This is a genomic window from Rhodobacteraceae bacterium M385, from assembly GCA_025141835.1.
Classification (GTDB): Bacteria; Pseudomonadota; Alphaproteobacteria; order Rhodobacterales; family Rhodobacteraceae; genus Gymnodinialimonas.
In genome coordinates this window covers 2,102,820-2,160,490 of the sequence record CP081102.1, presented here as the reverse complement: position 1 = coordinate 2,160,490, position 57,671 = coordinate 2,102,820, and the positions used below count along the sequence as shown (strand labels likewise).

Here is a 57,671-nt window from a genome sequence, read left to right as displayed (position 1 = left end):
GAAACCGCCACGGCTCTCGATCCGATAGAAACACCACGCTATTGACGTCACGCACCATGATCGAGGCGTCAGAGGCAGCCCATGTTTCCTCAAACTCATCGAGGCGGATCTTCACCACCACCACGCCAATGATCCGAGTATCCTCGATCACCGGAGAGGCGAAGTAATACCCCCGTTGTCCCGATGTGGTCCCCAAGCCGTGAAACCGCCCCAACCCGGCCCCCATCGCGTCGATAAAATACGGGCGGTAGGCGAAGCTCTGGCCCACAAAGGAATGCTCGGTCCGATAGTTCGACGCGGCAATCGTGCGCCCTTCGGTGTCGAGCACGTAGATATCCGACACATCCAGCGACAGGGCAGACTGGCGCAGCAGTTCATTGGCAAAGGGGACGATCCCTTCATTATCAGGTTCCGCCAGCAGTTGCGGCAAGATCGGACGGTCCGCGATCAGCGCGGGCAGGGCTTGAGTCCGCTCCAATGCGCCGCGCAGAACTTCGGTTGCCAGTCTTAGCGTCGCGGCATCCTCGGCCCCGGCTTGGCGCAGGTACAGACGTTCAATCCGGGGCTGTGCGGCGAGGATGACGCCGACAATAAGCAGGGTCAAAAACGCAACGATCCAAACCGCGCGCCGGGGCCGGGTGGCGCGCGGGCGGTCAAGGGGCATCGCCCCGTCCAAAGGCGTCGCGGCCAACGCGGCAGTGGCGCGGGCAATCGGATCACGGTCAGAGGCAGAGCGATGGCGCATGGCAATATCTATGGCAGGCGCCGTGCGGGCTGGCCAGAGGGCAGAGGAAACCGGACAAGCGTCGGCAATCACGGAACTTTCCCCGTACGAATTCCGAAACCCTTCATTGGAAAACATCGGCAGGACGTGCATATTCCCAATGAAGGAGCCGCCGCGCCACACACCGCGGTCGCACGTTTGGAGGATACCTTAATGAAATTTACGTTTTCCGCTCTCGCCACTACGGCCATTGTGGGCCTGACCGCCGGGGCCGCCTCTGCGCAGGACCTGACCTGTGGCGGTTTCGGGGTTGATGGCCAATGGATGGGCGGCACGCCGGACGCATCCGATATTGCCACCGCTGACGGCCCCTTGACCCTGTCAGGTCTGCCGATTGCGCTGGAAGGCAACACGGTCGGCTATTTCTCTACCTCCGAAGCCTTGGACGTGCGGGTTGAGGCGCAGCCAACCGATGGCGGCGATAGCGTGATCGAGCTTTATGACGAAGCCGGCGCATTGGTGGTATTTGACGATGACAGCGGCGGCGGTTGGGCGTCGCGGGCGGAAACGGCGTTGGAGCCGGGCAACTACTGCCTTACCACACGCGGCTATGCAGGCGGCGGTCTGACGACGGATATGCGCGTGGGTCGGCTTGAGCATGAGACGATCACCACCGGCCTGAATGGCGGCTTCTTCGGCGGCGGCACGGGCGGCTACTTCGTGGGCGTCGATGCCTGCACATCGGAAACAGAGGCCACGCTTTTGGGCAATGGGGCCCTTGATGGCCAATTGTTTGAAGGCGGCGCTTCTGCGGTCAACACGATCACGGGCGTGCCTTACTACCGCTTCACCCTCGATAGCCCTCAGGCGCTGTCGATCCGGGCCGAGAACCCCTCGGCTGATCCCTACATCTATATCTTCGACGGCAACGGCACGCTTTTGGCCGAGAACGATGATTACCAATCGCTCAACAGCCGGATTGATTTCACCTCTCCTTTGGCGGCGGGCACCTATTGCATCGGGATGCGGGCGCTGTCGAACCCCGATATTCCGGTGACGGTTTCCGTGGTGGGCTATGACGCGGCCGCGGCTTTGGCCGAGCTTTACGACACCGGCGAAGCGGCCCCACCGATGGATGGATCGTACCCGATCACCGATCTGGGCGTGCTTCCGGGCCGCTCCGTGCGGGACGCCCAGATTGCGGGCCGTCAGGCAACATGGTTCTCGTTCGAAGTGACGGAACAAGGTGCGGTGGTGATTGACGCAGTAGAAGTGACCGACAGTGACCCGGTCATCCTGCTGTTCAACGATCTGGGTCAAGAAATCGCCTATAACGATGACCATGGCGGATCGCTCAACAGCCAGATCACGGCGCGGGTTCAGGCTGGACGCTACTTGTTGGCTGTGCGCCAGTATTCCGACAATTATCAGGGCATCATCCGCATCGCGACGGAACGCTACGTTCCTGCGCAATAGTTTCTACGACAGAGTAAGGGCCGCCCGCGCAACCTTGCGGGCGGCCCCTTTCTTTGGCCGCTTACGCTGCCGACAGTGCGGCGATGATGCCGCCAAAATCCGCCGCTTTCAGGGACGCGCCCCCGACCAACGCGCCATCGACGTTGGATACGGCAAAGATCTCGGCCGCATTGCCGGGCTTGACCGAGCCTCCATAAAGCAGCGGGATATCTTGCGCCGCGCCACCCCGGCGGGCAGCCAGCTCGGACCGGATATGATCATGAACCTCTGCAATCTGCTCCAACGTTGGCGTGCGCCCGGTGCCGATGGCCCAAACGGGCTCGTAGGCGACAACGATCTGCTCGGGCTTGGCGCCCGTGGGGATCGAGCCTGCCACCTGCGCCGCGACCACTTGCAAGGTAACGCCCGCGTCGCGTTCTTCTTCGGTCTCTCCAACGCAGACGATGGCGATCAGCCCCGCCTCAATCGCTGCGGCGACCTGCAAGGCCACATCAACGCTGCTTTCCCCGTGGTCCGCGCGCCGCTCGGAATGGCCCAGGATCACATGGCTCGCCCCCGCGTCCGCCAGCATCTTGGCCGAGATATCGCCAGTGTGCGCCCCCGCGCTTGCCGTGTGGCAGGTCTGGCCTCCCACATAGAGGTCCATCAACCCCGCCCGCGCCACCATGGGCGCGATCAGCGTGGCCGGTGGGCACAGCAGAACCTCGCATGTGGCCGCCTCTACGGCGTCCGCCAAGGCGTCAACCTCGCTCAAATCCGCCTCAACCCCGTTCATCTTCCAATTGCCAGCTGCCAATTTCCGTGCCATCGCCATCTCCAAAGTTATGTTGCACATGTCGTGGCAGCCACGGCGCAGAAGTCAACCCGACAGGAGGTCTCTGATGATCCCGCATATTGACGCCCAAGCCCTTGTCGCCGGTGATCCCACGGCGTTGGCGGCCACCAAACAAGGCGCCGAGGAGGTGGGCTTCCTGACCCTCCACAACACCGCGCTAAGTGCCGCCGACGTGGAAGACACTATCGCCGCCTACCGCGCCTTCTTCAAAGGCAGCGCCGCGACCAAGCAAGCGGTGAACATGAATGTCACCGGCTCCAACCGCGGGTGGGGCGGGGCAGGGTCCGAACAAGTCGATCCCAATGCCAACCCAGACTATAAAGAGGTCTTCGATTGCGGCGTTGAGTTGCCCAAGGATGATCCCTTCGCGCGCCTACCTGTCTATGCGCCGAACCAATGGCCCTCCGCGCCGCCCGCGTTCCAAGCCACGGTGGAGCGCTACTTCACCAAAGCCCGCGCCATATCGCTGGAACTGCTGCAAGGCATCTCTGCGGCCATTGGCGCTGACCCGAACTTCTTCGCCGATAAGTTCACCAAACCCATGGCGCTCTTGCGCGGCAACTACTACCCTGAACGCCCCACCTGGGCCGGAGATAAAGACTTCGGTATCGCTGCCCACACCGATTACGGCTGTCTCACGCTTCTTGCCACCGATGGTCAACCGGGCCTGGAAGTGCAACTGCGCGACGGCACTTGGGTGCCGGTGCAGGCCGCGCCGGGCACCTTCATCATCAACTTCGGTGAAATGCTCGAGATGTGGACAGCCAACCTGCCCGAAGGCGGCCAAATCCGCGCCACCCCTCACCGAGTGATCGGCGGCGCCCGGGAACGCATCTCGATCCCCTTGTTCTTCAATCCTGCCTTTGACACAAACGTCGCCCCGATCGGCGCGCCGCCAATCACCGCAGGCGATCACCTCTCAAAACGCTATCAGGAAACCTACACCCACCTGCAAGACGCCTCCTAACCCCGCCCCACACGCGCGGCTCCTCCTTCATCTTGGCTGTACAACTCCGGGGGTTTGGGGGCTGGCCCCCAATGAAGGAAGCGTTTGGGGGCTGGCCCCCAATGAAGGAAGCGTTTGGGGGCTGGCCCCCAATGAAGGGTGCGTTTGGGGGCTGGCCCCCAATGAAGGGTGCGTTTGGGGGCTGGCCCCCAATGAAGGGTGCGTTTGGGGGCTGGCCCCCAATGGAGGGTGCGTTTGGGGGGCATCGAAAGCACGTTCAGGCGTGAGCCCCACACGTCACACCGAACCGCTACAGATACGCCAAAGCCCGCCGTGCCCATGCGACCGCTTCTTCCGGGTCGTCCAAAGCCGCCTCAGGCATCGTCCAATAGGGCATGGCTGTAGGCTTTCGCTTTGCCCCTTCGCGCTCGTAGGTCCAGCGGGTGCAACCTTCGGCCTCCAACACGTCGCGAAACTCACCTGCGCCCTTGAGGTGCAACTGACCGTCGGACATTAACAGCGCAAAAATCGTGCCTTCATGGTAGATGCACAAACCACCCATCATCTTGCGGGTGCTTAGCCCTCCGAGCCCGTCGAAAAGCTCCAGCGCGTGGGCGATCTCTTCTTCTGAAACGCTCATGCCGACGCGCTCATGACCAAGTGCTCACGAAGATGCGCTCTCGGCCTGCAACTCGTCCATGTCCTTGAACTTGATCGACTCACCGCAACCGCAGGCGTCCGTCACATTCGGATTGCGGAACTGGAACGAGGCCTCCAGCAGCGACACTTCGTAATCAATCTCGGTGCCAAACAAAAACATCTGCGCCATCGGCGCGATCATTACACGGGCGTCGTCTTGTTCCACCACTTCATCGAGCGGATCAATCTCGGACACGTATTCCATGGTGTATTCCATGCCCGCGCAGCCGCCCTTCTTGACGCCAATGCGCAAGCCCTGCGTGCCACCTTGCTGCATCAGCTTGGCGATCTGCTTGGCGGCTTTATCCGTCATGGTGACGGCCTGTTTCCCGGGGATACCGAACATGGGCTTGGCTTTCCTGTGACTGCTTGACCTCTAATGTAGGCCTCACGCGGCGCTTTCTCAAGCCTGAGTGGAACGCTCGGACATCAATGCATCATCGGCATCGCCAATGCCATGGGCACCGCCACCGCCAATCCCCACGCGAGGCTGACCGCAGTGCCCAATAGCAGACGGTACCTTGCGCCATTGTCACGGCCCGCAAAGCTGATCCCGAGGTAGAGTCCCTTTACCGCGATCACCGCGGTTAGAAGCAGGGGCCAGATCTGCCATCCGCCGATGAGCACGACACATAGCGCCGCACGCTCAACCCATCCCAACAAGACCCCATGGCCCGATCCGGGCCCGCGCCCGGCCATCAGCATCGCCACGGCATACTGCCCGCCGCGGGCGGCAAAGACGACGCCGCCGATAATCATGTAATATAGTGGAATATGAACCACCTCGACCTCTGCCAAGGGGCTCATCGGCCATATCTGCGGCGCCAACAGAGCGATTCCCGCGATCGAGGCGACGTGCAACACTTGATCGGCCACATAGGCCCCCAAGCCTTCGGGCATCGCATAGGTCTTCACAATGTCGATCCATAGATGCAGCGCCGCAAGGGCCAGAAACCACGGGTTCAATGTCAGTGTGGTCAAACACATCGTCCCCAGCACCAGCCCGATATGGGCGGCCATGGCGATGGGACGTTTCTTGTTTACGACCATCCAAGTGGTTTGCAGCACGTAATCCGCGATCACATGGGCAAGAAATAATGCGGCAAATGTATAGGCTGCCATTTGTTGTGTATGATCCTGTTTCCTCAGGGTGCAGACCTAAGCCAGCACCCCGATGACAGCGCAAGATACGCCGTCCCCTTCCAAAATATTCCCCTTCAGGAAGGATGGCAGGACCGGGCCTTGGGGACAAGCAAGGGAAACCACTAGGCTACGTAAGGAAAGCCTGCCTTTACACCGTCGCAGAACGCGTCAGGGCAGGGTGGCCGTGCTTACATAAAGCCCAGTTCAAGGCGGGCTTCGTCGGACATCATGTCCATGCCCCAGGGCGGCTCCCAGGTGAGTTGCACGTCAACCTGCTTCACGCCGTCCAACGGCTCTACCGCGTCGGCGACCCAACCGGGCATTTCGCCAGCCACCGGACACCCCGGTGCGGTGAGGGACATGGTGATAGACACCTCGTTCTCGGCCCCGATGTCGATCGTGTAGATCAACCCAAGATCGAAAATATTCACTGGAATTTCAGGGTCATATACGGAACGACACGCCTCCACGATCGTATCGTAAAGGGGGTGGTCGGTGGACGAGGGCGCGATCAGTGGTGCGCCTTCCATCTGTGGTGTCTGTTCGGTCATGGTCATTCCCGGTTCATATCTGAGCAAAGATATAAGGATTGGGGAGGAGGGCGTAAAGGGAGGCAGAGCGCCGATCTCGCCCGAAACTGCGTTCTCTTGGCGTCAGGACGCTATGCCACGGGTGGCGGAAGTCAGGAATCCGGCCAGCGCGGTCAAGGCGTGGCGCACGGGCGGGTCGTGGCGTCCCTCGTGATGGCAGACCAGCCATTGCTCGTGGGTTAGCTCTGCGATGGGGGGGCCGAGTTGCACCATAGGGGCCAAGGTCGCGCCGATAAAAAGCGGCAAGATCACCCGCCCAACGCCTTGCTTTGCCATCGCCACGGCCAGCGTGGCGTCATTGGCGCGGGTGACGATATCGTTTGAGTGATTGGCCTCCAGCCAACGCGCAGTAGGGGTCGCGGCCCGGTCACCGCCTGCGCCGATCCAGCCGGTGATGCCGGCGTCGAGCCCGTAGGCGGCAAAAGCCACCGTCCCCGTCTGTCGCCCCGCCAGCCAAGGCTGATCCGGGCGGCGGTTGCGAATGCCGATATCAATCTGTCGGCGGGCAATGTCGAAGAAGGTCTCGCCCGACAAGAACTCCGGCACCCAATCGAAACTGGGTTGCCAGATGTCATTGAACCCACTGGCCAAAAACTCGGATGTCCAAGTGCCAGCGGAAATCCTGACGCGGCGTTTGCCGGGTTGCGCGCTACGCCAAACCTCGATGTCGGCGGCGGCGGCCTCCATACGTTCGGTCTTTTGGAGCAGTTCCCGCCCCTCGGACGAGAGGGCATAGCCATCGCGCCCGTGTAAAAAGAGCGGCCTTTCCATTGCGGCTTCCAGCGCCTTCATGCGGCGGCTCAAGGTTGCGGCGCTGGTTCCGGTTTGCGCGGCTGCGGCGGTTAAACTGCCGTGGCGGGCAACGGCAGAGAAAAGCGCCAAATCATCCCACATCACCACCATCCTTTGCAAAAATGAAAAGCGACCCACGATCCTGCCTGTCGCATCAGCGCGGTGCTTCGTGGCAATTATGGCTTAATCACAGAGGGAAACAAGCCATGCATGAGATTATACGCAGAATTCATATCCCCGAACGCCCCCGAACGGGAATCATCGAAGAGAGAGACCAATTTGCACAATTGCAAGTGGCGCAACGTGTGGATCGACGCCGTGCGCATCGGCGGCGGGTGTTGTCCGCACTTGGGCTTCGTCGCGCATCGGCGGGCCGCAAACGCAAATAAAGCGGGTAGGGGGCGCTACCGGGCATAGGCGCCCCTTTGCAATTCTCGCGCCGCGCCGCTATGGGCTGGCGGTATGACAAAACGCTTCTCTTTCAGCCTCAACGCGACCTCGGGCAAGGCCCGTACGGGCGTCATCTCCACCCCGCGCGGCGACATTCGCACGCCCGCCTTCATGCCCGTGGGTACGGCGGCGACGGTGAAGGCGATGATGCCCGAAAGCGTTGCGGCGACGGGGGCGGATATTTTGCTCGGCAACACCTATCACCTGATGTTGCGCCCGACCGCTGAGCGGATTGCTAACCTTGGCGGGCTGCATAAATTCATGAACTGGGACAAACCGATCCTGACGGACTCGGGCGGGTTTCAGGTGATGTCGCTGGCCGACCTGCGCAAACTGACCGAGGAGGGCGTGACCTTCCGCAGCCATATCGACGGGTCGAAACACCTGCTGTCGCCCGAACGCTCTATGGAAATTCAGAAGCTTCTGGGCAGCGATATCGTCATGTGCTTCGACGAATGCCCGGCGTTGCCTGCGGATCGCAGGGCGCTGGAGGATTCCATGCGTCTGTCCATGCGGTGGGCCGCGCGCTCGAAAGAGGCGTTCGGCGACCGTCCCGGCTATGCGCTGTTTGGCATTCAGCAAGGCGGGCTGGAGCAAGACCTGCGCGAAGAATCCGCCAAGGCGCTCCGCGAGATCGAGTTTGATGGCTATGCCGTCGGCGGCCTGGCCGTGGGCGAGGGGCAGGAGGCCATGTTCGGCTGTCTCGATTTCGCGCCGGATCAACTTCCCACCGACAAGCCGCGCTATCTGATGGGCGTGGGCAAGCCCGACGATATCGTCGGCGCGGTGAAGCGTGGCATTGATATGATGGACTGCGTACTGCCGTCCCGCTCTGGCCGTACGGGGCAGGCTTGGACACGGCGCGGACAGGTTAACATCAAGAACGCGCGTCACGCCGATGACCCGCGCCCGCTGGATGAAAACTGCACATGCCCCGCCTGCGCCAATTATTCCCGTGCCTATCTGCACCACGTTTTCCGCAGCCAGGAAATGATCTCGGGGATGCTGCTGACGTGGCACAATCTGCATTACTATCAACAGCTTATGGCCGAGATGCGGGACGCCATCGCCGCCGATGATTTCGCCGGGTTTGAGGCGCGTTTTCACGCAGAGCGTGCGCAGGGCGATATCGCGGTTCTGTAAGGTGTCAGAGCCGCGGGTTTTCCGCAGCTATCCAAGTCGACGCGCAAAATGCACAATGACCGCCAGTCTCGATTGGAGCGGCCATGACCGAACGTGTAGTTTTCAATGGAAAAATGAACCTCGGCATCGCGCTTTTGGTCAGCGCGGTTCTTGGCGGTATCGCGACCTTTGGGGTGATGATCCTTTACCTGGCCGCGCGGGAAGGGGTGTTCGACCTGATTTTCCTCGCCATCGCGGTGATTGTCGCGCTGTTGTTCTGGGCCGTGATTGGTGTGTTATGGAGCGCCCTTGGTGTCTGGCTCATCATTACTCCGCATTATGTCCGCACCGTCGGTGCTTTTGGTTCCCGCACCTATCCCGCCGAGGGCCTTCGGGCGGGCATTTTCGCCAAGCGCCTGTCCACGGGCGAGATCGGGAAAGCCAACTACAAGACCCATAAGGGCGAACAGCTTTGGCTTCGCGCTGCCGGTAAGAAGCCCCGGATGATTGCGCACGGCTTGGAGGGGGACCCGGTGATACAGCGATATTCGCAGACCCTAAGCGACCTGATCGGTATCCCGGTGCAGCGGTTGCACCCCGATCCAACGAGGTTGGTGGTTCAGCCAGATTTCAGCCCCTTCGATGAAACGCCTTCCTAACCGAATATCCCCAATATTTTGCGCTTTACCCAACGCAAACCTCCAAATCTCGGTTGTGCAGCCCAGGTTGCGGGTGCACAGTATTTCCTAACTTTTGCACCGCGCGTTTGCTTGAAATTGCATTCTGCGCGCCCCACGTTAAGAAATCCTGAAGATGGAGGGGGCTAGGCTGCCGCGAAGCGGGGCCATATCCCTCGGCCTAAGACCAAGGAAGTAGGCAATATGTCCGAACAAACGATCTATCCCGTCCTTCCCCTGCGCGACATCGTCGTGTTCCCGCACATGGTTGTGCCGCTCTTCGTGGGCCGCGAAAAATCCGTGCGTGCGTTGGAGGAAGTGATGCAGGACGACAAGCAAATCCTGCTGTCGTCGCAACGTGACCCGGCCGAGGATGATCCCGGCGCGGACGATATTTATGAGAACGGCGTGCTGGCCAATGTGTTGCAGCTGCTGAAACTGCCCGACGGCACCGTAAAAGTGCTGGTCGAAGGCCGCCGCCGTGTGCGCATCGAAGAATTCACCAACACCGACCCATTCTTTGAGGCGATTGCCACGGAACTGTCGGAATCCACCGGTGATCTGGACGCGATCGCGGCCCTGACCCGTTCCGTTGGGGAAGAGTTTGAGAAATACGCCAAGGTCAAGAAAAACGTGCCGGAAGAGGCACTTGCCAGCGTTTCCGAAGCTCACGATCCGGCCAAGCTGGCCGATCTGGTCTCAGGGCACTTGGGCATTGAGGTGGACCAAAAGCAGGACCTTCTGGAAACCCTCGAAGTCGCCGCGCGGCTGGAAAAAGTCTATGGCTTGATGCAGGGCGAAATGTCCGTGTTGCAGGTCGAGAAGAAGATCAAGACCCGCGTGAAATCCCAGATGGAGCGGACCCAGCGCGAATATTATCTGAACGAACAGATGAAGGCGATCCAGCGCGAGTTGGGCGATGGCGAAGAGGGTGAAGGCGAAGTGGCCGAGCTGTCCGAGCGGATCGCCAACACCAAGCTGAGCAAAGAAGCACGCGAAAAGGCGGACGCCGAGCTGAAGAAGCTTAAGAACATGTCCCCCATGAGCGCGGAAGCCACGGTTGTGCGCAACTATCTGGATTGGATGTTGTCCATCCCATGGGGCGTAAAGTCTCGTGTTAAGAAGGACTTGGCCAAGGCTGAAACCATCTTGGACGACGATCACTACGGTCTGGAAAAGGTCAAAGAGCGCATCGTTGAATATCTGGCGGTGCAACAACGCTCCAAGAAGCTGAAGGGGCCAATCATGTGCCTCGTCGGCCCTCCGGGTGTGGGGAAGACCTCGCTTGGGAAATCGGTGGCCAAGGCCACGGGGCGCGAGTTCATTCGGATTTCTCTGGGTGGGGTGCGCGATGAATCTGAAATCCGCGGTCATCGTCGGACGTATATCGGCTCCATGCCCGGTAAGATCATTCAGGCGCTGAAGAAGGCGAAAACCACGAACCCGCTGATCTTGTTGGATGAAATCGACAAGATGGGGCAGGATTTCCGGGGTGATCCGGCGTCGGCCATGCTTGAGGTTCTTGATCCTGAACAAAACGGCACCTTCGTCGATCACTATCTAGAGGTGGAATATGACCTCTCGAACGTGATGTTCCTGACCACGGCGAACTCCTACAACATGCCGGGCCCGCTTCTGGACCGGATGGAGATCATCCCGCTGGCTGGCTACACCGAGGACGAGAAGGCGGAAATCGCCAACCGCCACCTCATTGCCAAGCAGGTGAAAAACCACGGGTTGAAGGCCAATGAATTCACGCTGGAGCCCGAGGCCCTGCAAGAGATGATCCGGACCTATACCCGCGAAGCGGGCGTGCGGAATCTGGAGCGGGAAATCGGCAAACTGGCGCGGAAGGCCGTGACCAAGATCGTGCGCAAAGAGGTTGAAGAAGTTGTTGTAACCCCCGAAAATCTCGGTGATTTCCTTGGCGTGAAGAAATATCGCTACGGTTTGGCCGAGGATGCCGATGCTGTAGGGGTTGTCACGGGCCTTGCCTACACAAGCGTGGGTGGCGATCTGCTGCATATCGAGGCGTTGAAGCTGCCCGGTAAGGGACGGATGAAAACGACCGGTAAGCTTGGCGATGTGATGAAGGAATCCATCGACGCGGCCGCCAGTTATGTGCGCTCCATCGCGCCGGAAATCGGGGTGAAGCCGCCGAAGTTCGACCGGATGGATATCCACGTCCACGTCCCCGATGGTGCGACGCCCAAAGACGGGCCAAGTGCCGGTCTGGCAATGGTGACTTCCATCGTGTCAGTCCTGACGGGCATTCCGGTGAAGCGCGATATCGCCATGACGGGCGAGGTTTCCTTGCGCGGCAATGCGATGCCCATCGGCGGCTTGAAGGAAAAGCTGTTGGCGGCGTTGCGCGGCGGGATCACCACGGTTCTCATTCCGCAAGAGAATGAGAAGGACTTGGCCGAGATCCCCGACAACGTGAAAGAGGGGCTGAACATCATCCCCGTCACCCATGTGTCCGAGGTTCTGGCCCATGCGCTGACCTCTGTCCCGGAGGCAATTGAGTGGGATGAGGCCGCGGAAGAAGCCGCCGCCGCGGCCGCAGCCATTGCACGCGGGGGCGAAGGGGCTGCCGCGCACCACTAAGGTGCTGCCTGAGCCCCACACTCTAAGGTGTTGAAATAAAAAGGCCCGCATCCTTTCTAGGGTGCGGGCCTTTTCATGTCAGACGCGAACGGCGGAGCGTTGCGCCGATGCGAAATTAGTGATGCGTTGCCAGAATGAACAACACCAACGCGAAGGCAGGAACAAAGATGCCTTGGTTGGACGACGCCGTGTCCACAACCACAACTTCCTGTGGAACCGCAGGCACATAGCCGCTGGCATTGGCAGAGGTCGAAAGAACGGCAACCGCAGCAGCGGCGATAAGAGCTTTTTTCATGGTATTCCCCCAAGGAATAAAAACAGACTAGGTCACGCAACGTTGCAGCGCCGCGCTCGACAGGCATTTTGGCAGAAAATTGCCGACAGGATCAACGCGGCGCTGATTTTGGCCAAGGCGTGTCGCTTGAATTCGGCGTAAGTGGCCAAAAGGTCACGAAATTCAGCCCCAAAACAGGGCTTTGTGGCTTCTCGACAACGCTTAAGCTGCGTTCTTCCCTTCGAGTATGGGTGATTCGTTGATTTAGATTCGCGACTACCCCCATGATTCGCACCACCGATTGCCCTTATTTAGGAACCCAGTCGTGGTATATAATATTGAACGAAGAAAATTGATTAAAGGGGCTACGGCGGGCCTATTTGCGCCGTTCTTTGCAAGCCCCCTCAAGGCGCAGGGTCTGCCGTTAACTTTTGCCGGGCGCGGTCCGATCACCCAGGGGCAGGCCGCGACGGTGATCCGCATCCCCTCGGCTCAGCCCTTGGTGGCGATGACCTTTGACGATGGCCCGCACCCCAGCCTCACGCCGCAATTGCTGGATATGTTGGCCGCCCGTGGCATTCGGGCGACATTCTATGTGATTGGGCGCAACGCAGAGCGTCACCCGCAAATCCTTCAACGGATGGTGGATGAGGGCCATGAGATCGGCAACCACACTTGGTCCCACCCCAATTTGCACGGCTATTCCGATGCCGCTTTGCTGTCTCAGATTGATCGTACCAGCCGCGCGGTCTTTGACGCGGTTGGGCGGTCACCCGTCACGATGCGGCCCCCTTACGGGAACCTTTATGCGCGCCAAAGGCTGCTGCTATATCATCAGCGTGGCATGCCGACGGTATTGTGGTCGGTTGATCCGTTGGATTGGCAGCGTCCCGGCTCTAGCATCGTGGCGCAGCGGATCGTGGGCAATTGCCACAGCGGCGCGGTGATCCTGGCCCACGACATTCATCGCGCCACGGTCAGGGCGATGCCACAGGCCTTGGACGGCATCATTGGGCGCGGCTATCGGTTCGTTACCATGTCCGAGCTGATCGGCTGGCCAAGGTGGGATCGGCGCCGTTTCCGGTTGCAGGAAGCCACGTCTTAACCTTTATCTATGGGCTAGGGTGTTCCAATGCTCCTACTTCCGCTATGCTGTTTCTAGAACAGAAACAATCTGCGCCAAGCCCCATGGGCCTGAGCACAGAGACAACATGTGAGGCATACCCATGGCGACGAAAACAACGCGCAAACGCAAATCCACCTCCGCAGGTCCGCGCCGCTCCAGTGCGCTTGGCACCACGGCGGAGGCCAAAACCACAGCACCCGCAACGCCCGAACCCGTGGCAGAAGCGACAGCGCCCGTGGTTGAGGACGTATCCACCCCAAGCGCCCCCGTGGTCGATGATCGCCTAAAGCGTCCCGACCTGATCGAGGCGGTGGCCAAGCGCGTGTCGCTGAAACGGTCCGAAGTTAAGATGGTCTTCGACGTGGTGCTTGATGAAATTGGCAAAGCGATGGACGCTTCCGATGAGGTCGTGGTGCCGCCTTTGGGTAAATTGATGGTCAAGAAGCGCATGGAAAAGCCCAATGGCGACATGCTGACGGTCAAGCTCAAACGCGCCGCCGCAGACCCCGCCGCAGGCGACGTGGCCCCCCTTGCAGACGTGGATGAGGACAGCTAAAAGCCCGCGCAGGTCGGGTGATTAGCTCAGTGGTAGAGCGCTTCGTTCACATCGAAGATGTCAGGAGTTCAAATCTCTTATCACCCACCAATTCCCTACCTTCGGTCCTGTGCCAAAGGCACGTCGGGCATCGTAGCCGGCCTCAAGTCTTCGCTACTTTCGCCTATTTCTTAGGCGTTTGATAGGGGCGCCCGAGTGTGCTGGCAGTTTTAAGCCCTGGCAAATGAGGCCGTTGTTTTTTCCTTAGAAGGGTTGCTATGGTCCTTCAAACTTCGGACAAAACCGGGGTTACGGGCACCACGCCCGATAGGGAGGAAACTATGTTCAATCACTTGCTCAGCAAGCCCGCAGGCTTGCTTGGAACGGCGGCGCTGGCCGCAATGACCTTGGCAGCTCCTGCTGTGGCTCAAGACCAACTGTCCATCGCCACAGGCGGCACAGGCGGGACGTATTACCCCGTCGGCGGCGGTCTGGCCGAAATCATCAACAACCACGTAGACGGCTATTCTGCGACCGCAGAAGTCACCGGCGCATCGGTTGAGAATATGGGCCTGATCGCCACCGGTGACGCCGATCTGGCGATCGCCTTGGCCGATACTGTCGCCCATGCCTACAACGGCACCGGCAACTTTGACGGCCAGCAACTGCCCATGGTGCGCGGCCTCGCCTCGCTCTACGCCAATATGGTGCACATCGTGACCCTTGAGGGCAGTGGCATCACCTCGCTTTCCGATCTGGCGGGCATGCGCGTTTCCGTCGGGGCGCCGGGTTCCGGTACGGAAGTGAACGCTTCTGCGATCCTTGGGGCCAATGGCATCACCTACGATGACATCGACGAACAGCGCCTGAACTTCAATGAGACCGCCGATGCACTGGCAAACGGCGATATTGACGCGGGCTTCTGGTCCGTTGGGGCGCCGACGTCGTCGATCCTCAACCTGGCCACGACCCAGGATATCGTGATCCTCAGCTTGTCCGAGGATGAATTGGCCGCTTCCATGGGCGCACACAGCACCTTTGCGACCACCACGTTGCCCGGCGGCAGCTACAACGGTGTGGACGCCGATGTGGCCGTTCTGGGTATTCCCAACGTCCTGACCGTATCGTCCGAAATGTCTGACGATCTGGCCTATGCCCTGACCCAAGCGATGTTTGAAAACATTGCCGAGTTGCAGGCCGTTCACCCCGCAGCGAATGAAACCACGGTTGAGTTTACCATGTCGGCCACGCCGATCCCGCTGCACCCCGGTGCCCTTCGTTACTATGACGAAATCGGCGCGGATGTGCCGGACCGTCTGCGCGAGTGATGCGTGACACAATTGTGAGAGGGGGGCTTTTTGCCCTCCTCCTACTTTTTGTGGCCGGGCCCAGTGCCGCCGAAGACCTTGTCGCCACCCATGAGGATGGTCGGGAAATAGCACGGCTATCGGTGCCCGAGGGGACAGAATGGTGCGTACTCTGGCATCATTCGGTCGAAGGGTTCGAGGTCACCGATTGCTACGAAAACCGCGAAGGACGCATGGTGCTTGTGCACTCGCATCTGCCGGATTTCGCCGCAGGGCTCGACCACATTCCTGGCCGAGGCACACAGGTGTCTGACGGGCAGGGCGGATATTTCATTCTCGATATTGATGAGCCCGTACCAGGGGACGCCTATGTGCTGCGTCCGGGTCTGGGTCCTGTCGATCATCGGTTGCGGGTGGGCGATACGATCGTGTCTCTCTCTGCTGTTGCCCCGAGAGAGCGGGTGCGGATCGCTTTGGTAAGGAGTGCTGACTAATGGTCACAGATACAGAAGTCCCAACCCAAGCCACTCCGCAACCGGCGTTCATGCTGCGGGTGATTGCCATTATCGGCATCGCCCTCTCGCTGTTTCAACTATACGCGGCGGGGGTGCAGCCCCTTGGTCTGTTTTTCCAGCGCCCCATTCACCTTGGGTTCATTCTTGTTCTGTGTTTCCTGATCTACCCGGCCTTTGGCCGTGACCGCCCGCGCGGCGTGTTGGGGTGGATCATTGACGGCGCACTGATCTGTGCCGGGATCGTCGCGGGCGCTTGGGTGCCGATGAACATCGACACGATTGCGAACCAGATTTTCCCGCGCACCATCGACGTCTGGATCGGCGTGCTGACCATGGTTGTGGTGCTCGAGGGCGCGCGCCGGGCCGTGGGGCTTGGCATGACGATCATCGGCGCGGGTTTCATCGCCTACGCCTTCGCGGGCCGCCGCGGGGAACTGCCGTTTCTGGCCGATTGGCTGCCGGGCATCCTTAACCATCGCGGCTATTCGCTAGAGCGTCTCTCCAGTCAGATGACCCTGGGCGCAGAGGGGATATTCGGCATCCCCTTGGGTGTTGCGGCGACGTTTGTGTTTATCTTCGTGCTGTTTGGCGCGTTCTTGGAAGTCACCGGCGCGGGCAAGTTTTTCATTGATCTGGCCTATGCCGCTACTGGGCGGCAACGGGGCGGTCCGGCGAAAGCGGCCGTGATCGCCTCGGCCGGCATGGGCTCTATCTCGGGCTCGGCCATTGCCAATGTGGTGACCACGGGCGCGTTTACCATTCCGCTGATGAAGAAGCTCGGCTATCGCCCGGCGCAAGCGGGCGGGATCGAGGCTGCGGCCTCCACCGGGGGGCAGATCATGCCGCCGCTCATGGGGGCAGGGGCCTTCTTGATGAGCGAGTTCACGCGGGTGTCCTATGTGGACATCGTCCTCGTCTCGATCTTCCCGGCGGTTTTGTATTTCGGCACGGTTTACCTGTTGGTCCATATCGCAGCGGTCAAACAGGGCATGAAGGGCCTAGCCGTGGCGGACCTGCCCCGAACCCGAGAAGTGCTTGCCGAAGGCTGGCATTTCCTGCTGCCCCTTGTGGCGTTGATCGCGCTGTTGGTAGCGGGCTATTCCCCCATGCGCGTGGGCTTCTACGCAATTCTGTCGATCATCGCTGCCGCCTCGGCCCGCGCGTTATGGACCTTCGCGGCCTCTGGCCCGACGATTGCGGGCTTCACCGCCATGTGCCGGAAGGGCTTTTCCCTGACGCTGGAGGCGTTGGAGCTTGGCGCGCGCAACGCGGTCGCCGTGTCCATGGCTTGCGCCGTTGCGGGCATTGTCGTGGGGGTTGTGGGGCTGACCGGCTTGGGCCTGAAATTCTCGGCCATGATGATCGCGTTTTCCGGCGGCAACATCGTCTTGGCGCTGATCCTTGTGCTGCTTGCCAGCTTGATCCTTGGCATGGGTTTGCCGGTGACTGCGGCCTACATCGTGTTGATTATCCTTGTCGGCCCCGCCCTGACCGAACAATTCGGCATGCCGATCCTGATCGCGCATTTGGTGGTGTTCTGGTACTCGCAGGACAGTAACGTGACGCCCCCCGTGGCGCTCGCGGGCTTTGCGGGTGCGGCGATTGCCGGGTCAAAACCGATGGAGACCAGCTTTCAGGCGTGGAAATACGCCAAGGGGCTCTACCTGATCCCGCTGTTCATGGTCTTTAATCCTGAGATCATCATGGGCGGCCCGCTGCCCATCGTGATCTGGAGCGGCGCGATTGCCGTGCTTGGCCTTGCGGCATTTGCTGCGGCGCTGGAGGGGTATCTTTGGGGCCCTATGCCGATATGGATGCGGGTGGCCTTGGTGCCCGGCGTCATCGCGCTGTTCTGGCCTGATTTCACGGTGGAAGTCGTGGGGGCGGTGCTGATCGTGATCTTGCTGGCGCTCAACTGGTGGCAGGCGCGCGGCACGCAACCGCCCGCAGGTCCGGAGACCTCAGCCGCCTAGATTGGGGCCGCGGGCCGAAGTGGCCCGCGCCCACGTGGCTACGGGTGTGCATTCTACATCAGCCCAAGATCATGGCGCTGCGGTTCTTGCACCGGCATCCCCAGATCTTTGGCCATATGTGGGTCAAGCGTCACATCACGCAAATGGCGCATTTGCTGGCGTTGCGCAGCACGCAGCCACCACTTTCGCCATGCTTTCGCAAGGGAAGGGCCGGGGCGCGTGTGGGCGGTGGAACGGGGCAGATTAACTTGGATCGTCATTGGAATACCTCTTGGCGAATCGTTGCGATTTCTAGACGCTACAACCTCAAGCTCACTTGAGGTAAAGCGCTAATGTCAGGAAAAATCTCCACCGATCTCAGCGTCGGCCAAATGGCTGAACGTGCAGGCGTCGCCGTGTCCACACTGCATTTCTATGAAGCCGAAGGGCTAATCCGCTCGGCCCGTAACAGCGCCAACCACCGCCGTTATGAGCGTAAAGAGCTGCGCCGCGTCGCGATCATCCGCACCGCGCAATCGGTCGGCGTGCCCTTGTCCGAGATCAAAGCCCTGTTCGACGGCTTGCCAAAGGGCAAGATCAGCGCCGCCGATTGGGCCAATGCCGCAAGCCAATGGGCAGACCGCCTGGACGACCAGATTGAAACGCTTTTGCGCCTGCGCGATCAGATGGGGGCCTGCATCGGCTGCGGCTGCCTGTCGATGACGGCGTGTCCCTTGTATAACCCCGATGACCGTATTGCCGTCAAAGGCGCGGGTCCTCGGCGGTGGATTGGCGGGCCGGAGGAACGGGCAGAGATGGCCGAAAGCTTCGAGAAAGCCCAAAACGATGCGTGATCTGCCCCCCCTCTATATCCTGCGCCATGGCGAGACGACGTGGAACCGCGAAGGTCGCTGCCAAGGCCATCTGGACGCGCCCCTGACGGCACTGGGCCGCGCCCAAGCCGCGCAGCAGGGGCGGATCATCGCGGATCATATCTTGCCGCTTCACCCCGATATCCCGGTCTGGGTCAGCCCCCTTGGGCGCGCACAAGCCACATGGGCGATCGCGGCAGAGGCGGCGGGGCTGGCGTCGAGAGCCTTCAAATCCGAGCCGCGCTTGGCCGAGGTCCATATGGGCGACTGGCAGGGCCGCCTGCGTGCTGACTTTCTGGCCGAAGACCCTGTGGCCCGTACCCACCCGAACTTGTTTGAACTCTCCCTCAATACACCCGGCGGCGAAACCTACGAAGCTCTGCGTTCTCGGTTGGTTGAGTGCCTGCACCAAGTGAATCAGCCCACCATCTGCGTTACCCACGGCATCACCTCTTTGGTGCTGCGCGGGTTGATCTTGGAGCTATCACGTGAAGAAATGGCCGATCTCGGGCACGATCAAGGGATCGTTTACTGTTTAAATGAAGGGGCAGAGCACCGATTAGAGGCTCCATCGCAGAAATGATCCAGATTGCCCCTTGCCCGTGCCAATTCCTCACGCTATCACGCGCTCCGTGGGGTCGTTAGCTCAGTTGGTAGAGCGCTTCGTTTACACCGAAGATGTCGGGAGTTCGAGCCTCTCACGACCCACCACTTTCCCGCTCTACCAAGATACTGCCTCCCAAGCTCGATGACGTTGGCCCGACCGACGCGGATTGCTTTGGCAATCCTCTGGGTCGGGAGTTCGAGCCTCTCACGACCCACCACTTCCTGCTCTACCGTGATAATACTGCCGTGCCCAAGGGCGGGCATTCCGGCAGTTGACCCACGGCCCGTATCGCGGCCAAACTTGGATCACCCCAAGGATGGAGCGTAAGATGATGGACCCCGACACACCGCAAAAGCCGATAAACGCCCCCGGTCACGGGAAGCCGCTGCAATCGGCGATCATCATCTATGTGCTCTATGGGGCGGGCGTCGTTTTCCCCCTCGCGGCCCTTGCGGGGCTGATCTACGCCTATGTAGAGCGCGGCAAGGACGCAACGCTGGACACGCATCTTAGCTTTCAGATCGCCACGTTTTGGTGGGGATTGCTGATGATGGTCGTGGGGCTTGTGCTGATGCTCTTTATCGTCGGATTCCTGGTTTGGCTGTTCTGGTTCGTGTGGCTGGTGGTGCGGTTGATTACCGGGTTCCAACTGGCGGACGCGAACAAGCCGATTTCAGGGACCGAGGTTTTTGGGCTAAAGGCGATCTAAGTGCTTTTGCGCACATTTGGCGTTTGAATAGACCTAATATGCGCATCCTTGCGGAGCGGCTATCTTTATTCCAGCACCAAAGGAGCCTGACCCATGAGCTGGAACCCCATTCTCGACACGCATTACCCTATCGGCACTGAAGTGGACGCGATTGAGACTGTTATCGTCCCTCGGGCCCGTGATCTCGGCGATTTCGAAGTGCGCCGCGCCTTGCCCGCGCCAAAGCGGCAGATGGTCGGGCCGTTCATCTTTTTCGATGAGATGGGGCCAGCGGAATTTCTGACCGGGCAGGGGGTGGATGTGCGGCCCCATCCCCATATCGGCTTATCCACGGTGACATATCTGTTTGAGGGCAAGTTTCACCACCGCGACAGCTTGGGCACCGATCAATGGATCGAGCCGGGGGCAGTGAACCTGATGACGGCGGGCCACGGGATTACCCATTCCGAACGGGTAGACGGCGAGATGCTGAAATCGCCCTACACGCTGGCCGGGCTTCAAACGTGGATCGCCTTGCCTAAGGATGCGGAAGACGGCGATCCGGCGTTTGCCCATGCCGCCAAAGGTGATTTGCCGCTGCTCGAGGCAGAGGGCAAGCAGCTTCGGCTGATCCTTGGGGATGCCTACGGAGAGGTGGCGCCGGTTCAAACGCCCTCGCGCATGTTCTACGCCGATGCTTTGCTAGAGGCGGGGGCGGCTTTGCCCATGCCCGAAGATCATGAGGATCGCGGTGCTTATGTGCTGGACGGCTCGGTATCTGTGGCCGGTCAAGTGTTTGAGCGCGGGCAGATGATGGTCTTCCGCCCCGGCGACAAGATCGCCATGACCGCGGGCGGGCAGGGCGCAAGGGTGATGATCTTGGGCGGAGACACCATGGACGGCCCGCGCCATATCTGGTGGAATTTCGTGGCGTCCTCTCGGGACAAGATAGACGCGGCGAAAGAAGCGTGGCGCGAGGGGGATTGGATGCATGGCCGCTTCCAATTGCCGCCCACCGATAACGCCGAGTATATTCCGCTGCCCTGACGGTTTTCCAAACAGCCCTGTGCAAATAGCCTTGCCGTTGGTCGAGGGTTTCGCCACCTTGCGAAAATGAAGCACCTCTCCGATATTTCCCAACGCCCGAAGCGGCCCGAGCAAAGGGCAGGCGGCCGATGAGCGCCCCTGACACCACGCCGCCCCGTGCCATTTTCCTGATCCTGATCGGCATGGCCTGCATCTCGGTCAACGATATGATGATCAAATTCCTGTCGGGCGGGTATCCACTGCACCAGATGGTCTTCATCCGCTCGGCCATTGGGATTGTCGCCACGGTCGGATTTGTCTGGTTCGAAGGCGGGTGGCGGATCTTGAAAACCGATCGGCCGGGGCTGCACCTGATCCGCGCGGCGCTCATCGTCTCGGCCAACATGATCTATTTCGCGGGCCTGTCGGTGATGCCCTTGGGCGTGGCCACGGCCCTGTTCTTCGTGGCGCCCCTGTTCATCACGCTTCTTGCGATCCCGATATTGGGGGAAAGTGTGGGCCGCCATCGGATCACCGCGCTGTTGATCGGTTTTCTGGGGGTGGCCGTGATGATGGTGCCGGCCACCGATTGGTCCGACGTACCCCGCGCGGCCATGCTGCTGCCTGTCCTTGCCGCCGCGTGCTATGCCGGGATGCAAGTGATGACGCGCAAACTTGGGGCAAAATCGGCGGCCTCGGCCATGGCCATCTATATCCAGCTGGCGTTCATCGTGGTCTCAGGCCTGTCTTTCTTCTTGGTAGGTCACGGTCGCTATGTAGAGGGGGTGGAGAGCGACAGCCTGATCTTCCTGTTGCGCCCCTGGATTTGGCCCGCCCCCGAGGATGTGTGGAAGTTTGCGCTTTTGGGTGTGATGTCCGCGATCGTCAGCTACACCCTGTCGGCGGCCTACCGCCTTGGGAATGCAGCGACGGTGGCCTCTTATGAATACGCCGCGCTGCCTATGGCCATTGCCTTCGGTTGGCTGGTCTTTGCAGAGCGTCCGGGGTGGATCATGGTCCTAGGCACTGGGCTGATCGCGGGGGCAGGGCTTTATGTCTTCGCCCGCGAGCGAAGGAGTTCAGGCGTTGGCCCCGCCGCAGAGCGCCCCATTCGACGCGGATAGGGGGACTGTGTGCAAAATTCCTCAAATTCATCGCCTCCGCCCGCTTGACCGCACCGCGCGGCGTCGTTATCTCGACCCTCACGCGCGGTTGTAGCTCAGTTGGTTAGAGTACCGGCCTGTCACGCCGGGGGTCGCGGGTTCGAGTCCCGTCAACCGCGCCATTTATCATCCTTCTATTATTGTCCTACCGTCCTTTGGGCTACTTGAGGACGATTGTGTTTGTCCTACCGTGCGTAAGGCTACTTGAGGACGACTGTGTTTGTCCTACCGCCCTTCGGGCTACTTGAGGGCGACTGTGTTTGTCCTACCGCCCTTCGGGCTACTTGAGGGCGACTGTGTTTGTCCTACCGTCCTTTGGGCTACTTGAGGACGATTGTGCCTGTCCTACCGCCCGTAAGGCTACTTGAGGACTGTTGTGTCGGTTCTGCCGCGCTACTCGGTGGCGGGTGGAGTGCAGCAGTCACCCTTGACGCGGTTGGGGCAATTTGGGGCCAAATCACCGATCCGGTAACTTACAAATCCAGACCGTATTCCCCCTTTGATAAGCGCAAAATCGGAGCGATGACGATAACCGCAAAATTCGCCCGAAAACCGACAGTTTCCCGCTTGACCGCATCGCACCGCGTCGTTATCTCGACCCTCACGCGCGGTTGTAGCTCAGTTGGTTAGAGTACCGGCCTGTCACGCCGGGGGTCGCGGGTTCGAGTCCCGTCAACCGCGCCATTTATCATCCTTCTATTATTGTCCTACCGCCCATGGGGCTACTTGAGGACGACTGTGTTTGTCCTATCGCCCTTCGGGCTATTTGAGGACCAGCGCACTTATTCCGTCGCGCTTCGCGCAGGGGGGGAGGCGCCTGCGCGCCTCCGGTGGCCCTTCGGGCGAGAAAGGCATGGGGCTTGCGTTAAGCGCCTTAACCCCTGTGAATCCAGCCACCGCCGAAAATGCGGCCACCTTCAGGGGCGTAGAACACGCAGGCCTGACCGGGGCTGACGCCTTCTTCGGCCACGATCAGCTCTACCTCTGCCTCGGTGGCGGAAATCGGGCGGATCACTGCGGAACGGGGTGGACGGGTGGAGCGGATTTTGACCTCCAACTCCCATGCCTCCTGGCTGTCGAACGGCACGTCGCCTAGCCAGTTGATCTCTCGCACAGGCACTGTTCGGGTCGAGAGCATCTCTTTCGGGCCGACGATCACTTGCCGCGTGTCCGGGTCCAGCTTTACCACATAAAGCGGGTCTTCCAGGCCGCCGATCCCCAACCCGCGCCGTTGCCCGATGGTGTAGTGGATCACACCCCGATGCTGCGCCAGCACGTTGCCGTCCATGTCCACAATGTCCCCGGGATCGGCCGCGCCGGGGCGCAGTTTCTCGATCACGGCGGCGTAGTTGCCGTTCGGGACAAAGCAGATGTCTTGGCTGTCAGGCTTGTCGGCCACGCTCAACCCGTATTTCGCCGCAAGCGCGCGGGTCTCGGCTTTGCTTTCCAGATGCCCCAAGGGGAAGCGCAGGAAATCGAGCTGCTCTTGCTTGGTCGAAAACAGGAAATACGACTGATCGCGCGCGGCATCGGCGGCGGAATGCAACTCGGCCTTCTGGGCGCCCATTTTGCGTTGAATATAGTGCCCCGTCGCCATGCAATCAGCGTCGAGGTCTTTTGCTGTCTCTAGCAGATCCTTGAATTTCACCCGCTCATTGCAGCGGATACAGGGCACCGGGGTGGCGCCAGCAAGGTAGGAATCGGCGAACTCATCAATCACGGCATCCTTGAAGACGTTCTCGTAGTCCAGCACGTAATGGGGAAAGCCCATCGTCTCGGCCACCCGTGCGGCGTCGCGAATATCGAGGCCGGCGCAACACGCGCCTTTCTTGGCCAGCGCCGCCCCGTGGTCGTATAGCTGCAAGGTAACACCCACCACATCATAGCCTTCATCCGCCAATTGCGCGGCAACGGCAGACGAATCCACCCCGCCAGACATCGCCACCACAACGCGGGTGTCGGCGGGAGCTTTGGCAAAACCTAACGAATTCAGGCCGTGGGGGCGGTCGAGAGCCATGGAATACAGTCCTAATCAGGGGGGCGTGTGCGAAATATAGGAAAAAGGCGACATATCACAAGGTTCGCTTACCCGATGTTAAACCTCATGGGCCATCACTCGTTTAGATGAATGAAAAATTGAGGCCGAGATGTATATCAGGAAAATCCAAGGGCCGCATGCAGTGTCACTGCCTGACGGCTCCACGATGACGCGCTCTGATCTGCCGTCGCCGGACACGACGCGATGGGTAGCAAGCCGAAAAGCAGCGGTGGTGCGCGCTGTCGCCCATGGTCTGCTGAGCGCGGAAGAAGCGATTCGCACTTACTCCCTTTCGGAAGAGGAGCTTAGCTGTTGGACAGAAGCAGTCGAGCGACACGGAGAAAAAGCGCTGAAAACAACGGCATTACAGAAATTTCGTGAAACCGAATAAAAAAGAATTAGATGTTTCGGTGAAAAGTCGGCGGGTAGGTAACCTCGTGTTAACTATTTAGACGAAAACTAGGCTTATCGGATGTGAGTTACCTGGAGTTAAGCGTATGCGAGTTTTGTTAGTCGAAGACGACCCCACCACTTCGAGAAGCATTGAAATGATGCTCAAGCACGCGAACCTTAACGTGTATGCGACCGACCTTGGAGAGGAAGGGATGGATCTGGCGAAGTTGTATGATTACGACATCATCCTTCTGGACCTGAACCTACCCGACGTGTCCGGCCACGAAGTACTTCGCCATTTGCGCACTGCGCGAGTTGAAACGCCGATCCTTATTCTTTCCGGGCTCGATGATCCTGAAAACAAGTTGAAGGGATTTGGATTTGGGGCCGATGACTATTTGACAAAACCGTTCCACCGCGAAGAACTGGTTGCCCGAATTCACGCCATTATCCGACGCTCCAAAGGCCACGCGCAATCGGTGATCAATACCGGTAAGATATCTGTAAACCTTGACGCAAAGACAGTGGATGTAAACGGCACGCCGGTCCATCTGACGGGCAAAGAATACCAAATGCTGGAACTGCTCTCCCTGCGCAAAGGCACGACGCTGACCAAAGAGATGTTCTTGAACCATCTCTATGGCGGAATGGATGAGCCTGAATTGAAGATCATCGACGTTTTCATCTGCAAGCTACGCAAAAAGTTGTCGGAAGCGACGGGTGGAAATACTCACATCGAGACAGTCTGGGGACGCGGCTACGTTCTGCGTGATCCGGTCTCCGCTGCCGAGATGAACATGGACATGGCCGCCACTGGATAAGTTTAACGCGACCATGAGCGTCCCGACACTCCGACGATGCGGGGGCTTCGCTTGGATATGTTTGAGATGACGCGAAAGGCGGCCCGGTTGTTTCTGGGCCGTTTTTTTGCTCACCGGGGCAGGGTGCGACCCGAAATTGACGTTCCGAAGGCTGTCTGATCTCTGGACCAATCCCGCGCCGCCTCCTATCACAGGACCCACGCATTTGCAGCTTTGGGGGCGCGCATGTCACAACCACTCGTAGACGCAGCCGAGATGGCGGCGCAGCTCTCGGAGGATGCGGCGTCAAAGCGGTTGGCCGAGCTCGCTGCGATCCTTGGCGAAGCCAACACCGCCTACCACGGCGCCGACTCTCCCGACATTTCCGATGCCGATTACGATGCCCTGAAGCGAGAGAATGCCGCGATCGAGGCAGCATTTCCCGAGCTCAAACGCGCTGATAGCCCCAGCGATCAAGTGGGCGCGGCCCCCTCGGCTGGTTTTGCCAAGCTGACCCATAGCCAACGAATGCTATCGCTCGCCAACGGCTTTGACGCCGCAGATATTCGGGACTTCGTGGCGGGCATCCGGCGCTACCTAAACCTCACCAACGCCGCGCCGCTTCCCTTCACGGCCGAACCCAAAATCGACGGTTTATCCCTATCCCTTCGCTATGAGGGCGGCACCCTCGTTTCCGCCGCGACCCGTGGTGACGGTGCCGTAGGCGAAAACGTCACCCAAAATGCGCGCACGATATCAAACATTCCGCAAACACTGACCGATGCGCCCGACATCCTTGAGGTGCGCGGCGAGGTTTATATGAGCCACGCCGATTTCAACGCCCTCAACGCGCGCCAAATCAGCCTCGACGCGAAACCCTTCGCCAATCCCCGCAACGCCGCGGCCGGATCTTTGCGCCAGCTTGACGCGGCAATCACCAAATCCCGTCCGCTTAAATTTTTCGCCTATGCCTGGGGCGAGCTAAGCGCCCCCCTGGCCGAAACCCAGTCCGATGCGCTTAAGGCACTGGAAACGCTCGGGTTCACGATCAACGACCGCACCAAAACCTGCCACAGCTGCGAGGAGATGCTGGCGCATTACGCCAGTATCGAGGAGGGGCGCGCTGATCTGGGCTATGACATCGACGGTGTCGTCTACAAGGTCGATAATCTCGACTATCAGCGCCGCCTTGGGATGCGCTCCACCACGCCGCGATGGGCCATCGCCCATAAATTCCCCGCAGAACTGGCGTGGACCACCCTTGAGGCCATCGACATTCAGGTCGGCCGCACCGGCGCGCTTAGCCCGGTTGCTCGGCTGACGCCGGTGACCGTGGGCGGCGTTGTCGTGTCTAATGCAACGCTGCACAATGAGGACTACATCGCCGGGCGCGACGCCAACGGCGCCCCGATCCGGCCCGATGAAAAGGGTGTCGGCAAGGATATTCGCGTCGGCGACCGGGTGCAGGTATACCGCGCAGGCGATGTTATCCCCAAGGTAGCGGATGTGGACCTGTCCAAGCGTCCCGCCGATGCGCAGCCCTTTGTCTTTCCAACCCATTGCCCAGAGTGTCAGTCCGTTGCAATCCGCGAAGAAGGTGACGCCATCCGGCGCTGCACCGGCGGCCTGATCTGTCCTGCGCAAGCCGTTGAGAAGTTAAAACATTTCGTCAGCCGCGCGGCATTCGACATTGACGGTCTTGGCGCGAAACAAGCAGAGGCGTTCTACCTGGACGAATGGATTGCGGAACCTGCGGATATCTTTTTGTTGCGGGAAAGGTACGGCGAGGGGCTGCAACAGCTCAAGAACCGCGAAGGGTGGGGCGAGAAGTCGGCCACCAGCCTGTTCAACGCCATCGATGCGAAACGGGAAATCGCTCTGCACCGCCTGATTTTCGCCCTCGGCATCCGCCATGTGGGTGAGGTCGCGGCCAGTGACTTGGCCCGCCACTTCGGCTCGTGGGACGCGTTGGCCAAAACCATCGACGCGGCTGCGCCCGCGGCTGAAGCGCACCTGAAGGCCGAGGCGGCAATCATCGCCGAACGCAAAGCCGCCGCCGATATGGGCCGCCGCGCCTCGCTGCAACCGGAGCGCGACAAGGCATGGGCCGACACGCCCGCCGCCGCCAAGGCCGCGTGGGATGATTTGACCGGCATCGACGGGATCGGCGCGACGGTGGCCGTGTCTCTGGTGACGACTTTTCAGCAACCGCGCGAACGGGCCTCGATTGACCGCCTTATCGCGCAGGTCACCGATGTTCCGCCGGAAGCGCGCGCGACCCAAAGCGCCGTGGCGGGGCTGACCATTGTGTTCACCGGATCGCTGGAGCGGATGACAAGGTCCGAGGCGAAAGCCCGCGCCGAGGCGCTTGGCGCGAAGGTCTCGGGCTCGGTCTCGGCCAAGACAGACATCGTTGTGGCGGGGCCGGGGGCCGGATCAAAAGAGAAGAAGGCCAAAGACTTAGGGATCGAGCTACTGTCAGAAGATCAATGGCTGGACCGGATCGGCGATGGCTGATCACCTTCCCAAAGGCCGGCCCGAAATCCTGTTTCCGTTGTTTGCGGGTCTGGAAACGCTGGAAGGTGTCGGCCCCAAAACGGCCAAGAACTACAGCGGCATCAATGTCGAAACGCCCCGCGATCTGATCTTCACGCTGCCCGCAGGCGGGCTGGACCGCACCCGTCGCGCCTCCATCCGTGACGTACCGCTGCCGGGCCCGGCAACTGTCGAGGTCACCATCGGCGCCCACATAAAACCCAAGGGGCGTGGCCCGTATCGGATTGAGGTGGAGGACGCGCAAACCTCTTTCCAACTCGTGTTCTTTCACGCCCGCGGGGATTATCTGGAACGCCAACACCCCACCGGCGCGCGGCGCGTTATCTCGGGCAAGGTGGAGCTTTATGACGGTGTGGCGCAGATGGCCCATCCTGACCATATGCTCCCCCCAGAAGAGGCCGAGACCATTCCGGAATACGAGCCGGTCTATCCTTTGGCTCAAGGTCTGACCCAACGCGGCGTCCACAAGGCGGTGCAGTCGGCGTTAACCAAGGTCGAGCATCTCGGCGAGTGGATTGATCTTAACACCGTTAAGGAACGCAATTGGCCCGCGTGGTCCGAAGCGATCCATGCCGTCCACGCGCCGCAGAACGCAAGCGACCTGAGCCGCGCCGCGCTGCCGCGCGAACGGCTCGCCTATGATGAACTTTTTGCCCACCAGTTAACCCTCGCGCTGGCGCGGAACACGCGGCGGCGCAAAGCAGGGCTCGTCTCGGAAGGTGACGGAAAACTGCGGGCCAAGGTGTTGGCGGCTTTGCCCTATACGCCGACCGGGGCACAGCTGCGCACGATCCAAGAGATTTCCGAAGATATGGCGAAACCGCAGCGGATGAACCGCCTGCTGCAAGGGGACGTCGGCGCGGGCAAAACGCTGGTGGCCCTGATGGCGCTACTGGTCGCGGTAGAGGCGGGCGGGCAGGCGGTAATGATGGCCCCAACCTCGATCCTGGCGGGGCAGCATTACCTGAACCTCAAACCGTTGGCAGACGCTGCGGGCGTCGTATGTGAGGTGCTGACCGGCGCCGACAAGGGGAAGGAACGGCAAGGCAAGCTGGCCGCATTGGCGCGGGGCGATATCCATATCCTGGTGGGCACGCACGCCGTTTTCCAAGATGACGTTGTGTTCAACAGCCTGCGTTTGGCCGTGGTGGATGAACAGCACCGCTTTGGGGTCCGCGAAAGGGTGCGGCTGAGCCAAAAGGGCGAGATGGCCGATGTTCTGGTGATGACCGCCACGCCGATCCCGCGCACACTGTCCTTGGCGCAATACGGCGACATGGATGTGAGCGTGTTGGACGAAAAGCCTCCGGGGCGGACGCCAGTGAAAACGGCGCTGATTTCAACGGCGCGGGTGGATGAAGTGGTGGCGCATCTGCGCGGTGCGTTGGAACAGGGGCGGCAGGCCTATTGGGTGTGCCCTTTGGTCGAGGAATCCGAGGTCTATGACGCGACCGCCGCAGAAGAGCGGTTCAAGATGCTCCGCGCGTCCTTTGGAGAGGGCAAAGTGGCGCTGGTCCACGGGCAGATGAAGCCGAAGGAAAAGGACGCCGTGATGGCGGCGTTTAAGGCGGGCGAGACAAGGGTTTTGGTTGCGACCACGGTAATCGAGGTGGGGGTGGACGTGCCCAATGCCTCGATCATGGTGATTGAACAGGCCGAGAATTTTGGTCTGTCGCAATTGCACCAACTAAGGGGAAGAGTGGGGCGAGGATCGGCGGAGTCCACCTGTCTGTTGATGTATCGCGCACCTTTGGGCGAAACCGCCACCCGCCGCCTGCAAGTGATGCGAGAGACCGAGGACGGCTTTCGCATATCCGAAGAAGATCTGGCAATTCGGGGCGCGGGTGATGTGATCGGAACAGCGCAATCGGGGCTGCCCAGGTTCCGTGTCGCCAACCTTGAAGAGCAGAGCGCGTTGATGGCGCTGGCCCAAAGCGACGCGCGAGCCTTGCTGACGCTTGACCCCGATCTGGAAGGCGCTCGTGGTCAATCAGCAAGGGTGCTTTTGTGGTTAATGGAGCAGGACAAAGCGATCCGGCTTTTGGACGTAGGGTAAGGCTAGGGCGGTCTAAAAGGAGAACAAAACACGCTTTGTTCTCAAATGTTCTCAAAAAGTTCTTTACAAATTTATCGAAACGTGGGAACAAAGGTGCAACAAAGACGTTAACACCTCAGACGTTAGTTGAAACAGGAGACGCCCCGATGATTGCTCAAGCCACTCAGATCCTCGCCCGTTCGCGCGATACGCTGATGTATGATTTGGCAGGCGTTGTGGCGCTGGCGGTGATGACCGTTGGGATGCTGCATCTGCCCGGTCTGGTCTGAATTTCCGCCTCTGCGGGTGTTTGACCCGCCCAATGCCCCGTCAGGAGTTGTTCAACCCTTAGATATTTTGCGCAGTAGGACCTGTAAGACGGTTGAAACCGTTCAGACTGCGCCCGTTTTCTGCCTGCGATCCACGGGTTTCGTTTGCGCCACTTGTCCCGGCCCAAACATGATTTGCCTCGCCCTTAGTCCCATGCCTCGGGACGCCACGGATCTGCATTACTTCGCCGCCATCCTTGTCCGGGATGCGCGGCGTTTTTTTGCGTATTGGCGGTGCGGGGTGGAAGATCCTTGCAAGGATCTTCCCAGTCTTTTGAAAAAGACTGGGGCGGCTAGGCGCAGGCGGCGCGTTCGGCCTCGGCCATGGCGTCGGCAGTGGCGTCGAGGGCGAGCATGATGGAGGCGTGGCGATTGCGGTAGTCTTTGGCGGGTTCTAGGACCTCATAGCCTTCCCAGGGCGATCCGGGGGGCGGGCCATCGGATTTGAGCATCGCTTTGAGGGCATCGCGGGCGGCTTCCACCTCGAGCCTTGTGCGGCCGATGACGTGCTTCCCGAGAAGAGCGGCGGCCGCCTGACCAAGGGCACATGCCTTGACGTCTTGGGCGAAGGCGGAGACCTTGCCGTCGGTCAGGGACAGATCAACCGTCACGGTAGAGCCACATAGCGGCGCACGCTTTTTCACTCGCGCCTGTGGGGCCTCGAGCGCGCCGCGATGGGGGATATCGGCCGCCAACGCAAGGATGCGCTGAGAGTAGAGTTTAATCAGATCGCTATCCGCTGCCATCGATTGCCTTTCGGGGTTTTGCCTTTCGGGTCCGTCATGACGTAAGTAGCGTCGCGTGGGCCATTTGCAAAGAGGACGACCCGATGACAGACTTTGATGTGGCGACACTTCGCTATGATGTGAACGGGTTAATCCCCTGTATCGCGCAGCAAGAAGGCACCGGAGAGGTGCTGATGATGGCCTGGATGAATGCCGAAGCGGTCGCAAAGACATTGGAAACCCGGCGGGTAACCTATTGGAGCCGGTCGCGTCAGGCGTTTTGGATCAAGGGAGAGACCAGCGGTCACGCCCAGGCGTTGGTAGATTTGCGGATAGACTGTGACAGGGATTGTTTGTTGGCGGTGGTCCAGCAAGAGGGTGCCGCGTGTCACACAAATCGGCGGGTGTGTTTTTATACCTCGGTCATCGATGGCGAAGAGGTTGAGTTGATGGCGCCAATGAAGTGAGCGGGCGCTGGTTTTAGGGAGGGGTGTGGTGCTTGGGTGCGGGGGCAGCCTCGGGCAAAGGGCGCTCTTAAGGGCGCCCCCAATGTTCGGACATCGAACTGGGGGGCCTGCCCCCCAGACCAAGCGCACACAGCTGTGGGGCCTGCCCCCCAGACCAAGCGTACACACCTGGGGGGCCTGCCCCCCAGACCAAGCGTGCACACCTGGGGGGCCTGCCCCCCAGACCAAGCGTATACTCCTGGGGGGCCTGCCCCCCAGACCCCCGGCGATATTTTTGAAAAGATGAAGGGTTAGAGGCCGATGAGTGCGCGGATGTCGGCGGGGGTGGCACCCTGGGCGCGGTAGGTGCGAATGGCGCGGGCGTCGTCGCGTTTTGCGAGGCGTTTACCGGTGTCGTCGCGGATCAATCGGTGGTGATGGTAGATCGGCGGGGGCAAATTTAAGAGCTGCTGCAAGATGACGTGGATCTTGGTGGCTGCGAACAAGTCTTCTCCGCGGATCACATCGGTAATGCCTTGGGCGGCATCGTCGAGCACGACGGAGAGATGGTAGGAGCCTAGAAAATCGCGACGCGACAGGACGATATCGCCGATGTTTTGTTCCATCTCAATTGCGGTGAATTCAATTAGCCCCCGGGGGTGTCGGCCATTCTCGGAGAATGAGGCAAAGGCCTCAGCGCCATGTTCGGTCCTGCGTGCGTCCATGACTTGGGTCACGGCCTCCCCCATATCTAGCCGAAGGGTGGTACCTTGTGGGAGGGGATCGTCGTTGTGCAGTTGGCCTGACCCGGCATGGATGTCACGACAGGTGCCGGGGTAGATGATCCCGTCGGGGCCCATGGGTGGTTCTCCCTCATGGGGCGCGGATGCGGCAGAGAGGATATCGCGGCGGTTGCAGGTGCAGGCATAAAGCAGGTCGTCCAGCCAGAGCGTTTCGAGAGCGGCGCGGTAGGCGGGCAGTCGGGTGGATTGGCGCATAGGCTCGGCGTCCCAACCGAGGCCGAGCCAGCGAAGGTCGTCGAGGATCTGTTCTTCCCAGACAGGTTTGGAGCGCTGGCGGTCGATGTCTTCGATCCGCAAGAGGAAGGTGCCGTTCCGGGCGCGGGCCATGTCATGGGCCAGAATCGCGGAATAGGCGTGGCCCAGGTGCAGCGGTCCGGTGGGAGAGGGGGCGAAGCGGGTAATCACGTGCGGCGGTACACGTAGACCGTGGACATGACATCGATCCCGGGCAAATGTGCGCCGCGTTCTTCAAAGATCAGTTCCATGAGATGGGCTTGGGCCGCGAGCGCAGCCGGAAATTCCGGCGCCTCTAGGGCCACATCGTTGAGAGAGATCACAAAATAGGCGTCTGCGGGCAGGGCCGCAACGAGGGGCGCGATTACCTCGGCCGGGGCGGCACCGGGGCCTATGGCACCGATGGCGGTGATGGCTTGGTAGGTGTCCGGGGCCACGGGGGGCGGAGCGTCGGCTTGCGCTTTGGTGAGCGTTCGATAGATGTCTTTTGCACGCGCCTTGGCCAGCATCGCGTCCGACAGGTCCACGCCGTCAATGACGCGGAAACCCTCGGCCCACAACGCCGCGCCCGACAGGCCCGTGCCACAGGCGAAATCGAGGATCGGGGCGGTTTTGGCCAAGCCCGTCGCCGAAAGCGCCGCGGCACAGCGCGCCGGGGTGGCATAGGAATTGGCGGTGATCTCGGCCTCATAGGTGTCGGCCCATTGATCGTAGTAGTCGCGCACGCCGTCGCCTTTGAGGTCGTAGACCTTTGACAGGAATGGTTTATCTGGCATGCGCGATCTCCCACCTTTGGCCGCTTATCAGCTATTGTGCGGCAGCCTCTGAGGGCGAAAGCCACTGGGTCCATGCCTCTTTGGCGCGGTCTGTATAGGCTTTATAGCGGTCTTTACGGCCCCTGCGTCCACTCTTCAGGCCCTCAACCGGGGGAAATAACCCAAAGTTGACATTCATCGGCTGGAAGGTTTTGGCGTCCGCGCCGCCGGTGATGTGCGTGACCAGCGCGCCCATGGCGGTGGTGTCGGGGACAGGCGGCAGTGTGGCACCAAGGATTTCCGCGGCGGCCATGCGGCCCGCAAGAAGCCCCATGGAGGCGCTTTCGACGTAGCCTTCTACCCCGGTGATTTGGCCCGCGAAACGGATGTGAGGCTGTGAGCGAAGCCGCATTTGTGCGTCCAGCAGGGTCGGCGAATTGATGAAGGTGTTGCGGTGAATCCCGCCGAGGCGCGCGAATGAGGCTTCTTGCAGGCCGGGGATCATATTGAACACGGCCTTTTGTGCGCCGTAGGTCATCTTGGTCTGGAAGCCCACGATATTATAGAGCGTCCCCAATGCGTTATCGCGGCGCAGCTGAACCACGGCGTAAGCCTTGGTGTGCGGATCATGGGGGTTGGTCAGGCCCACGGGCTTCATCGGGCCAAAGCACAGGGTCTCACGGCCCCGTTCGGCCATCACCTCGATCGGCAGGCAGCCGTCGAAGTAGCCTGCGGTTTCGCCTTCCTTGAACTGGGTCTTGTCGGCGGCAAGGAGCGCGTCGATGAAGGCTTCGTATTGGTCATGGGTCAGCGGGCAGTTGATGTAGGCCTGCTGTTCCTCCAGCGTGTCGCCCTTATCATAGCGCGACTGGCGCCAGGCGATGTCCATGTCAATGCTGTCGGCGTAGACGATGGGGGCGATGGCATCAAAGAACGCCAGCGCGTCTTGGCCGGCCTCCTTGGCAATCGCCTCGGCCAGTTTGGAGCCGGTCAACGGGCCTGTGGCGATGATGGTGGGGCCATCTGCGGGGAGGTCTGTGACCTCGCCGTGGGTGATCTCGATATTCGGATGGGCTTGCAGCTTGGCCGTCACGGCCTCGGCGAAAGGATCACGATCAACGGCCAGCGCACCGCCCGCGGGGAGCTTGTGGTCATCGGCGGTGTGCATGATGACTGAATCCGCCGCGCGCATTTCCCAATGCAGCAGGCCCACGGCGTTCTGTTCACTATCGTCGGAGCGGAACGAGTTGGAGCAGACCATCTCGGCCAGATTGCCGGTGCGATGGGCGAAGGTTTCGACCTGCGGACGCATCTCGATGATTTTTACGGAAACGCCCATGTTGGCGGCCTGCCAGGCGGCCTCGGACCCGGCCATACCGCCGCCGATGATTGTAAGTTGTGATGACTGTTTCATGGGGGGTGATGTAGGGAGTTCTTATGAAAAGGGAAAGCCACGAGTGCACACTGATAAGGGGGAACCGGATTTCAGGTGAAGGTGCACGCCAAAAAGGGCAGTGGCTTTGGTCATATTCTTGGTGTGTGGGGCTGGTGTGAGCCCGAATGGGTAGGGTGGTGCGGGGTGTTCGCTCAGGATGACTTGCTGAGAGGCCGTTTACGGGCAGGTCTGCCGTAAACAGGCCAGTGCAAGGGTATCTGCGAGTCGTGATCCGCCTCAAGCACGCCTACGGCGCCGCGCGGGGCGCGGTCTGCGATCCTTGACCCGGTTCCCGACTCACGCGGTGGGTCGCAGGGCGAAGCGGCCGGGGCCGTGGGCGGCGAGGATCAGGAAGCCGCCCGCGATGGTCCAGTTCTTGAAGGCGATGGTCATCTGCCATGGGTCATCCATCAGGACATGGAAGACGCTGGTGATGATGCAATAGCCCGCCGCCGTGATCGCCAGGGGGCGGGTTTGTAGGCCAAGGGCAATACCGATCCCGGCGACGGCGGTGTAAAGCGCTGAGGGCCAAATCAGCCAGCCGGGCAGGGAGGCCAGTGCCAGCAGTGCCTGCGCGCCTTCGGGAGAGGCCAGTTTCTGCACGGTGCCTGCCAGCAGGAGCGCGGCGAGCAGGAGCCTACCCGCCAGCGCCAGGGCGTTATCCATTGCGGTTTTCAAGCGCCGTCGCGATGCGTTCCAGTGCGGCCACTTGCCTTTGGTTCAAGGCAATCGCTTCGCGTTGATTTTCCTCGATCCGGGCGTTGGTATCTTGCATCCGGCTGCCCCGCTTCAGCCCGAAGGCGAACATCACGATAACCACCGTGATGAAGCCCAAGGCCGCGAAGGGGAGAATATCCTCGATCATTCCTCAGCGTTTCCTTCGCCTTCGATCACCTCGGCGTCTTCATCGCCTTGATCCGCGATATAGGCCACGGAAACGATGTCTTCCCCTTTGGCTGTGTTGAAGACTTTCACCCCGCCCGCAGAGCGTGACCGGAATGAAATGCCATCAATCGGCACGCGGATCGACTGACCAGTGGAGGTCGCCAACATGATCTGATCGTCCATTTCCACGGGGAAGCTGGCAATCAGGGTGCCGCCGCGCATGGCCTTGTCGATGGCGCCAACGCCTTGGCCGCCACGCCCGCGCACGGGATAGTCGTGGGAAGACGACAGCTTGCCAAGCCCGCCCGAGGTGATCGTCAGGATCAAATCTTCGGCGGCGGACATTTCGGCGTAGCGCTCGGGCTTCAACTGACCTTCGGCCACTTCTTCCTCGTCACTATCCACCTCGTCCTCGGTCACGCCAGCCATCAGGCGGCGTTGCTTCAGATAGGCGGCGCGTTCCGAGGCTTCCGCCTCGAAGTGGCGGATGATCGACATCGACACGACCTCATCATCCTTGCCCAGTTTGATCCCGCGGACACCGGTGGAGGCACGAGAGTTGAACACCCGCACAGCCGTCGCCGGGAAGCGGATGGCGCGGCCCTGTTTGGTGACCAGCATCACATCGTCATCGTTAGATGCAATGCGTGCGTTAATCAGGCGCCAGCCTTCGCTTTCGCCTTCAAACTTCATCGCGATCTTACCGTTGCGCATCACGTTGGCAAAGTCGGACAGCGCATTCCGGCGCACGGTGCCGCGGTCGGTGGTGAAGACCACCTGCAACTCGTCCCAATGTTCCTCATCGCGGTCCACGGGCATGATCGCGGCGATACCTGTGCCAGTTTCAATCGGCAGGATATTCACGATGGCCTTGCCACGGGATGCCCGAGAGCCCGAGGGCAAGCGCCACGTCTTCAGCTTGTAGACCATGCCGCCTGTCGTGAAGAACAACAGCGGCGTATGGGTATTGGCGACGAACATCGAGGTGACGACGTCGTCATCCTTCATCGAGCCGCCAGACACGCCCTTGCCGCCGCGCTTTTGCGCCCGGAAATCGGCCAGAGGCGTGCGTTTGATATAGCCGCCTGCGGTGATCGTGACGACCATATCGGCGCGTTCAATCAGGTCTTCGTCGTCCATATCGCCGGACCAGTCGACGATCTCTGTCCGCCTGTCCACGGCGAATTTCGCGCGCACTTCGGCCAGTTCATTTGAGATGATCTCGAGAATACGTTCGCGAGAAGCTAGGATGGCGAGATAGTCTTTGATCTTGCCTGCCAGTTCTTCCAGCTCGTCGGTGACTTCCTTCACACCCAATTGCGTCAGGCGTTGCAGGCGCAGTTCTAGAATGGCGCGGGCTTGCGTTTCCGACAGGTTGTAGGTGCCGTCCTCGTTGGCCGTATGGGTCGGGTCATCAATCAGCTTGATAAACGGCAGGATTTCTTCGGCAGGCCAAGCGCGGGTCATCAGGGCGGCACGGGCCGCAGGCGCATCGGCGCTGGCGCGGATCGTAGCCACGACTTCATCCACGTTGGAAACCGCCACGGCCAGACCACACAGCACATGGGCCCGGTCGCGGGCCTTGCGCAACTCGAACGCGGTGCGCCGTGCCACAACTTCTTCGCGGAAATCGAGGAAGGAGGTCAGGAACGCCCGCAGGGTCAACTGCTCAGGCCGGCCACCGTTCAGCGCCAGCATGTTGCAGCCAAAGCTCGTCTGCATCTGGGTGAAGCGGAACAGCTGGTTCAGCACCACCTCGGGCGTTGCGTCGCGTTTCAGTTCTACGACCACGCGCACGCCGATCCGGTCGGATTCGTCGGCCACGCCGCTGATCCCGTCGATCTTCTTGTCGCGGACCAATTCGGCGATCCGCTCAATCATGCTCGACTTGTTCACCTGATAGGGGATCTCATCAATAACAATGGCGTAGCGATCCTTGCGGATTTCTTCGACCCGCGTCTTGGCGCGGATGATGACGCTGCCGCGCCCCTCCAGATACGCCTTTTGCGCGCCGGAGCGGCCCAGAATGATCCCGCCCGTAGGGAAATCGGGGGCGGGGACGTATTGGATCAACTCTTCCGAGGACAGGTCCGGCTTCTCGATCAGTGCCTGACAGGCATCGATCACTTCGCCCAGGTTATGCGGCGGAATATTGGTGGCCATACCAACGGCAATACCGCCCGCGCCGTTAACCAACATGTTGGGGAAACGGGCAGGCAGAACCGTGGGTTCTTGTTGTTTTCCGTCGTAATTGTCTTGGAAATCAACGGTATCTTTGTCGATATCTTCTAGAAGATATGCAGCGGGGCTATCCATGCGCACTTCCGTGTAGCGCATCGCGGCGGGGTTATCGCCGTCCATGGAGCCGAAGTTGCCTTGTCCATCCAGCAGCGGCAGCGACATGGAGAAATCCTGCGCCATCCGCACCAGCGCGTCGTAAATCGCGCTGTCGCCATGGGGGTGATACTGCCCCATCACGTCGCCCACAGGACGGGCCGATTTGCGGTAGGCTTTTTCGTGGGTGTTTCCCGTCTCGTGCATCGCGAACAGAATGCGGCGGTGAACCGGCTTGAGGCCGTCACGCAGATCAGGGATCGCCCGAGAGATAATCACCGACATCGCATAGTCGAGGAACGAGGTCTTCATCTCCGCCGAAATGTCGATCGAGGGGCCCGAGAATTCGGGCCGCTCGGGCAGAGTTTCCCCGCCGTTTTCAGGAGGTTCAGGAGTGTCGGTCATATGTCCGCCCGTTCGTCGTGTTTTACGCTATATTTTGTTGAACGGACTATAGCTTCCCCCGATATGAGGTGCAATGGCGCGATCACATCTGCGAGGAGGCCTCGTGGAGGCCGAGGAGGGGCTCTAAAGCAAAGGGCAGGGCGGTTACGCTCGTGCCTTATCCTTTGTCAGTGCAGCGGTCAGCCAAACACCTGCCAGTACGACGCAGAAAATCCCGTTCCAGCTGGCCATGGACAGCCCGGCGAAATGCCAGGCCGCCTCGTTGCACATGACAATTTGGGGGCCGGTGGTGGTGTCGAACAAATCTTCCATCGACAGACTGCCCACATCTTGCGCCGCCCCCGCGCCGCAAACCTGCGGTCCGTCCCACCAGCGCAGCTCTACGCCTGTGTGCAGCAGGGCGATTCCTGCGTTAACGGCCATGGTCAGCCCGCCGAGCCATGCAATCACCGCACGGGGGAAGACCACGCCTACCAACGCCAACCCAATGGCGATGCGGTGCGGCCAGCGTTGCCACAGGCACATGGTGCAAGGCAGCAGCCCCATCCAGTATTGAAAGTAGAGTGCGCCGCCAAACAGCGCGACAGAGCCCAAGCCCGCCAGCAAAATCAGATTGCGCCGTGTCATGATCGCGCCCTCCATCACAGGAACTTCAACACATAGAACCCGCCGCCCAGTAGCAGGCAGAACAGGATGAACATAAGGCCCAAGCGCTTCTCGATGAAGTCCTTGATCGGGGCGCCGAATTTCCACAGCAAGGCCGCCACAATGAAGAAGCGCAAACCCCGTGCTATAATAGAAGTGACAATAAAGGTGCCAAGGGGCAGGCCGGTCCAGCCTGACATGATGGTGATCACCTTGTAGGGGAAGGGCGTCAGCCCCGCGATCAGCACGGGCCAGAAGCTCAGGTCATTGAACCGTTCATTGAACTGCTCAATCCGCTCTACTTTACCAAGGGCTTCAAAAATCGGGCGGCCAATCTCTTCAAACGCGAATGCGCCGATGGCGTAGCCCAAAAGCCCGCCCAAAACCGAGGCCACAAGACACACCGTCGCAATCAACCAAGCCCGCGACGGACGCGCCAGGATCATGGGAATCATCAAGACATCGGGCGGGATCGGAAAAACCGAGCTTTCCGCAAAGCTCACAATCGCCAAAACCCATAACGCATGGGGGTGTCCGGCAAAGCCCATCACCCAGTCATAAAGGCGGCGTAACATCTTGGCGTCCTCATACTATTCGCCCGCTTAGTGACGCATTGCGCATATGGGGGCAAGCGGAGGCTAACAGCGTGTTGACGGCGCCGTCCGGGGGCGCTATCCGGTCGCCACAGGGCCCGAGTGGCGGAATTGGTAGACGCAGGGGATTCAAAATCCCCCGCCGCGAGGCTTGTCGGTTCGAGTCCGACCTCGGGTACCAGCCCTTCGCAAGAAGAAGATGACAAACGCCGGGGTTCGCCCCGGCGTTGCCATTTTGGGCGGCGCTTGTTTTCCCTATGACGCTTTGTGGCGCGATTGGGGCAGTGCCGGGATTTGGGACAATCGCGACCGCGTCACCTTCTCGCCATAGACGCTGCGCCGCTAACGTTTCGATTCGGCTCAAATACTTCCGATGTTCCGCTCCCACCCAGAAGGACATGTCCAAATGGTCAGGTTTTCCGCTACGTAACGGTGCGCAACTGGCAACAGACTGTTTCCGTGGCGTCAGTTCGGGTTTGTTGCTGGAAACGCGACAATCCGGCGGACACCGCCCTCACTCGTTTGAGGCCGCTTCGACCATGGGGCAAGAATTCAACGTTTGCGGTAAGAAAAACAGGCCTTTCGAATTGTGGCGATTTTATGATCTCGAAACAATCGTGGCTAAAATACGGCCAACACCATGCCGCTTCAGCCCCATTCCGCGCTAAATGTTGACACAATCTCTAAAAATTTCCCTTCTCCTTACTCAATTCTTTGGGGTATCTCCTAAGCAGCCCAACTGGGGGGCGATGTCTGCAAATAGGCCACGGGGGCGGCCGCACACGAATGTCGCGTGAAAGCGCGGGAGGGGTGTTGCCGTTATAATACCGGCCAAGAATGGCCGCGTTGGCAATCGGTGCGTCTTACGTCCTTTGGGGCGTCGTATCGTCCTGTCGAGGCCCGTGTCTCGATCCTCTCCTTCCACTTGGAAACGACGCGTGCGCGCCGCCCTTTGGGTCAGCCAGCATTGCGTACAGTTGACCAGATTTTTTCCCGCGTGTGTGGGGGGGCCGACTTTTGTCGGCAATGAGGAGAGTGCGAGATGACGAATTTTGACAACCCTGCTGCAACGGATCACCTGGTTGGTCTGTGGGACTTCATTGGCGGATCGAAAAACGACACCGGCCTTGCTGACGGGATCGCCCAGAACGGGCACACCCATGGAAACGCCCATGTTTCTGGCGACCAGCTACACACGGATGGATATGGCGACGTCTTTGACGTTTCGGGCAACGATAACCCCTTTGACCTGCACGAAGGCACGGTTGAGGTACAGTTCACCCAAGATTGCCACATCGGAACTAGCCCCGATACGATCGTTAACCGCGGCGAGGCGGCTGATGCGCGTTCTGAGGGCTTCTTCGAAATTCGCGTCACAAAAGACGGCGAAGTTCAGGTCATGCACTGCATGCCCGGCGGCCTCGACGTGCTTCTGACCACCGATGAAGACTTCTTCTCAGAAGGCGACACGATCAACGTGGTCTACTCGTTTGACGAGAACACCGGCGCGACGATGACCGTGCAAAACCTGACCACAAACACCGACGCGGAAATCTCTACGTCGCAAACTGGTCTGCACCTGGAAATCGGCGACAACGATGACGAGAACTTCTCGTTCGGTGCACGGGAAAAAGACGACGGACAGTATGACCACTACTTCGATGGCAAAATCGACTACGTGGCGATCTACGACACTGCTGATGTCCCAACCTCCAGCCCCGACGGCATCGTAGATGGCGAAGACTTCGGTGAGGTGATGCTGCCTGACTACGACGACGCCAACGCGCCAACCGACGGCGGCGGCGACATGATCGACGGCTCCGACGGCATCGACGATGTCATCATGGGCAATGGCGGCGATGACAGCATTGAAGCGGGCCTTGGCGACGACACCGTGTTTGGTGGCGCTGACGACGACACCATTCTGGGTGGTCAGGGTGATGACCTGATCTACGGCGACGACGCAGGCGGCACGACTGGTTCCGTCCGTGAAAGCTTTGAGTGGGATCTCGCCCCCAACACCAACGCCAATGACTTCAGCCAAGACACTGGCAACGTCACGGTCGATTTCCGCACCGTAGCCAAATCCTACGGCGTTTCCGACAACATCTCGGGCGACACGCAAAATGTCTCGGATATCGACAGCGGGACCGAAACCATTGACGCGAACTCATCTCTCGACAGTGAAACGGGTGGCTATGGCCGTTCCGCGACGTATGAGTTGGACTTCTCCGATCCAGTCGAAAACGTCTCGTTCCGGGTGAACGATATTGACGGCGACGGTATCGTGAAGATCAAGGCGTTCGACGAAAACGGCAACCCGATCGAAGTGGAACTGGACGCGGGCTCTCACCTGACGCTTCTGGATACCGATGGTGTTGCGGGCGCGGATACAGCAGACAGCAACGGCGGTTATCTTGAGGATACATCCTCCGAGTACTCGGTTCTGGTAACGATCCCAGGCCCTGTGTCCGAAATTCAGATCATTCACGGCCAGAATGGGCACAACAACTCCGGCATCAATGTCACGGACGTGTTCTTTGACGTGCCAAACGTGGTTGATGGCCCTGATGGCAACGACAGCCTTGTCGGTAATGAAGGTGACGACACGATCTTCGGCGAAGGCGGCGATGACACCATTGTTGCAGGTGCAGGCGATGACGTGACCGGCGGCGAAGGCGACGACCTGATCGTTGTAGACGCCGATGAGGTCGACGGCGCGGGCGACAAGACCGGAGATATCAACGTCGATGGCTCTACCGAGGGTTCCGACAACGATACGCTCGACCTGACGGCCTATGAAGCTTACCGCAACCTGACCGAGACAACCGATGCGGACAACGACAGCACCTCGGGCACCGTCGAAGTGCAAAACGGCGACGGCGATTGGGTGAACGTCAACTTCCTTGAAATCGAAAACCTGCTTCTGCCAGAGCCCTTCAATGAAGGCCCAGATGCGGTGAACGACTCCATTCCCGTGGACGAGGACGACACCGTCACCTTTAACCCATTGGCTAATGACACTGATCCAAACCCCGGTGACACGCTGACCGTGACCAGCATCGGTACGCCTTCCAACGGCACGCTGACAGACAACGGCGACGGCACCTACACCTACGAGCCGGACGACAACTTCAACGGCACCGATAGCGTCACCTACACCATCTCTGATGGCAACGGCGGCACGGACACGGCAACGATCACTTTCAACGTGGCCCCTGTAAACGATGCGCCAGACGCGGTGAACGACTCTGTCACCACAGATGAAGACACGGCGATCACCATCGACGTTCTGGACAACGACACCGACGTGGACGGCGACCCGCTGGAGATCACGGGCGCTTCCGTGCCTGCCGAACAAGGCACCGTGGCCATCGTTGGCGGCGAGCTGCTGTTCACCCCAGCCGAAAACTTCAACGGCCCGGCGACGATCAGCTACTCCATCTCCGACGGTCAAGGTGGCACCGACACGGCAGAAGTGACCGTGAATGTGACCCCCGTGAACGACGATCCCGTCGCTGTAGATGACACTGCCTCCACAATGGAAGACGAAAGCGTCATCATTGACCTGATCGGCAACGACACCGACGTAGACGGCGACACGCTGGAACTGGCCTCGGTTTCTGTTGATCCGGCGCTTGGCACGGTTGAAGACAATGGCGACGGTACTGTGACCTTCACACCCGCGCCTGATTACAACGGCCCGGTAACGATTGATTACACCGTTTCCGATGGCAACGGCGGCACAGATGATGGCCAGGCGGTTGTGTCTGTGGGCGCGGTAAACGATGGCCCAACGGCTGTTGATGATAGTGCAACCACCGATGAAGACACCGCCGTGACGATCAACGTAATCGGCAACGACACCGACCCAGACGGCGACACGCTGGAAGTGGTTGGCGCGACAGTTCCCGCCGATCAAGGGACAGTCGTGAACAACGGCGACGGTACGCTGAATTTCACTCCAGCTGAAAACTACAATGGCCCGGCTGAAATCACCTACACCATCACCGACGGCAACGGCGGGACCGATGAGGGCACCGTTAACGTAACGGTCACCCCGGTGAACGACGATCCGGTCGCTGTGGATGATATCGAGACAACCGACGAAGACGTTGCGGTTTTGGTTGATCTGCTTGGCAACGACACCGATGTTGACGGCGATACGCTGGAACTGGCCTCGGTTTCGGTTGATCCGGCGCTTGGCACGGTCGTGGATAATGGCGACGGCACTGTTACCTTCACACCTGCGCCTGATTACAACGGCCCGGTGACGATTGATTACACCGTTTCCGACGGCAACGGCGGTACCGATGATGGCCAAGCCATCGTCTCGGTTGGCGCGGTCAACGATGGTCCTGTGGCCGAAGATGACACCGCCTCCACCGATGAGGACACAGCCGTTACCATCACCGATGCGCTCGACAACGACTCGGACGCCGATGGCGACACGCTGACGATCATCTCTGCCACCGTGCCTGCCGATCAGGGCACGGTCACGACAGACGGCACTGATCTGTTCTTCACACCGGCTGAAAACTTCAACGGCGTGGCCGAGATCACCTACACGATCTCGGACGGCAACGGCGGCACCGATACGGCGAAAGTCGAAGTCACCGTTAATGCGGTAAACGATGACCCCGATGCGGTTGACGACAGCGACTCCACCGAGTTTGAGACCGAGGTTGAAATCAACCTGTTGGCCAATGACACCGATATCGACGGTGACACGCTGACTGTGACCAGCGCGACGGTTCCAGCCGATCAAGGTTCGCTGGCCGAGGTTTCCAACGGCGTCTACACCTTCACACCTGCTGCGGGCTTTGAAGGCACGGCGACGGTGTCCTACACTGTCTCCGATGGTCAGGGCGGCACCGACTCGGCGGTTCACACCATTGAAGTGGGCGCGGACCCAACCCCTCCGGACGGCGTCGTTGACGGCGAAGAAACCGGCGAGGAAATGGGCCCCGGTTACGACGATAGCAACCTGCCCACAGATAACGGCGGCGATCTGATCGATGGGGCCGATGGCCTTGACGACACGATCTTCGGCAACGGCGGTGACGACACGATCAACGCGGGTCTGGGTTCCGACACGGTATCCGGCGGCACGGGCGACGACGAAATCTTCGGCGGCGCAACCGACGACGGCGACGATCTGAGTGGCGATGAAGGCGACGACACGCTGCAAGGTGGCGGCGGTGATGATACGCTTGACGGCGGCACCGGCGACGACGTGATCGAAGGCGGCACAGGTGATGACGACATCACCGGCGGCGACGGCGCGGACAGCGTTTCGGGCGGTGACGGCAACGACACCATCGACACATCCGGTAGCCAGGATCTGCTGGACGCTGGCTGGCCGGGTTACGGTCCGATCCCCGCAGTGGCACCTGATGGTGACCCCGATGATGACAAGGACACCGTTGACGGCGGCGCGGGCGACGACCTGATCTTCACCGGCGACGATGCCGACGTGATCAACGCGGGCACTGGCAACGACACCGTAGACGCAGGCATCGACGATGACAGCGTCCAAGGTGGCGCGGGTAATGACCTGCTGATCGGCTCCGAGGGCAACGACACGCTTTCGGGCGGCGGCGATGACGACACCATCTTCGGCGGTCTGGAAACGCCTGCTCCTGATGGTGTGAACCTTGCCGACGATGGCTTTGGCGCCCCATTTGGGCCCGATCCTGATCCGCTCAACAACGCTGACCTTATTGATGGCGGCGCTGGCAACGACCTGATCTACGGCCAAGACGATGCCGATACGATCACAGGCGGTACCGGCAACGACACCATCGACGGTGGTGTGGATGACGACAGCATCATGGGCGGTCAGGGCGAGGACGTTATCTTAGGCGGCCACGGTCAGGACTTCATCCAAGGCAACAACGATGATGACCACATCACCGGTGGCCGGGGTTCCGATACGCTGGAAGGCAACGCAGGCGATGACACGATCATCGGCGGCGCGGGCGACAGCATCATCGGCGGTGGCGGTGCGGACAGCATCTTCATCGACCAGGACGAAGTGGACGAGAACGGCGACAATGACGCGGCCATCTTTGTCGAGGGCAATACCTTCGGCGATGATAACGACACGCTCGACCTGACCGACTTCGTGGCCTACCGGAACCTGGTAGAAACCGAAGACGGTGACGGCGACAGCACCTCGGGCACCGTTGAAGTGCAAAACGACGAGAACGAGTGGGTTCCCGTTGCCTTCAACGAGATCGAAAACCTGCTGCTTCCCGCAAAGGCACCTGATCTGGTGGTTGACGGTGAAGAGTTCGGCGAAGTCATGGACCCACTCTATGACGATGCCGATGGCCCAACCGACGGTGGTGGCGACATCATCGACGGGCCTGACGGCGACGACGACAGCATTCGCGGCAACGGTGGTGATGACACCATCAACGCGGGTGAGGGCGACGATACCGTAGATGGCGGCGCGGACAACGACAGCGTTCTAGGCGGCAATGGCGATGATATCGTCATGGGCGGCGAAGGCGACGACACTGTGCGCGGCGAAGAGGGCAACGACACCGTCGATGGCGGCGAGGGCAATGACTCGGTCACTGGCGGCGCTGGCGATGACGTTCTGGATGGCGGCGCAGGCGATGATAGCCTGACCGGCGGTTCCGGCGATGACACCATCGACGGTGGCTTGGGTGATGATACCATCACCGGCTCCACCGGGGCGGATAGCATCACCGACATGGATGGCAACAACGAGATCAACTCGGACAACCCGGGCTCGTTCAACCCAGACTTGGGCACGCCAATCCCGACTGCCGGTGGCACTGGGCCGTTCATTATTGCGGCACCGGACGCGGATCCTGACGACAACAAAGACACCATCACCACAGGTGCCGGCGACGACACCATCAATGCCGGTGACGATGCCGATGTGATCGATGCAGGCGACGGCGACAATGTCGTTGACGGCGGCACCGATGCGGACACCATCACGACGGGGTCCGGCAACGACAGCATCGTGGGTGGCGAAGGCGATGACCTGATCAACTCCGGCGACGGCGATGACACCATCGACGGCGGCGTCGGCAGCGATCTGGCCAACTTCATCGACGAGCCAAACGACGGCTTCACCGGCGACCCAATCCTGAACAATGGCGATGACACCATCAACGCCGGCGCCGGGAACGACGTGGTCAACGGCGAGGACGACAACGACCTCATCGATGGCGGTGAAGGCGACGATACGCTGGACGGCGGCATCGACGACGACACCATCCTGGGTGGCGAAGGCGACGACGTTATCATCGGCGGCCAAGGGGCAGATAGCCTTGACGGTGGCTTGGGTAACGACACCTTCAACGTGGGGACTTTCACCGATCCAAACGGCACCGGTGACTATGTTGAAGGCGCAGGCGACACCATTGTTGGCGGCGAAGATCCCGGCGACGGCGATGTCGATACCCTCGACCTGACAGGTGCGGGTTCGCTGAAAGTTGTCTACGACGACGGGATTGACCCAACCGGAACGCCCGGCGAATCCGGTACGGTGATCTTCTACACCGACAACACTCAGAGCGAAGAAGCCGGTCGCCTTGAGTTCAAGGAAATCGAGAACGTCATCCCCTGCTTCACGCCGGGGGCGATGATCGCCACACCACGCGGCGAAGTTCCGGTCGAGACCCTGCGCGAAGGCGACAAGGTGATCACCCGCGACAACGGCATCCAAGAGATCCGTTGGACCGGAAACCGGACACTGAACCGCACGGAATTGGCCGAAGGGAATGGCCTCAAGCCGATCCTGATCAAGGCTGGCTCTCTTGGGCGCAATCTGCCCGAGCGGGACATGCTGGTCAGCCCGCAACACCGCGTGCTGATCACCGGCGAGACTCCGCAGCTCTACTTTGAAGAGAGCGAAGTTCTGGTCGCAGCCAAACATCTGGTCGGCAAGCAGGGCGTGAGCGTCATGGACACGATGCGCACCACCTACATTCACTTCATGTTCGACCGCCACGAAGTGGTTCTGTCGGACGGCGCTTGGACGGAAAGCTTCCAACCTGGCGATCAGACCCTGGGAGCCATGGGCGAGGCGACGCGCGAGGAAATCCTTGCGCTGTTCCCCGAGCTTGCCACCGAGGGCGGCCTGACCGACTACGCGGCTGCGCGCCGCTCGCTTAAGGCTCATGAGGCGAAATTGCTTCGTCTCTAACGAGCCTAGGGGACGCGTGTTGCTCGCACCACGCGCGTCCCTCCGGACACTGTAGCTACGTGTAACAAGTTTTTTGCGTGTGTTTTGTAACGAGTAAGACGACGTAACGCTTAAACAGTACCGCGGACGATCTCAGGGGGCTGAGGTCGTCCGTTTTTCGTAGACCGGGCCTCGGCCCGGGACCACCGCGTTGCCGCGCGCGCTCAGGACGAGCGTTGCGCGCGCCACGTCGCCCAATCTTCGGGCGTGTCGAGATCGACGGTGGCGCGGTCATCCTTCAGCGGGATCAGCGCCACATCGCGAGCGTGAGCCTTCAAAATCGACCGCGCCCCTTCATCGCCTTGCAGTTTTGCCAGATGCTTCAGGTACTTGGGCGCAAAGACAACAGGCTGCCCCGGCGTGCCCGTGTCGCTGGCAGCTTGAACGATGGGCGCAATGCCTTGGCCGTGCAGCCCCAGAAGAAGGTGCAAATCGCCCGCCGTAATGTCGGGCATATCGGCCAGAACGATCATAACAGATGTGTTCCTCAGCCCCGCCACGCCCGCCCGGATGGAAGCAGCCATACCGTCGTCGCCTTCGGCCTCCACAATCTCGGCGGTGATACCGTCCAGCGCGGCACGGCGCGCGGGTTGGTTCGGGCCAAGCACGACGCGCGTTTCACCAGCTTTGGTACAACGCTCGGCCAAGAGGCGCAGAAGCGGTTGGCCTTCCACCTCTTCCAGTAGTTTGTCGCCGCCCCGCATCCGGGAAGAGGCACCAGCAGCCAGCAGAACAATCAAACGGCTCATCCGCGCATCCGCACGTCTTCGCCGTCAAACAACGGTTTGGTGATCAGACGGGCAGGGCGCATGTGGCCGAGGACTTCGATCTCTACCGCCAGCCCTTCGGTAGCTTTTTCGCGCGGGACAAATCCAAGGGCGATGGATTTTCCGGCAGTGTGCGAATAGCCGCCCGAGGTGCAGAACCCAACGACCGCGCCGTCAATCGAGATCGGCTCGTAAGCCACAACATCGGCGTCGAGGGCGTCTACCTCAAACGCGGCGAGGACGCGGCTTGGCGCGGAGGAGCGGTCTGCCTCAGCCGCCGCGCGGCCAATGAAGTCGGTGTCTTTCTTCCACGAGATGAAGCGATCAAGCCCGGTTTCCGCGGGCGTGTAATCGGGTGAGAACTCTCGCATCCACGATCCAAAGAACTTGTCCAACCGCAGCGACATCATCGCCCGCATCCCGAACGGCTTCATCCCGAACGGCTGGCCCGCGTTCCACAGCACCTCCCACAGCGCGCGTTGTTCCATGGCGTCGACGTAGATTTCATACCCCAGATCGCCCGTATAGCTGACGCGCTGCACAAAGGCGGTGGAATGGCCGATGGTAAGCTGGCGCGCGTCCATGAACTTCATGTCGGCCACATCTTCGCGGGCGACGGCTTGCAGCACATCACGGGCGTGGGGGCCTGCGATCTGGAACCCGGTGCGCCGGTCCGAGACGTTGTCGAGGCGCACGTCGCCGTGCGCGTCGTTTGGCGGGTTCTGCATGAACCAGCGCATGTGGTAGTCCTGCGCGCCGTAAGATCCGGTTAACATGAAATGAGTGTCGGACAGGCATGTGACGGTAAAGTCGCCGATGATCTTGCCCTTGGGCGACAGCATCGGGTTCAGCGCCAGTCGCCCCGGTTTGGGGATGCTGCCTGCCATGATCCGGTCCAACCACGCGCGGGCGCCGGGGCCTTGCACGTCGTACTTGCCGAAGTTCTGCACCTCGTTAATGCCCACGCCCTCGCGCACGGCGCGGACCTCGCGGGCGGTGGCCTTCCACGCGTTGGAGCGCCGGAAGGAGGGTGTTTCAAACCGCGCTTCGCCGGGTTCCGCGAAATAATTCGGCACCTCCAGCCCGTATTGCTGGCCCCAGACGGCCCCCATGCAATCGAAAACATCGTACATCGGCGTGGTGCGGAAAGGGCGCGCGGCGGGGAGTTCCTGGTTCGGGTAGACCACCGAGAAGCGGGTCTGATAGTTCTCGATCACTTTGGGTAGCGTGTAGGCGGGGGTCAGGATACGGCCGAAGCGGGCGACATCCATGGCCATCACATCGCGCTCGGTCTCACCCTCAACCATCCATTGCGCCAGCGACAGGCCGACGCCGCCACCTTGGCTGAACCCCGCCATCACACCGCAAGCGGACCAGTAGTTGCGAAGGCCCGGCACAGGACCGACCAGAGGGTTGCCATCGGGGGCGAAGGTAAACGGACCGTGGACCACCGATTTGACGCCCGCGCGTTCCAGCACCGGGAAGCGGTTGAAGGCGAAGGCGATGGAGTCCTCGATCTTGTCAAAGTCATCGGGCAGGAGTTCATGGCCGAAATCCCAGGGCGTGCCATCCACGGCCCAGGGGCGGCAGGTTTTCTCGTAGAAGCCGATACAAAGCCCGCGCCCTTCCTGGCGCAGATAGCTTTCTCCCGCGGGGTCCATGACGTGGGGGTGTTCTGTGTCACGCTCATAGATTTCAGGGGTTTCTTCGGTCACCAGATATTGGTGTTCCATCGGGTGCAGCGGCAAATAGCAACCCGCCATCGCCCCGACTTCCCGCGCCCAGAGGCCTGCGGCGTTGACCAGATGTTCGGCAATGATCGTGCCTTGATCGGTGACGATCTCCCACGATCCATCCACACGAGCGTTGGTTTCTAACACCTTGGTATGGGTGAGAATTTCCGCCCCGCCCATGCGCGCGGCCTTGGCATATGCATAGGTGGTCCCGGAGGGGTCCAAGTGTCCATCCAGCGGATCATAGAGCCCACCGAGGATGCCCTCGATGTTGGTGATAGGCGCAAGTTTCGCGATTTCCTCGGGCGAGACGATTTCCGTCTCGAGCCCCATAAAGCGGTGCTTGGCGCGTTCGGCCTTGAGCATGTCGAGCCGTTCCGGCGTGTCGGCCAGTGTGACGCCGCCCACGTGGTGGAGGCCGCACGACATGCCGGTGAGTTCTTCGAGTTCCCGGTAGAGGAGGATGGTATAGCCCTGAAGCGCGGCCATGTTGGTGTCACCATTCAGCGTATGAAACCCGCCCGCCGCATGCCAGGTGGAGCCCGATGTGAGTTCCGAGCGTTCCAGCAGCGTTACATCGGACCAGCCCAATTTCGTCAGGTGGTAGGCCACGGAACAGCCGACGACGCCGCCGCCGATAATGCAAACACGGGTATGGGATTTCATCGCTGTGCCTCCTGTGGGTTGGGGTCATCTGAGGTCACGGGGCGCAGGCGGGCAAGTCTGAATGCGACATTAGCGGGTCGGTCGCGGACGGGGCAGGTGGGTCCCGGTCGGGGCGTTTCAATCTCGGGCGGGATCGTGTGGCGCGACGGGGGAGTGAGTTGTATGGGCCAAGATGAAGAGGGGAGCGGCGCGCTCTACTGGCTGGCGAGGGCGTCTTGCAGTAAGGTCAAGACGGCGTCGGTGGGGACATCGGCAGTGACGAAGGCATCACCGATGCCACGGGCCAAGATGAAGCGGAGTTGGCCTGCGACGACCTTTTTGTCTTGTCCCATAAGCCCCACGAGGGTGGATGCATCCGGGAGGTCGCCAGGAATATCGTGGAGGTCTTTTTTCATGCCCATGGCGGCGAGATGCGCGCGTACACGCGACGGGTCTTCCTGGGAGCAGAGGCCGAGGCGAGAAGAGAGCTCGAACGCCAGCGCACAGCCAATGGCGACGCCTTCGCCGTGAAGGAGGCGGTCGGAGTAATCGGTGGCGGCCTCTAGGGCGTGGCAAAAGGTGTGGCCGAGGTTGAGGAGTGCCCGGTCGCCTTGTTCGGTTTCATCGCGGGCGACGATATCGGCTTTCATCTGGACCGAGCGTTTCACCGCTTCCTGGCGCAGGCCCGCGTCGCCTTGGGCCATGGCGGGGCCGTTTATTTCCAACCACTCGAAGAAGGCGCCATCGCCGAGCATGCCATATTTGGAAACTTCGCCGTAGCCGGCAAGGAAATCACGGCTCTCGAGCGTGCCGAGGACATCAATATCGGCCAACACCAGAGCGGGTTGGTGGAAAGCCCCGATGAGGTTTTTGCCTTGAGCGGCGTTGATCCCGGTTTTGCCGCCTACGGAGCTATCTACCTGCGCCAAAAGCGATGTGGGGATCTGCACGAAACGAATGCCGCGGCGATGGATGGCAGCGGCAAAGCCCACGAGATCGCCGATCACGCCGCCGCCGAAAGCCACTACGATATCGGCACGCTCGACCCGTTCGGTCAACAGCCAGTCGGCGACCCGTTGCAGGTGCGGCCATGATTTGGTGGCCTCTCCGGGGGGGAGGATCAGCGCGTCGCTTTCGATGTCGGCCGCGGAGAGACCCGCCCGCAGGGCGTCGAGGTGCAGGGATGCGACGGTTTCTTCCGTGACGATCCAGACCTTGGGCCGGGTTAAAAGGGGCGCGATGCGGGCACCGGCAGAGGCGATCAGGCCTGAGCCGATTTCGACATCATAGGCACGGTCGCCAAGCTCAACTCGGACAGTATCAATCATCGGCGGGGTCCTTTTGCAGCGTTCCGTTGTGGCGCAGGATGTCCATCACTTTGTCGGCGGTGGCGTCGATAGACCAATCGGGCTGGACCGTCACCTTATCAGGCGCAAGGGCGTAGGCGGGGGTCCGGTCCATAAGCAGTTCGGCAAGGGTGGCCCGCGGGTTCGAGGTGTGCAGAAGCGGGCGGTGGGTCTTGTGCCGTACTCTTGACCATAGCAGCGGCAGGTCGGCCTCGAGCCAGACTACAGTGGCCTTCGCCAAAAGCATGTCGCGGTTGGCGGGCGATAGCCAAGCGCCGCCGCCGGTGGACAGGATGCAAGGCGGACCGCCCAACAGACGTTCGATCACTTGCCCCTCTTTTTCGCGAAAGAAGGGCTCTCCGTAGCGGTCGAAGATCTCGGCGATGGTCAACTGAGAAGATTGTACGATTTCAACATCCGAGTCGTGCATCGGCACGTCCAACATAGATGACAGCGCCCGGCCGATCGCGGTCTTTCCGGCGCCCATCATGCCAATAAGCACAACGCTTTTGACCAGTTTCCCCGGTACCTGTGGCACGCTTTCGCCCATGGTTGAAAAAAATCCCTCGATCAGTGGCGAATTCTCGCCGTCCATGGCTTATATGATGTCGCAAGCGGCGGCAAACGTCGAAGGCATCCAATGGCGTCGGATGCTGATTTTTCTAAGGGCAGGTGGACCGGATATGGGGCGGATCATTATTTTGATTTTGGTGTTACTTCTACTGAGCGCGATTGCGCTGGTGGGATATGCCTATTCGGGCTTGATGCAGCCCGATGTGCAAACCGTCACACAACCGGTTGAGTTGGATGTGGATTAAAGGCGTTAAGACATGCGTTTTCGCTTGCGTTTTCGGGGGCTTGGCGGCGGCGCAAGAGATTAACACCAGCGATCTACCTCCCTTGGGCACGCCCGATTGGTTGTCCGATACGATCACACGGCCCCATGCCAATATCGCCACCGATGCCTCCATCCCGGCGATCACGGTGCTGCCGTTGGATGCGATCCAACTCGACGCCGTGGGGCTGTTGCCAAGCACGATCACCGGCTTGCCTTCGGACCTTTGGGGCGCGTCGGATACGGCCACCTTGGCGGCTTTGATGCGGGCGCAACCGGTGCAGGGGTTGCCTGCGATGCAAAGCTTCACGCAGACCTTGGCCTTGGCAGAATTAGCGCCGCCGCAAGGGGCCTCACCCGAGGGGTCGGACCTGTTTCTTGCCCGCCTTGATATGTTGCTGATGCGCGGCGCGTTGGACCCGGCGCAAGCCTTGATGGAAAGGGCAGGGCCCACGGCGCCGGCGGTGTTCCGGCGCTGGTTCGATGTCTCCTTACTGACCGATCGGGCCACCCGCGCTTGCGCCGCGATGAACGCCAACCCCGATATCGCCCCAACCTTGCCCGCGCAGATCTTTTGCCTCGCACGCGGCGGAGATTGGCCCGCCGCCGCCCTTTTGTTGGGCACGGGGGAAGCCTTGGGCCAGATATCCGAGCCCGAGGGTGACCTGATCACCCGCTTCCTTGACCCTGAATTGTTCGAGGGGGAGCCTCCGCTGCCGCCCGACGCGAACCTGACCGCGCTGGAGTTCCAGATGCGCATGGCCATCGCCGAGCGCCCCGATGCCACCGGTCTGCCCCTGGCCTTCGTTCACGCCGACCTGAGCGTTCTGGCGGGCTGGCGGGCGCAACTTGATGCCGCCGAGCGACTGACCCGCTCGGGTGCCATTGCGCCGCAACAATGGTTGGCGATCTATACGGCGCAGGCGCCATCGGCCTCGGGCGCGGTCTGGGATCGGGTCGCGGCGGTACAAGCCTTCGATGCCGCCCTTCTGGCCGGTGATCCTGTGGAAACCAGCCGTCGACTGGTCCCGGCATGGGACGCGATGGGGGCGGCGGGCTTGCAGGTCGCTTTCGCCGATATCTATGCGGATCGTTTGTTGCGCACGCCGCTGGTGGGCGATGCAGGCATCCTTGCGCGGCGGGTCGGTTTGCTGTCGCCGATCTACGAGGAAGTGGCCCAAACCGCCGTGCCCCAAGATGCCGCAGAGCGCTTCGCATTCGCCATCGCCCGAGGGCTGCCGCCCGATGATCTGCCCGGCAATTCAATTCTTGGCCGCGCTGTGGCTGCGGCCTTCGCCGACCCGCTCCCTCCGCATCGCTACACGCCCTATCAGCAGCAAAACCGCTTGGGAGAGGCGCTTTTGCGGGCCGCCCAAACCCTCGCAGGCGGCAGCGCTGATGCCGACGACACCACCGACGCGCTGGTTCTGTTCCGGGCCGTCGGTTTGGAAGACATCGCCCGTCGCGCGGCTCTGCAACTTCTGCTGCTTGAAGGCTAGCCGATGTCAGCCCCCACCACCGACAGCGATTGGATTGTGCTCTACCTTGATGCTGCTGCGGCCGAGCAGGGGGCGGCGCGTAACACGCTCTTGGCCTATGGGCGCGACCTGCAAGACGCTATGGCGGCGCTGTCCAAGTCCGGCGGCTTTGCCGCGGCCGACCGCGCGGCGCTGGAAAGCTATATCGCGCGGCTCGAGGCCGAAGGCCTTGCCCCCGCCACCCGTGCCCGCCGCCTGTCATCCCTGAAGCAACTCTACCGTTTCGCCCATGAAGAGGGCTGGCGCGATGACAATCCGACGTTGCAAATCACCGGCCCCGCCCGGGCGCGCAAACTGCCCAACACGCTCTCGATGGAAGAAGTTGACGCCCTGCTCGAGGCCGCCATGACCCATGGCCGCACCGCGCCGGACCGTCTGCGCAATCACTGCCTGATGCAAATCCTCTACGCCACCGGCCTGCGCGTGACAGAGCTTGTCTCTCTGCCCCTCGCGGCCCTGCGCGGCGATCCGTCTATGCTGCTGGTGCTCGGCAAGGGGGGCAAGGAACGCATGGTTCCCCTCTCTCCGCCCGCGCGCGCGGCCATCGCCCCATGGCTCACCCACCTCGATGAAACCTATGAGACAACACGTACCGCCACCAATCTCGCCCCGCAAAGCCCCTTCGCCTTTCCCTCCCGTGGCAAATCCGGCCACCTGACCCGCGTGCGCTTCTTTACCTTGATCAAAGAACTCAGCGCCGCCGCCGGGATCGACCCTTCCCGCGTCACCCCCCACACCCTGCGCCACGCCTTCGCCACGCACTTACTGCAAAACGGCGCCGACCTTCGCGCAATCCAAACCCTGCTCGGCCACGCCGACATCGCCACGACCGAGATCTACACCCACATCCTCGACGAACGCCTGCGGCAACTGGTGCTCGAAAAACACCCCCTCGCGCGGTAGCCGCCGCGCTCTCTCCGTCACGCAACCCCCATTTCACCTTTTCATAAATATCGAATCCACCGCTCTCCCCGTGTCGATTCATCGGTGTTGAAGCGGAGGTCTTGAACGCGCGCCACCACAGCCCCATAACCAATTCATGGAAAACGAAACGCTCCCCCTCGATCCCGCCGCCGATACCTCCGCGGCGCCGTTCTTTGATCCCGCCGCCTTCAACGACCCTAGCACGTGGATCGTGGCGGCTGTGATCCTTTCGCTATTGGTGTTCTCGGGCTTCTTTTCCGGCTCGGAAACGGCGCTTACGGCGGCCTCTCGGGGCAAGTTGCGGTCCATGGCCGACAAAGACGATCGGGCCGCCAAGGGCGCGCAAAAGGCGTTGGACCTGAAGGAAGACAACGAACGGCTGATCGGCGGCATCCTTCTGGGCAACAACCTCGTGAACATCCTCGCCACATCGCTGGCGACCGTCTTGTTCACCACTCTTCTGGGCGAGGGCGCCATTGTCGCGGCCACCTTGGTGATGACGGCCCTTGTCCTGATCTTTGCCGAAGTGCTGCCCAAGACCTACGCCATCACCAACCCTGAAACCTCCGCCGCCCGCATCGCCCGGCCCATCGCGCTCATCATTGCGTTGATCGCGCCCGTGGTGGCCGTGGTCCGGATCGTCGTGCGCGGCGTGCTGCGTCTCTTTGGTCTGCGCATTGATGCAGGGGCTAACATGTTGTCTGTGCAGGAAGAAATCATGGGGGCGTTGACCATCGGCCATCAGGAAGGCTCGGTCGAGAAGGAACAGCGAGACAGGCTTTTGGGGGCGCTCGACCTCCATGAACGCACAGTGGAAGAGATCATGCTTCACCGCTCCGGGATCGAGATGATCGACGCCGATGACGATCCCCAAGCGATCCTGAGCCAAGCCCTACAATCGCGCCACACACGCCTGCCGGTGTTCCGCGATGATCCCGAAAACATCGTCGGCGTCGTTCACGCCAAAGACCTTCTGCGCGCCATCGACCGGCTGACCCGAGGCGAGGACGCGCCGGGTCTCGACAGCTTTGATATCTCCGCCGTCGCGATGGAGCCCTACTTCGTCCCCGAAACCACGACGCTCGACGATCAGATGCGCCAGTTCCTGCGCCGCCACACTCACTTTGCGCTGGTGGTGGATGAATACGGCGCACTGGGGGGGCTCATCACGCTCGAGGATATTCTTGAAGAAATCGTCGGCGAAATCACCGATGAATTCGACACGCCGGAAGAGCCGACGTTGCTGCCGGACGCGGCGGGCAATTTTACCGTCGATGGGGCCATGACGATCCGTGACCTCAACCGCGCGGCTGAATGGACCTTGCCCGATGATGAGGCCAACACCGTCGCCGGTCTGGTGATCCACGAGGCGCAGACAATTCCGCTGCCGGGGCAATGCTTCGCCTTCCACGGTTTCCGCTTTGAGGTGGCAGGCCGCGAGGCGAACCGCCTGACGCAGCTCAAGATCCGGCGCCTGTAACGGTCTGCTCACGCTTGATCAGGGGGTAAACTCTGGGGTTTAGTGCAACAAAAGTGTTAACGGGTGCGCGCATGCCGCCCTGACCGAAAGGACAGCCCATGCACAAACTGCAATCCCAAGGCCTGCATCACATCACGATGATGGGCGCGGACCGTCAGACCTCCATCGACTTCTGGGAAGGCGTGCTGGGGATGCCGTTCATCTTCGAGCAACCCAATCTGGACGACCCGGACCAAGGCCACCTCTACTTCGATCCGGGCGACGGGCGGCTGATCACCATCTTCACCAACGAGGCGCGCAAACCGTCCGGGCAGGCGGCGGCGCAAGAGGTGGGGCAGATGCACCACGTGGCGTTTGCGGTCAGTCAGTCGATGTACAGCCAACTGGTCGAGCGGCTCGACGCGCGTGGCATCACGCATTCGGGCGAGAAGGACCGGGGCTTCATGAACTCCATCTACTTCCGTGACCCTCTGGGGATGCTGATCGAGCTGGCATCATATCGGTTCGAGCCACCCGCGGGACATACCCACGCCGATGTTTTGATGGCCGCACACAAGGTCCGGGTAGAGGCCGGGGACGAGGCGATCGGCGACAAGCATCTGGCGATCGCGATTGAACAGATAGGCGCGACGCGGG

General features: G+C 60.8%; 50 protein-coding genes and 5 tRNA genes (2 of these 55 cut by a window edge). 32 read left to right on the top strand and 23 right to left on the bottom strand.

Features of this window, described 5'->3' with window-relative positions:
* Nucleotides 1-664, bottom strand: the 5' end (the start) of a protein-coding gene (locus K3728_10590; GenBank protein UWQ97518.1) for a sensor histidine kinase. The gene continues 1,166 nt to the left of window position 1, outside the view; the window shows 664 of its 1,830 coding nt (coding positions 1-664); the start codon lies at nucleotides 662-664; its stop codon lies off the left edge, out of view.
* A gap of 273 nt (nucleotides 665-937) precedes the next feature.
* On the opposite strand from K3728_10590, the gene K3728_10585 reads away from it, so the two are divergent.
* Complete coding sequence (locus K3728_10585; protein UWQ94180.1) at nucleotides 938-2,200, top strand: PPC domain-containing protein; 1,263 nt, start codon at nucleotides 938-940, stop codon at nucleotides 2,198-2,200.
* Between the two features lie 61 nt (nucleotides 2,201-2,261).
* Here the strand turns inward: K3728_10585 and tpiA are convergent, their stop codons facing one another.
* On the bottom strand, nucleotides 2,262-3,008 hold the full coding sequence (gene tpiA, locus K3728_10580; protein UWQ94179.1) for a triose-phosphate isomerase: 747 nt from the start codon (nucleotides 3,006-3,008) through the stop codon (nucleotides 2,262-2,264).
* 73 nt (nucleotides 3,009-3,081) lie between these two features.
* Here tpiA and K3728_10575 point away from each other — a divergent pair, with 73 nt between their 5' ends.
* Nucleotides 3,082-4,002 (top strand): isopenicillin N synthase family oxygenase, encoded by a 921-nt coding sequence (locus K3728_10575; GenBank protein ID UWQ94178.1) that lies wholly within the window; start codon nucleotides 3,082-3,084, stop codon nucleotides 4,000-4,002.
* Between the two features lie 289 nt (nucleotides 4,003-4,291).
* On the opposite strand, the gene K3728_10570 is transcribed toward K3728_10575, so the two are convergent.
* The 5 genes from K3728_10570 to K3728_10550 all read right to left on the bottom strand — a co-directional run bounded on the left by K3728_10570 (nucleotide 4,292) and on the right by K3728_10550 (nucleotide 7,307).
* The gene (locus K3728_10570) at nucleotides 4,292-4,621 is read right to left on the bottom strand and encodes a TfoX/Sxy family protein (protein UWQ94177.1); all 330 of its coding nucleotides are present in this window, start codon (nucleotides 4,619-4,621) and stop codon (nucleotides 4,292-4,294) included.
* Between the two features lie 24 nt (nucleotides 4,622-4,645).
* Nucleotides 4,646-5,026, bottom strand: coding sequence for an iron-sulfur cluster assembly accessory protein (locus tag K3728_10565; GenBank protein UWQ94176.1), 381 nt, complete (start codon nucleotides 5,024-5,026; stop codon nucleotides 4,646-4,648).
* A gap of 83 nt (nucleotides 5,027-5,109) precedes the next feature.
* The gene (locus tag K3728_10560) at nucleotides 5,110-5,802 is read right to left on the bottom strand and encodes a DUF3307 domain-containing protein (protein ID UWQ94175.1); all 693 of its coding nucleotides are present in this window, start codon (nucleotides 5,800-5,802) and stop codon (nucleotides 5,110-5,112) included.
* Between the two features lie 209 nt (nucleotides 5,803-6,011).
* A complete protein-coding gene (locus K3728_10555) occupies nucleotides 6,012-6,374 on the bottom strand; it encodes an SUF system Fe-S cluster assembly protein (protein ID UWQ94174.1) in 363 nt (120 codons plus the stop codon).
* Between the two features lie 102 nt (nucleotides 6,375-6,476).
* On the bottom strand, nucleotides 6,477-7,307 hold the full coding sequence (locus tag K3728_10550) for a LysR family transcriptional regulator (protein ID UWQ94173.1): 831 nt from the start codon (nucleotides 7,305-7,307) through the stop codon (nucleotides 6,477-6,479).
* Nucleotides 7,308-7,667: 360 nt separating this feature from the next.
* On the opposite strand from K3728_10550, the gene tgt reads away from it, so the two are divergent.
* From tgt to lon, 3 genes are all read left to right on the top strand, one after another.
* Complete coding sequence (gene tgt / locus K3728_10545) at nucleotides 7,668-8,798, top strand: tRNA guanosine(34) transglycosylase Tgt (protein UWQ94172.1); 1,131 nt, start codon at nucleotides 7,668-7,670, stop codon at nucleotides 8,796-8,798.
* 83 nt (nucleotides 8,799-8,881) lie between these two features.
* On the top strand, nucleotides 8,882-9,436 hold the full coding sequence (locus K3728_10540; protein UWQ94171.1) for a hypothetical protein: 555 nt from the start codon (nucleotides 8,882-8,884) through the stop codon (nucleotides 9,434-9,436).
* A gap of 222 nt (nucleotides 9,437-9,658) precedes the next feature.
* The gene (lon, locus tag K3728_10535) at nucleotides 9,659-12,061 is read left to right on the top strand and encodes an endopeptidase La (GenBank protein ID UWQ94170.1); all 2,403 of its coding nucleotides are present in this window, start codon (nucleotides 9,659-9,661) and stop codon (nucleotides 12,059-12,061) included.
* Between the two features lie 115 nt (nucleotides 12,062-12,176).
* Here the strand turns inward: lon and K3728_10530 are convergent, their stop codons facing one another.
* Entirely contained in the window at nucleotides 12,177-12,356 is a 180-nt protein-coding gene (locus tag K3728_10530) for a hypothetical protein (protein UWQ94169.1), read from the bottom strand.
* 316 nt (nucleotides 12,357-12,672) lie between these two features.
* On the opposite strand from K3728_10530, the gene K3728_10525 reads away from it, so the two are divergent.
* From K3728_10525 to K3728_10500, 6 genes are all read left to right on the top strand, one after another.
* Nucleotides 12,673-13,440: a polysaccharide deacetylase family protein gene (locus tag K3728_10525; GenBank protein ID UWQ97517.1), complete on the top strand. Its 768-nt coding sequence runs from the start codon at nucleotides 12,673-12,675 to the stop codon at nucleotides 13,438-13,440.
* Between the two features lie 121 nt (nucleotides 13,441-13,561).
* Complete coding sequence (locus tag K3728_10520) at nucleotides 13,562-14,017, top strand: HU family DNA-binding protein (GenBank protein ID UWQ94168.1); 456 nt, start codon at nucleotides 13,562-13,564, stop codon at nucleotides 14,015-14,017.
* A 15-nt stretch (nucleotides 14,018-14,032) separates the two neighbouring features.
* Nucleotides 14,033-14,107, top strand: a tRNA-Val gene (locus K3728_10515).
* A gap of 230 nt (nucleotides 14,108-14,337) precedes the next feature.
* Entirely contained in the window at nucleotides 14,338-15,324 is a 987-nt protein-coding gene (locus K3728_10510) for a TAXI family TRAP transporter solute-binding subunit (GenBank protein ID UWQ97516.1), read from the top strand.
* 14 nt (nucleotides 15,325-15,338) lie between these two features.
* Entirely contained in the window at nucleotides 15,339-15,797 is a 459-nt protein-coding gene (locus K3728_10505) for a DUF1850 domain-containing protein (GenBank protein UWQ97515.1), read from the top strand.
* Nucleotides 15,797-17,791 carry a TRAP transporter fused permease subunit gene (locus tag K3728_10500; GenBank protein UWQ94167.1) on the top strand — a complete coding sequence of 665 codons (1,995 nt, stop codon included), beginning with the start codon at nucleotides 15,797-15,799 and terminating at the stop codon, nucleotides 17,789-17,791. The genes K3728_10505 and K3728_10500 overlap by 1 nt, the downstream gene beginning before the upstream one ends.
* A 53-nt stretch (nucleotides 17,792-17,844) precedes the next feature.
* Here the strand turns inward: K3728_10500 and K3728_10495 are convergent, their stop codons facing one another.
* Complete coding sequence (locus K3728_10495) at nucleotides 17,845-18,051, bottom strand: hypothetical protein (GenBank protein ID UWQ94166.1); 207 nt, start codon at nucleotides 18,049-18,051, stop codon at nucleotides 17,845-17,847.
* A gap of 111 nt (nucleotides 18,052-18,162) precedes the next feature.
* Between K3728_10495 and soxR the strand changes: the two genes are divergently transcribed.
* The 9 genes from soxR to K3728_10450 all read left to right on the top strand — a co-directional run bounded on the left by soxR (nucleotide 18,163) and on the right by K3728_10450 (nucleotide 22,810).
* On the top strand, nucleotides 18,163-18,624 hold the full coding sequence (soxR, locus tag K3728_10490) for a redox-sensitive transcriptional activator SoxR (GenBank protein ID UWQ97514.1): 462 nt from the start codon (nucleotides 18,163-18,165) through the stop codon (nucleotides 18,622-18,624).
* Nucleotides 18,617-19,225, top strand: coding sequence for a histidine phosphatase family protein (locus K3728_10485; protein UWQ94165.1), 609 nt, complete (start codon nucleotides 18,617-18,619; stop codon nucleotides 19,223-19,225). The genes soxR and K3728_10485 overlap by 8 nt, the downstream gene beginning before the upstream one ends.
* 52 nt (nucleotides 19,226-19,277) lie before the next feature.
* Nucleotides 19,278-19,353, top strand: a tRNA-Val gene (locus K3728_10480).
* Nucleotides 19,321-19,524: a hypothetical protein gene (locus tag K3728_10475; GenBank protein UWQ94164.1), complete on the top strand. Its 204-nt coding sequence runs from the start codon at nucleotides 19,321-19,323 to the stop codon at nucleotides 19,522-19,524. Before K3728_10480 ends, K3728_10475 begins: the two co-directional genes overlap by 33 nt.
* A 53-nt stretch (nucleotides 19,525-19,577) precedes the next feature.
* Nucleotides 19,578-19,958: a hypothetical protein gene (locus K3728_10470; protein UWQ94163.1), complete on the top strand. Its 381-nt coding sequence runs from the start codon at nucleotides 19,578-19,580 to the stop codon at nucleotides 19,956-19,958.
* A gap of 93 nt (nucleotides 19,959-20,051) precedes the next feature.
* Complete coding sequence (locus tag K3728_10465) at nucleotides 20,052-20,984, top strand: pirin family protein (protein ID UWQ94162.1); 933 nt, start codon at nucleotides 20,052-20,054, stop codon at nucleotides 20,982-20,984.
* A gap of 128 nt (nucleotides 20,985-21,112) precedes the next feature.
* Nucleotides 21,113-22,087 carry a DMT family transporter gene (locus tag K3728_10460; GenBank protein ID UWQ94161.1) on the top strand — a complete coding sequence of 325 codons (975 nt, stop codon included), beginning with the start codon at nucleotides 21,113-21,115 and terminating at the stop codon, nucleotides 22,085-22,087.
* 84 nt (nucleotides 22,088-22,171) lie between these two features.
* Nucleotides 22,172-22,248: transfer RNA gene (locus tag K3728_10455), tRNA-Asp, on the top strand.
* A 485-nt stretch (nucleotides 22,249-22,733) separates the two neighbouring features.
* Nucleotides 22,734-22,810: transfer RNA gene (locus K3728_10450), tRNA-Asp, on the top strand.
* 190 nt (nucleotides 22,811-23,000) lie between these two features.
* On the opposite strand, the gene mnmA is transcribed toward K3728_10450, so the two are convergent.
* Entirely contained in the window at nucleotides 23,001-24,143 is a 1,143-nt protein-coding gene (gene mnmA, locus K3728_10445) for a tRNA 2-thiouridine(34) synthase MnmA (protein UWQ94160.1), read from the bottom strand.
* Between the two features lie 130 nt (nucleotides 24,144-24,273).
* Between mnmA and K3728_10440 the strand changes: the two genes are divergently transcribed.
* From K3728_10440 to recG, 4 genes are all read left to right on the top strand, one after another.
* Nucleotides 24,274-24,555, top strand: a complete 282-nt coding sequence (locus tag K3728_10440; GenBank protein UWQ94159.1) for a DUF1153 domain-containing protein — start codon at nucleotides 24,274-24,276, stop codon at nucleotides 24,553-24,555.
* 106 nt (nucleotides 24,556-24,661) lie between these two features.
* The gene (locus K3728_10435) at nucleotides 24,662-25,378 is read left to right on the top strand and encodes a response regulator transcription factor (GenBank protein ID UWQ94158.1); all 717 of its coding nucleotides are present in this window, start codon (nucleotides 24,662-24,664) and stop codon (nucleotides 25,376-25,378) included.
* A 225-nt stretch (nucleotides 25,379-25,603) separates the two neighbouring features.
* On the top strand, nucleotides 25,604-27,874 hold the full coding sequence (gene ligA, locus K3728_10430; GenBank protein UWQ94157.1) for an NAD-dependent DNA ligase LigA: 2,271 nt from the start codon (nucleotides 25,604-25,606) through the stop codon (nucleotides 27,872-27,874).
* Nucleotides 27,867-29,969 (top strand): ATP-dependent DNA helicase RecG, encoded by a 2,103-nt coding sequence (gene recG / locus K3728_10425; protein ID UWQ94156.1) that lies wholly within the window; start codon nucleotides 27,867-27,869, stop codon nucleotides 29,967-29,969. Before ligA ends, recG begins: the two co-directional genes overlap by 8 nt.
* 601 nt (nucleotides 29,970-30,570) lie before the next feature.
* Here the strand turns inward: recG and K3728_10420 are convergent.
* Nucleotides 30,571-31,023 (bottom strand): iron-sulfur cluster assembly scaffold protein, encoded by a 453-nt coding sequence (locus K3728_10420; GenBank protein ID UWQ94155.1) that lies wholly within the window; start codon nucleotides 31,021-31,023, stop codon nucleotides 30,571-30,573.
* Between the two features lie 83 nt (nucleotides 31,024-31,106).
* Here K3728_10420 and hisI point away from each other — a divergent pair, with 83 nt between their 5' ends.
* On the top strand, nucleotides 31,107-31,469 hold the full coding sequence (gene hisI / locus K3728_10415) for a phosphoribosyl-AMP cyclohydrolase (protein ID UWQ94154.1): 363 nt from the start codon (nucleotides 31,107-31,109) through the stop codon (nucleotides 31,467-31,469).
* Nucleotides 31,470-31,759: 290 nt separating this feature from the next.
* On the opposite strand, the gene gluQRS is transcribed toward hisI, so the two are convergent.
* The 8 genes from gluQRS to K3728_10375 form a co-directional block, all read right to left on the bottom strand.
* Complete coding sequence (gluQRS, locus tag K3728_10410) at nucleotides 31,760-32,656, bottom strand: tRNA glutamyl-Q(34) synthetase GluQRS (protein ID UWQ94153.1); 897 nt, start codon at nucleotides 32,654-32,656, stop codon at nucleotides 31,760-31,762.
* Nucleotides 32,653-33,261 carry a methyltransferase domain-containing protein gene (locus K3728_10405; protein ID UWQ94152.1) on the bottom strand — a complete coding sequence of 203 codons (609 nt, stop codon included), beginning with the start codon at nucleotides 33,259-33,261 and terminating at the stop codon, nucleotides 32,653-32,655. Before K3728_10405 ends, gluQRS begins: the two co-directional genes overlap by 4 nt.
* A 31-nt stretch (nucleotides 33,262-33,292) precedes the next feature.
* The gene (gene trmFO, locus K3728_10400; protein UWQ94151.1) at nucleotides 33,293-34,654 is read right to left on the bottom strand and encodes a methylenetetrahydrofolate--tRNA-(uracil(54)-C(5))-methyltransferase (FADH(2)-oxidizing) TrmFO; all 1,362 of its coding nucleotides are present in this window, start codon (nucleotides 34,652-34,654) and stop codon (nucleotides 33,293-33,295) included.
* Between the two features lie 318 nt (nucleotides 34,655-34,972).
* Nucleotides 34,973-35,341, bottom strand: a complete 369-nt coding sequence (locus K3728_10395; protein UWQ94150.1) for a DoxX family protein — start codon at nucleotides 35,339-35,341, stop codon at nucleotides 34,973-34,975.
* Complete coding sequence (locus tag K3728_10390; protein UWQ94149.1) at nucleotides 35,334-35,540, bottom strand: hypothetical protein; 207 nt, start codon at nucleotides 35,538-35,540, stop codon at nucleotides 35,334-35,336. The genes K3728_10395 and K3728_10390 overlap by 8 nt, the downstream gene beginning before the upstream one ends.
* Nucleotides 35,537-38,299: a DNA gyrase subunit A gene (gene gyrA / locus K3728_10385; protein ID UWQ94148.1), complete on the bottom strand. Its 2,763-nt coding sequence runs from the start codon at nucleotides 38,297-38,299 to the stop codon at nucleotides 35,537-35,539. The genes K3728_10390 and gyrA overlap by 4 nt, the downstream gene beginning before the upstream one ends.
* Before the next feature lie 144 nt (nucleotides 38,300-38,443).
* Entirely contained in the window at nucleotides 38,444-38,941 is a 498-nt protein-coding gene (locus tag K3728_10380) for a disulfide bond formation protein B (protein UWQ94147.1), read from the bottom strand.
* On the bottom strand, nucleotides 38,941-39,519 hold the full coding sequence (locus K3728_10375) for a DedA family protein (GenBank protein ID UWQ94146.1): 579 nt from the start codon (nucleotides 39,517-39,519) through the stop codon (nucleotides 38,941-38,943). Before K3728_10375 ends, K3728_10380 begins: the two co-directional genes overlap by 1 nt.
* Before the next feature lie 114 nt (nucleotides 39,520-39,633).
* Here K3728_10375 and K3728_10370 point away from each other — a divergent pair.
* Both K3728_10370 and K3728_10365 read left to right on the top strand, forming a co-directional pair.
* Nucleotides 39,634-39,718, top strand: a tRNA-Leu gene (locus tag K3728_10370).
* Between the two features lie 861 nt (nucleotides 39,719-40,579).
* Nucleotides 40,580-47,728 carry a cadherin-like domain-containing protein gene (locus tag K3728_10365; protein UWQ94145.1) on the top strand — a complete coding sequence of 2,383 codons (7,149 nt, stop codon included), beginning with the start codon at nucleotides 40,580-40,582 and terminating at the stop codon, nucleotides 47,726-47,728.
* Between the two features lie 203 nt (nucleotides 47,729-47,931).
* On the opposite strand, the gene K3728_10360 is transcribed toward K3728_10365, so the two are convergent.
* The 4 genes from K3728_10360 to K3728_10345 all read right to left on the bottom strand — a co-directional run bounded on the left by K3728_10360 (nucleotide 47,932) and on the right by K3728_10345 (nucleotide 52,808).
* Nucleotides 47,932-48,516, bottom strand: a complete 585-nt coding sequence (locus K3728_10360; protein UWQ94144.1) for a nucleotidyltransferase family protein — start codon at nucleotides 48,514-48,516, stop codon at nucleotides 47,932-47,934.
* On the bottom strand, nucleotides 48,513-50,933 hold the full coding sequence (locus K3728_10355; protein UWQ94143.1) for an FAD-dependent oxidoreductase: 2,421 nt from the start codon (nucleotides 50,931-50,933) through the stop codon (nucleotides 48,513-48,515). The genes K3728_10360 and K3728_10355 overlap by 4 nt, the downstream gene beginning before the upstream one ends.
* Nucleotides 50,934-51,127: 194 nt before the next feature.
* Nucleotides 51,128-52,240: a 3-dehydroquinate synthase gene (aroB, locus tag K3728_10350; protein UWQ94142.1), complete on the bottom strand. Its 1,113-nt coding sequence runs from the start codon at nucleotides 52,238-52,240 to the stop codon at nucleotides 51,128-51,130.
* Nucleotides 52,233-52,808, bottom strand: a complete 576-nt coding sequence (locus K3728_10345) for a shikimate kinase (protein ID UWQ97513.1) — start codon at nucleotides 52,806-52,808, stop codon at nucleotides 52,233-52,235. Before K3728_10345 ends, aroB begins: the two co-directional genes overlap by 8 nt.
* Before the next feature lie 43 nt (nucleotides 52,809-52,851).
* Here K3728_10345 and K3728_10340 point away from each other — a divergent pair, with 43 nt between their 5' ends.
* The 5 genes from K3728_10340 to K3728_10320 all read left to right on the top strand — a co-directional run.
* Entirely contained in the window at nucleotides 52,852-53,076 is a 225-nt protein-coding gene (locus K3728_10340) for a hypothetical protein (GenBank protein ID UWQ97631.1), read from the top strand.
* Complete coding sequence (locus K3728_10335) at nucleotides 53,066-54,592, top strand: hypothetical protein (GenBank protein ID UWQ94141.1); 1,527 nt, start codon at nucleotides 53,066-53,068, stop codon at nucleotides 54,590-54,592. The genes K3728_10340 and K3728_10335 overlap by 11 nt, the downstream gene beginning before the upstream one ends.
* A gap of 3 nt (nucleotides 54,593-54,595) precedes the next feature.
* Entirely contained in the window at nucleotides 54,596-55,534 is a 939-nt protein-coding gene (locus K3728_10330; protein UWQ94140.1) for a tyrosine recombinase, read from the top strand.
* Nucleotides 55,535-55,670: 136 nt separating this feature from the next.
* Nucleotides 55,671-57,035 (top strand): HlyC/CorC family transporter, encoded by a 1,365-nt coding sequence (locus K3728_10325; GenBank protein UWQ94139.1) that lies wholly within the window; start codon nucleotides 55,671-55,673, stop codon nucleotides 57,033-57,035.
* A gap of 98 nt (nucleotides 57,036-57,133) precedes the next feature.
* Nucleotides 57,134-57,671, top strand: partial view of a VOC family protein gene (locus K3728_10320; GenBank protein ID UWQ94138.1) — the 5' portion only. It continues 17 nt past the right edge of the window; 538 of the gene's 555 nt are visible here — the first part of the coding sequence; its start codon is at nucleotides 57,134-57,136; the stop codon falls past the right edge of the window.

Coding starts and splice junctions, on each gene's coding strand:
- K3728_10405 (UWQ94152.1), bottom strand. CDS start 33,261: ATGCCAGATAAACCATTCCTGTCAAAGGTCTACGACCTCAAAGGCGAC.
- K3728_10395 (UWQ94150.1), bottom strand. CDS start 35,341: ATGGATAACGCCCTGGCGCTGGCGGGTAGGCTCCTGCTCGCCGCGCTC.
- K3728_10500 (UWQ94167.1), top strand. CDS start 15,797: ATGGTCACAGATACAGAAGTCCCAACCCAAGCCACTCCGCAACCGGCG.
- K3728_10470 (UWQ94163.1), top strand. CDS start 19,578: ATGATGGACCCCGACACACCGCAAAAGCCGATAAACGCCCCCGGTCAC.
- K3728_10380 (UWQ94147.1), bottom strand. CDS start 38,941: ATGGAGGGCGCGATCATGACACGGCGCAATCTGATTTTGCTGGCGGGC.
- mnmA (UWQ94160.1), bottom strand. CDS start 24,143: ATGGCTCTCGACCGCCCCCACGGCCTGAATTCGTTAGGTTTTGCCAAA.
- K3728_10460 (UWQ94161.1), top strand. CDS start 21,113: ATGAGCGCCCCTGACACCACGCCGCCCCGTGCCATTTTCCTGATCCTG.
- K3728_10360 (UWQ94144.1), bottom strand. CDS start 48,516: ATGAGCCGTTTGATTGTTCTGCTGGCTGCTGGTGCCTCTTCCCGGATG.
- hisI (UWQ94154.1), top strand. CDS start 31,107: ATGACAGACTTTGATGTGGCGACACTTCGCTATGATGTGAACGGGTTA.
- K3728_10540 (UWQ94171.1), top strand. CDS start 8,882: ATGACCGAACGTGTAGTTTTCAATGGAAAAATGAACCTCGGCATCGCG.
- K3728_10390 (UWQ94149.1), bottom strand. CDS start 35,540: ATGATCGAGGATATTCTCCCCTTCGCGGCCTTGGGCTTCATCACGGTG.
- K3728_10465 (UWQ94162.1), top strand. CDS start 20,052: ATGAGCTGGAACCCCATTCTCGACACGCATTACCCTATCGGCACTGAA.
- trmFO (UWQ94151.1), bottom strand. CDS start 34,654: ATGAAACAGTCATCACAACTTACAATCATCGGCGGCGGTATGGCCGGG.
- K3728_10495 (UWQ94166.1), bottom strand. CDS start 18,051: ATGACGATCCAAGTTAATCTGCCCCGTTCCACCGCCCACACGCGCCCC.
- K3728_10345 (UWQ97513.1), bottom strand. CDS start 52,808: ATGGGCGAAAGCGTGCCACAGGTACCGGGGAAACTGGTCAAAAGCGTT.
- K3728_10335 (UWQ94141.1), top strand. CDS start 53,066: ATGTGGATTAAAGGCGTTAAGACATGCGTTTTCGCTTGCGTTTTCGGG.
- aroB (UWQ94142.1), bottom strand. CDS start 52,240: ATGATTGATACTGTCCGAGTTGAGCTTGGCGACCGTGCCTATGATGTC.
- K3728_10510 (UWQ97516.1), top strand. CDS start 14,338: ATGTTCAATCACTTGCTCAGCAAGCCCGCAGGCTTGCTTGGAACGGCG.
- K3728_10475 (UWQ94164.1), top strand. CDS start 19,321: ATGTCGGGAGTTCGAGCCTCTCACGACCCACCACTTTCCCGCTCTACC.
- K3728_10560 (UWQ94175.1), bottom strand. CDS start 5,802: ATGGCAGCCTATACATTTGCCGCATTATTTCTTGCCCATGTGATCGCG.
- K3728_10565 (UWQ94176.1), bottom strand. CDS start 5,026: ATGTTCGGTATCCCCGGGAAACAGGCCGTCACCATGACGGATAAAGCC.
- K3728_10325 (UWQ94139.1), top strand. CDS start 55,671: ATGGAAAACGAAACGCTCCCCCTCGATCCCGCCGCCGATACCTCCGCG.
- gyrA (UWQ94148.1), bottom strand. CDS start 38,299: ATGACCGACACTCCTGAACCTCCTGAAAACGGCGGGGAAACTCTGCCC.
- K3728_10355 (UWQ94143.1), bottom strand. CDS start 50,933: ATGAAATCCCATACCCGTGTTTGCATTATCGGCGGCGGCGTCGTCGGC.
- K3728_10530 (UWQ94169.1), bottom strand. CDS start 12,356: ATGAAAAAAGCTCTTATCGCCGCTGCTGCGGTTGCCGTTCTTTCGACC.
- K3728_10575 (UWQ94178.1), top strand. CDS start 3,082: ATGATCCCGCATATTGACGCCCAAGCCCTTGTCGCCGGTGATCCCACG.
- K3728_10340 (UWQ97631.1), top strand. CDS start 52,852: ATGGCTTATATGATGTCGCAAGCGGCGGCAAACGTCGAAGGCATCCAA.
- K3728_10485 (UWQ94165.1), top strand. CDS start 18,617: ATGCGTGATCTGCCCCCCCTCTATATCCTGCGCCATGGCGAGACGACG.
- K3728_10550 (UWQ94173.1), bottom strand. CDS start 7,307: ATGTGGGATGATTTGGCGCTTTTCTCTGCCGTTGCCCGCCACGGCAGT.
- K3728_10585 (UWQ94180.1), top strand. CDS start 938: ATGAAATTTACGTTTTCCGCTCTCGCCACTACGGCCATTGTGGGCCTG.
- K3728_10365 (UWQ94145.1), top strand. CDS start 40,580: ATGACGAATTTTGACAACCCTGCTGCAACGGATCACCTGGTTGGTCTG.
- lon (UWQ94170.1), top strand. CDS start 9,659: ATGTCCGAACAAACGATCTATCCCGTCCTTCCCCTGCGCGACATCGTC.
- soxR (UWQ97514.1), top strand. CDS start 18,163: ATGGCTGAACGTGCAGGCGTCGCCGTGTCCACACTGCATTTCTATGAA.
- K3728_10570 (UWQ94177.1), bottom strand. CDS start 4,621: ATGAGCGTTTCAGAAGAAGAGATCGCCCACGCGCTGGAGCTTTTCGAC.
- K3728_10520 (UWQ94168.1), top strand. CDS start 13,562: ATGGCGACGAAAACAACGCGCAAACGCAAATCCACCTCCGCAGGTCCG.
- tgt (UWQ94172.1), top strand. CDS start 7,668: ATGACAAAACGCTTCTCTTTCAGCCTCAACGCGACCTCGGGCAAGGCC.
- K3728_10435 (UWQ94158.1), top strand. CDS start 24,662: ATGCGAGTTTTGTTAGTCGAAGACGACCCCACCACTTCGAGAAGCATT.
- K3728_10440 (UWQ94159.1), top strand. CDS start 24,274: ATGTATATCAGGAAAATCCAAGGGCCGCATGCAGTGTCACTGCCTGAC.
- tpiA (UWQ94179.1), bottom strand. CDS start 3,008: ATGGCACGGAAATTGGCAGCTGGCAATTGGAAGATGAACGGGGTTGAG.
- ligA (UWQ94157.1), top strand. CDS start 25,604: ATGTCACAACCACTCGTAGACGCAGCCGAGATGGCGGCGCAGCTCTCG.
- K3728_10330 (UWQ94140.1), top strand. CDS start 54,596: ATGTCAGCCCCCACCACCGACAGCGATTGGATTGTGCTCTACCTTGAT.
- K3728_10420 (UWQ94155.1), bottom strand. CDS start 31,023: ATGGCAGCGGATAGCGATCTGATTAAACTCTACTCTCAGCGCATCCTT.
- recG (UWQ94156.1), top strand. CDS start 27,867: ATGGCTGATCACCTTCCCAAAGGCCGGCCCGAAATCCTGTTTCCGTTG.
- K3728_10555 (UWQ94174.1), bottom strand. CDS start 6,374: ATGACCGAACAGACACCACAGATGGAAGGCGCACCACTGATCGCGCCC.
- K3728_10375 (UWQ94146.1), bottom strand. CDS start 39,519: ATGTTACGCCGCCTTTATGACTGGGTGATGGGCTTTGCCGGACACCCC.